59 protein-coding genes, 1 pseudogene and 1 other annotated feature (2 of these 61 running past the window's edge) are annotated in these 57671 nt (G+C 39.0%); of the genes and pseudogenes, 32 read left to right on the top strand and 28 right to left on the bottom strand.

The features are described from left to right. Positions 1-416 carry the final stretch of an MFS transporter gene (locus ORH16_RS07140; RefSeq protein WP_265457514.1) on the top strand. 781 nt of this gene lie to the left of the window's left edge, so the window shows 416 of its 1197 coding nt (coding positions 782-1197); its start codon lies beyond the left edge, outside the window; its stop codon occupies positions 414-416. A gap of 236 nt (positions 417-652) precedes the next feature. On the opposite strand, the gene ORH16_RS07135 is transcribed toward ORH16_RS07140, so the two are convergent. Then, on the bottom strand, positions 653-952 hold the full coding sequence (locus ORH16_RS07135; protein ID WP_265457512.1) for a hypothetical protein: 300 nt from the start codon (positions 950-952) through the stop codon (positions 653-655). Positions 953-1443: 491 nt separating this feature from the next. Here ORH16_RS07135 and ORH16_RS07130 point away from each other — a divergent pair, with 491 nt between their 5' ends. The 10 genes and pseudogenes from ORH16_RS07130 to ORH16_RS07085 all read left to right on the top strand — a co-directional run bounded on the left by ORH16_RS07130 (position 1444) and on the right by ORH16_RS07085 (position 16038). Then, a complete protein-coding gene (locus ORH16_RS07130) occupies positions 1444-1923 on the top strand; it encodes a DUF6530 family protein (protein ID WP_265457511.1) in 480 nt (159 codons plus the stop codon). A gap of 101 nt (positions 1924-2024) precedes the next feature. Further along, positions 2025-4283: pseudogene (locus tag ORH16_RS07125) on the top strand (AAA family ATPase). Positions 4284-4730: 447 nt separating this feature from the next. Beyond that, on the top strand, positions 4731-6629 hold the full coding sequence (gene glgB / locus ORH16_RS07120) for a 1,4-alpha-glucan branching protein GlgB (protein WP_265457783.1): 1899 nt from the start codon (positions 4731-4733) through the stop codon (positions 6627-6629). Between the two features lie 30 nt (positions 6630-6659). Beyond that, positions 6660-7790 carry a glucose-1-phosphate adenylyltransferase gene (locus tag ORH16_RS07115; protein ID WP_265457510.1) on the top strand — a complete coding sequence of 377 codons (1131 nt, stop codon included), beginning with the start codon at positions 6660-6662 and terminating at the stop codon, positions 7788-7790. Between the two features lies 1 nt (position 7791). Beyond that, the gene (gene glgD, locus ORH16_RS07110; protein WP_265457509.1) at positions 7792-8940 is read left to right on the top strand and encodes a glucose-1-phosphate adenylyltransferase subunit GlgD; all 1149 of its coding nucleotides are present in this window, start codon (positions 7792-7794) and stop codon (positions 8938-8940) included. Beyond that, on the top strand, positions 8937-10370 hold the full coding sequence (glgA, locus tag ORH16_RS07105) for a glycogen synthase GlgA (RefSeq protein ID WP_265457507.1): 1434 nt from the start codon (positions 8937-8939) through the stop codon (positions 10368-10370). Before glgD ends, glgA begins: the two co-directional genes overlap by 4 nt. Positions 10371-10407: 37 nt before the next feature. Next, positions 10408-12813 (top strand): glycogen/starch/alpha-glucan phosphorylase, encoded by a 2406-nt coding sequence (locus ORH16_RS07100; RefSeq protein WP_265457781.1) that lies wholly within the window; start codon positions 10408-10410, stop codon positions 12811-12813. Position 12814: 1 nt separating this feature from the next. After that, positions 12815-14626, top strand: coding sequence for a glycoside hydrolase family 13 protein (locus ORH16_RS07095; RefSeq protein ID WP_265457506.1), 1812 nt, complete (start codon positions 12815-12817; stop codon positions 14624-14626). Positions 14627-14735: 109 nt separating this feature from the next. Continuing rightward, positions 14736-15548: a Cof-type HAD-IIB family hydrolase gene (locus ORH16_RS07090; RefSeq protein ID WP_265457504.1), complete on the top strand. Its 813-nt coding sequence runs from the start codon at positions 14736-14738 to the stop codon at positions 15546-15548. Next, entirely contained in the window at positions 15541-16038 is a 498-nt protein-coding gene (locus ORH16_RS07085) for a GNAT family N-acetyltransferase (protein ID WP_265457502.1), read from the top strand. Before ORH16_RS07090 ends, ORH16_RS07085 begins: the two co-directional genes overlap by 8 nt. An 83-nt stretch (positions 16039-16121) precedes the next feature. Here ORH16_RS07085 and ORH16_RS07080 read toward each other — a convergent pair whose 3' ends face one another. Genes ORH16_RS07080 through ORH16_RS07070 form a run of 3 tightly spaced genes read right to left on the bottom strand, consistent with a single transcriptional unit; the run spans position 16122 to position 19405 of the window. Continuing rightward, on the bottom strand, positions 16122-17000 hold the full coding sequence (locus ORH16_RS07080) for an SPFH domain-containing protein (protein WP_265457500.1): 879 nt from the start codon (positions 16998-17000) through the stop codon (positions 16122-16124). A 35-nt stretch (positions 17001-17035) separates the two neighbouring features. Further along, positions 17036-18634: a hypothetical protein gene (locus ORH16_RS07075; protein WP_265457499.1), complete on the bottom strand. Its 1599-nt coding sequence runs from the start codon at positions 18632-18634 to the stop codon at positions 17036-17038. 3 nt (positions 18635-18637) lie between these two features. After that, the gene (locus ORH16_RS07070; RefSeq protein WP_265457497.1) at positions 18638-19405 is read right to left on the bottom strand and encodes an ABC transporter ATP-binding protein; all 768 of its coding nucleotides are present in this window, start codon (positions 19403-19405) and stop codon (positions 18638-18640) included. A gap of 215 nt (positions 19406-19620) precedes the next feature. On the opposite strand from ORH16_RS07070, the gene ORH16_RS07065 reads away from it, so the two are divergent. Further along, a complete protein-coding gene (locus ORH16_RS07065) occupies positions 19621-20136 on the top strand; it encodes a GNAT family N-acetyltransferase (RefSeq protein WP_265457495.1) in 516 nt (171 codons plus the stop codon). A 51-nt stretch (positions 20137-20187) separates the two neighbouring features. On the opposite strand, the gene ORH16_RS07060 is transcribed toward ORH16_RS07065, so the two are convergent. Next, positions 20188-20547 carry a MerR family transcriptional regulator gene (locus ORH16_RS07060; protein ID WP_265457494.1) on the bottom strand — a complete coding sequence of 120 codons (360 nt, stop codon included), beginning with the start codon at positions 20545-20547 and terminating at the stop codon, positions 20188-20190. A 70-nt stretch (positions 20548-20617) separates the two neighbouring features. Between ORH16_RS07060 and ORH16_RS07055 the strand changes: the two genes are divergently transcribed. The 4 genes from ORH16_RS07055 to ORH16_RS07040 all read left to right on the top strand — a co-directional run bounded on the left by ORH16_RS07055 (position 20618) and on the right by ORH16_RS07040 (position 22792). Beyond that, entirely contained in the window at positions 20618-20914 is a 297-nt protein-coding gene (locus ORH16_RS07055; protein WP_265457493.1) for a hypothetical protein, read from the top strand. A 14-nt stretch (positions 20915-20928) separates the two neighbouring features. Continuing rightward, positions 20929-21357, top strand: coding sequence for a YbaK/EbsC family protein (locus ORH16_RS07050; protein WP_265457491.1), 429 nt, complete (start codon positions 20929-20931; stop codon positions 21355-21357). A 78-nt stretch (positions 21358-21435) separates the two neighbouring features. After that, a complete protein-coding gene (locus ORH16_RS07045) occupies positions 21436-21954 on the top strand; it encodes a GNAT family N-acetyltransferase (RefSeq protein WP_265457489.1) in 519 nt (172 codons plus the stop codon). After that, on the top strand, positions 21947-22792 hold the full coding sequence (locus tag ORH16_RS07040) for a metallophosphoesterase family protein (RefSeq protein WP_265457487.1): 846 nt from the start codon (positions 21947-21949) through the stop codon (positions 22790-22792). The genes ORH16_RS07045 and ORH16_RS07040 overlap by 8 nt, the downstream gene beginning before the upstream one ends. A 102-nt stretch (positions 22793-22894) precedes the next feature. Here ORH16_RS07040 and ORH16_RS07035 read toward each other — a convergent pair whose 3' ends face one another. Beyond that, on the bottom strand, positions 22895-23455 hold the full coding sequence (locus ORH16_RS07035) for a restriction endonuclease (protein WP_265457485.1): 561 nt from the start codon (positions 23453-23455) through the stop codon (positions 22895-22897). A gap of 126 nt (positions 23456-23581) precedes the next feature. On the opposite strand from ORH16_RS07035, the gene ORH16_RS07030 reads away from it, so the two are divergent. From ORH16_RS07030 to ORH16_RS07015, 4 genes are all read left to right on the top strand, one after another. Next, positions 23582-23896, top strand: a complete 315-nt coding sequence (locus ORH16_RS07030; RefSeq protein ID WP_265457483.1) for a hypothetical protein — start codon at positions 23582-23584, stop codon at positions 23894-23896. Positions 23897-24099: 203 nt separating this feature from the next. Continuing rightward, positions 24100-24600: an AAA family ATPase gene (locus tag ORH16_RS07025; RefSeq protein WP_265457482.1), complete on the top strand. Its 501-nt coding sequence runs from the start codon at positions 24100-24102 to the stop codon at positions 24598-24600. 25 nt (positions 24601-24625) lie between these two features. Beyond that, positions 24626-25567 carry an aminoglycoside phosphotransferase family protein gene (locus ORH16_RS07020; RefSeq protein WP_265457481.1) on the top strand — a complete coding sequence of 314 codons (942 nt, stop codon included), beginning with the start codon at positions 24626-24628 and terminating at the stop codon, positions 25565-25567. Positions 25568-26130: 563 nt separating this feature from the next. Then, entirely contained in the window at positions 26131-26865 is a 735-nt protein-coding gene (locus ORH16_RS07015; RefSeq protein ID WP_265457480.1) for a nitroreductase family protein, read from the top strand. Positions 26866-27068: 203 nt separating this feature from the next. Here ORH16_RS07015 and ORH16_RS07010 read toward each other — a convergent pair whose 3' ends face one another. After that, positions 27069-27632, bottom strand: a complete 564-nt coding sequence (locus ORH16_RS07010) for a CDP-alcohol phosphatidyltransferase family protein (RefSeq protein ID WP_265457478.1) — start codon at positions 27630-27632, stop codon at positions 27069-27071. Positions 27633-27784: 152 nt separating this feature from the next. Between ORH16_RS07010 and ORH16_RS07005 the strand changes: the two genes are divergently transcribed. Further along, positions 27785-28267, top strand: a complete 483-nt coding sequence (locus tag ORH16_RS07005) for a hypothetical protein (protein WP_265457476.1) — start codon at positions 27785-27787, stop codon at positions 28265-28267. A 44-nt stretch (positions 28268-28311) separates the two neighbouring features. Here the strand turns inward: ORH16_RS07005 and ORH16_RS07000 are convergent, their stop codons facing one another. The 7 genes from ORH16_RS07000 to ORH16_RS06970 all read right to left on the bottom strand — a co-directional run bounded on the left by ORH16_RS07000 (position 28312) and on the right by ORH16_RS06970 (position 33398). After that, positions 28312-29181: an aminoglycoside 6-adenylyltransferase gene (locus tag ORH16_RS07000; protein WP_265457474.1), complete on the bottom strand. Its 870-nt coding sequence runs from the start codon at positions 29179-29181 to the stop codon at positions 28312-28314. A 130-nt stretch (positions 29182-29311) separates the two neighbouring features. Continuing rightward, on the bottom strand, positions 29312-29743 hold the full coding sequence (locus ORH16_RS06995) for a GNAT family N-acetyltransferase (RefSeq protein WP_265457473.1): 432 nt from the start codon (positions 29741-29743) through the stop codon (positions 29312-29314). Next, complete coding sequence (locus ORH16_RS06990; RefSeq protein ID WP_265457471.1) at positions 29730-30179, bottom strand: acyl-CoA thioesterase; 450 nt, start codon at positions 30177-30179, stop codon at positions 29730-29732. The genes ORH16_RS06995 and ORH16_RS06990 overlap by 14 nt, the downstream gene beginning before the upstream one ends. Before the next feature lie 15 nt (positions 30180-30194). Then, a complete protein-coding gene (lepB, locus tag ORH16_RS06985) occupies positions 30195-30794 on the bottom strand; it encodes a signal peptidase I (protein ID WP_265457469.1) in 600 nt (199 codons plus the stop codon). Positions 30795-30863: 69 nt separating this feature from the next. After that, on the bottom strand, positions 30864-31883 hold the full coding sequence (locus ORH16_RS06980; RefSeq protein WP_265457467.1) for a DUF1002 domain-containing protein: 1020 nt from the start codon (positions 31881-31883) through the stop codon (positions 30864-30866). Between the two features lie 164 nt (positions 31884-32047). Continuing rightward, complete coding sequence (locus ORH16_RS06975; protein WP_265457465.1) at positions 32048-32230, bottom strand: hypothetical protein; 183 nt, start codon at positions 32228-32230, stop codon at positions 32048-32050. 58 nt (positions 32231-32288) lie between these two features. Further along, the gene (locus tag ORH16_RS06970; protein WP_265457463.1) at positions 32289-33398 is read right to left on the bottom strand and encodes an SLC13 family permease; all 1110 of its coding nucleotides are present in this window, start codon (positions 33396-33398) and stop codon (positions 32289-32291) included. 118 nt (positions 33399-33516) lie between these two features. Here ORH16_RS06970 and ORH16_RS06965 point away from each other — a divergent pair, with 118 nt between their 5' ends. Further along, positions 33517-34068, top strand: coding sequence for a guanylate kinase (locus ORH16_RS06965; RefSeq protein WP_265457461.1), 552 nt, complete (start codon positions 33517-33519; stop codon positions 34066-34068). Positions 34069-34176: 108 nt separating this feature from the next. Here ORH16_RS06965 and proS read toward each other — a convergent pair whose 3' ends face one another. The 3 genes from proS to ORH16_RS06950 form a co-directional block, all read right to left on the bottom strand. Further along, a complete protein-coding gene (gene proS / locus ORH16_RS06960) occupies positions 34177-35613 on the bottom strand; it encodes a proline--tRNA ligase (protein WP_265457459.1) in 1437 nt (478 codons plus the stop codon). 87 nt (positions 35614-35700) lie between these two features. Next, positions 35701-35904 (bottom strand) — a binding site (T-box leader). Between the two features lie 39 nt (positions 35905-35943). After that, positions 35944-36468 carry a GNAT family N-acetyltransferase gene (locus tag ORH16_RS06955; protein ID WP_265457457.1) on the bottom strand — a complete coding sequence of 175 codons (525 nt, stop codon included), beginning with the start codon at positions 36466-36468 and terminating at the stop codon, positions 35944-35946. A gap of 48 nt (positions 36469-36516) precedes the next feature. Beyond that, positions 36517-37164 carry a DUF998 domain-containing protein gene (locus ORH16_RS06950; RefSeq protein WP_265457456.1) on the bottom strand — a complete coding sequence of 216 codons (648 nt, stop codon included), beginning with the start codon at positions 37162-37164 and terminating at the stop codon, positions 36517-36519. 137 nt (positions 37165-37301) lie between these two features. Between ORH16_RS06950 and ORH16_RS06945 the strand changes: the two genes are divergently transcribed. Both ORH16_RS06945 and ORH16_RS06940 read left to right on the top strand, forming a co-directional pair. Continuing rightward, entirely contained in the window at positions 37302-37613 is a 312-nt protein-coding gene (locus ORH16_RS06945; RefSeq protein WP_265457454.1) for an antibiotic biosynthesis monooxygenase family protein, read from the top strand. Between the two features lie 236 nt (positions 37614-37849). Next, a complete protein-coding gene (locus ORH16_RS06940; RefSeq protein WP_265457452.1) occupies positions 37850-39226 on the top strand; it encodes an MFS transporter in 1377 nt (458 codons plus the stop codon). 102 nt (positions 39227-39328) lie between these two features. On the opposite strand, the gene ORH16_RS06935 is transcribed toward ORH16_RS06940, so the two are convergent. From ORH16_RS06935 to ORH16_RS06915, 5 genes are all read right to left on the bottom strand, one after another. Continuing rightward, a complete protein-coding gene (locus ORH16_RS06935; RefSeq protein WP_265457451.1) occupies positions 39329-40126 on the bottom strand; it encodes a hypothetical protein in 798 nt (265 codons plus the stop codon). Positions 40127-40136: 10 nt separating this feature from the next. Further along, positions 40137-40601 carry an ASCH domain-containing protein gene (locus ORH16_RS06930; protein WP_265457449.1) on the bottom strand — a complete coding sequence of 155 codons (465 nt, stop codon included), beginning with the start codon at positions 40599-40601 and terminating at the stop codon, positions 40137-40139. Positions 40602-40803: 202 nt separating this feature from the next. Next, complete coding sequence (locus ORH16_RS06925) at positions 40804-41145, bottom strand: metal-sulfur cluster assembly factor (RefSeq protein ID WP_265457447.1); 342 nt, start codon at positions 41143-41145, stop codon at positions 40804-40806. Positions 41146-41247: 102 nt separating this feature from the next. Further along, positions 41248-42552 (bottom strand): diaminopimelate decarboxylase, encoded by a 1305-nt coding sequence (gene lysA, locus ORH16_RS06920; protein ID WP_416207842.1) that lies wholly within the window; start codon positions 42550-42552, stop codon positions 41248-41250. Positions 42553-42681: 129 nt separating this feature from the next. After that, positions 42682-43599, bottom strand: a complete 918-nt coding sequence (locus ORH16_RS06915) for a YitT family protein (protein WP_265457443.1) — start codon at positions 43597-43599, stop codon at positions 42682-42684. Between the two features lie 171 nt (positions 43600-43770). Here ORH16_RS06915 and ORH16_RS06910 point away from each other — a divergent pair, with 171 nt between their 5' ends. The 6 genes from ORH16_RS06910 to rpsT all read left to right on the top strand — a co-directional run bounded on the left by ORH16_RS06910 (position 43771) and on the right by rpsT (position 49754). Then, complete coding sequence (locus ORH16_RS06910) at positions 43771-44262, top strand: YajQ family cyclic di-GMP-binding protein (RefSeq protein ID WP_265457442.1); 492 nt, start codon at positions 43771-43773, stop codon at positions 44260-44262. Between the two features lie 259 nt (positions 44263-44521). Continuing rightward, positions 44522-45148 carry an MBL fold metallo-hydrolase gene (locus tag ORH16_RS06905; protein ID WP_265457440.1) on the top strand — a complete coding sequence of 209 codons (627 nt, stop codon included), beginning with the start codon at positions 44522-44524 and terminating at the stop codon, positions 45146-45148. Between the two features lie 329 nt (positions 45149-45477). Further along, positions 45478-46176, top strand: a complete 699-nt coding sequence (locus tag ORH16_RS06900) for a histidine phosphatase family protein (RefSeq protein ID WP_265457439.1) — start codon at positions 45478-45480, stop codon at positions 46174-46176. A gap of 190 nt (positions 46177-46366) precedes the next feature. Then, complete coding sequence (locus tag ORH16_RS06895) at positions 46367-47209, top strand: undecaprenyl-diphosphate phosphatase (protein ID WP_265457437.1); 843 nt, start codon at positions 46367-46369, stop codon at positions 47207-47209. A 229-nt stretch (positions 47210-47438) separates the two neighbouring features. After that, positions 47439-49394 carry a heavy metal translocating P-type ATPase gene (locus ORH16_RS06890; RefSeq protein ID WP_265457435.1) on the top strand — a complete coding sequence of 652 codons (1956 nt, stop codon included), beginning with the start codon at positions 47439-47441 and terminating at the stop codon, positions 49392-49394. Between the two features lie 105 nt (positions 49395-49499). After that, on the top strand, positions 49500-49754 hold the full coding sequence (rpsT, locus tag ORH16_RS06885; RefSeq protein WP_265457433.1) for a 30S ribosomal protein S20: 255 nt from the start codon (positions 49500-49502) through the stop codon (positions 49752-49754). Positions 49755-50012: 258 nt separating this feature from the next. On the opposite strand, the gene holA is transcribed toward rpsT, so the two are convergent. The 5 genes from holA to ORH16_RS06860 form a co-directional block, all read right to left on the bottom strand. Next, positions 50013-51017, bottom strand: a complete 1005-nt coding sequence (gene holA, locus ORH16_RS06880) for a DNA polymerase III subunit delta (RefSeq protein WP_416207845.1) — start codon at positions 51015-51017, stop codon at positions 50013-50015. 90 nt (positions 51018-51107) lie between these two features. Continuing rightward, positions 51108-53180 (bottom strand): DNA internalization-related competence protein ComEC/Rec2, encoded by a 2073-nt coding sequence (locus tag ORH16_RS06875; RefSeq protein WP_265457430.1) that lies wholly within the window; start codon positions 53178-53180, stop codon positions 51108-51110. Positions 53181-53370: 190 nt separating this feature from the next. Further along, entirely contained in the window at positions 53371-53889 is a 519-nt protein-coding gene (locus tag ORH16_RS06870; protein WP_265457428.1) for a ComE operon protein 2, read from the bottom strand. A 375-nt stretch (positions 53890-54264) separates the two neighbouring features. Continuing rightward, complete coding sequence (locus ORH16_RS06865) at positions 54265-55152, bottom strand: helix-turn-helix domain-containing protein (protein ID WP_265457426.1); 888 nt, start codon at positions 55150-55152, stop codon at positions 54265-54267. A gap of 144 nt (positions 55153-55296) precedes the next feature. Then, complete coding sequence (locus ORH16_RS06860; protein WP_265457424.1) at positions 55297-55908, bottom strand: helix-hairpin-helix domain-containing protein; 612 nt, start codon at positions 55906-55908, stop codon at positions 55297-55299. A gap of 161 nt (positions 55909-56069) precedes the next feature. Between ORH16_RS06860 and ORH16_RS06855 the strand changes: the two genes are divergently transcribed. Further along, positions 56070-56615: a sigma-70 family RNA polymerase sigma factor gene (locus ORH16_RS06855; RefSeq protein WP_265457422.1), complete on the top strand. Its 546-nt coding sequence runs from the start codon at positions 56070-56072 to the stop codon at positions 56613-56615. Beyond that, a complete protein-coding gene (locus ORH16_RS06850) occupies positions 56596-57372 on the top strand; it encodes a hypothetical protein (protein WP_265457420.1) in 777 nt (258 codons plus the stop codon). The genes ORH16_RS06855 and ORH16_RS06850 overlap by 20 nt, the downstream gene beginning before the upstream one ends. A gap of 101 nt (positions 57373-57473) precedes the next feature. Here ORH16_RS06850 and ORH16_RS06845 read toward each other — a convergent pair whose 3' ends face one another. Then, positions 57474-57671, bottom strand: partial view of a SepM family pheromone-processing serine protease gene (locus tag ORH16_RS06845; protein WP_265457418.1) — the 3' end only. It continues 849 nt past the right edge of the window; only the last 198 of its 1047 coding nucleotides appear in the window; its start codon lies beyond the right edge, outside the window; it ends in the stop codon at positions 57474-57476.

Raw genomic sequence — 57671 nt, 5'->3', positions numbered from 1 at the left:
TCCTATTAGGATGGTTACAGAAATTCTTCAGTCTGCAAAAGATTTTTATTTTAGCGAGTTTTATTTTAGCGACTGCTTTTTTCTGGTTGGCACTGGGAGAAAATGTAGCTTTTCTAATGCTTTTTACCTTTTGCTTTTCTTTAGGTGTCATGTGTATCATTCCCATCATTGATGATCTGACGGCGACGATTGCCCCTAACCAACACTTAGCCACTTATTTAGGTTTTGTTTCCTTTGGCTGGGGGATTGGTGGAACTTTGGGAAATTTACTGGGTGGAAGACTCTTTGAACTATTTTTTCAAAGAAGACAAATCAAGCTTTTGTGGTTGATTTTCCTGCTGATTGGCTTAGGTTTAGCTTTTGCGGTCACCAGTTGGTCCAAACTTGCTGTAAAAAGGAATGATTTTTCTAGTTGAAGGCAACTATGGGATGAACTGTGATGGAAGGAAATATTCTTAAATAAGTCGATAACTTTATTAAAGCTCACTGAAGCGTGACTCAGTTGGTTCAAACAAAAAAATTATTCTGTGAAAAAAATTCTTGATAAAATGTAAAAAGAGCCCTGCTGTTTTGAGTAACCTGTAAAAAGTCTTGCTTTAGACTTTTACAGGTCGCTTTTTACAGTGGGGCTCTTTATAAAAGCTGCTGAGAACTATTCACGACTGGAGCGCCAGAGAAATAACAATCCGCCAAGGCTTAAAGTAACGGCTAAGAAAGTCAGATTGTTGACGACTTCATCGGGTAAAATCAAACTAACAAGATAGACAAGAATAAAAAAGACGATCGTATGCAAGAGGGCGATGGCAATTTTTTTGAAGCCGCTATTGGCACTTTCTTTCCGCTGTTTACCTGAAGGGATGGCGTTACTGTAGGAAACTGGGTTACGATCAACACTGTCTAGTTGGGGCTCATAATTGTCATAGGAGGCTTTGAGATTTTTATCGGCAGTCATAATCATCACTCCTTATTATCTTCTCTTTCAATTATAAAGGAGAAAGGAGTTTGTGTAAACGTTCTCAAACGGTACTTCATATACAATATCTGACGATTTTAAAAAACAAAAGAAGTCGATTTGGTAGGCCTTCAAAACCCGCTCAAGAATCAAACAAATAAACGGATTCGAATTTTTAATCAGTGAGAATCTTGTCAGAAATTTTTTTCAACTTTTACATTTAGTTATAAAGTGTTGATGAAATGGTTTTAAGCTGAAAGGAAAATAGCTCAGAAAAAAATTTTAGATTAAGGATAAGTTTAAAATTGCTCCAATTGGAAAAATCGCTTTAGCCAAATTAACTATAAAAGTTGTTTGTAAAAGTAATTTATTCCCTATAGAAAGAAAACTATTTTTAAGAGTAATATTCACAGCGATCCATATTCATTGCTTTTCAAAACTAGTCTCCGTATAATTTAGTAATTTACTAAATTACTAAAGGAGGAATTACTTTGAAAATACCAACTACGCTTAAACATAAACCCGTTATTGTGGTGGAAGATTATGATAAAATTGACGGACATTTTGCCTGGGAAACAGATGCAAAGGGACTTTCGTTAGGCTTGGCCCAGTGGAATGACCGGGGCAAAGTCGAAATTTCTGGAAAAGTCTGGCGCTACACCGGTGAAAAATGGTCCCGTCAATCGGAAGAACTACCGATTACACGGATTTTAGATTTGGCGATTTTGGTTGTTGAAACGACTAAATATTTTCAGGATGCCTATCGCTTTGAAAAATTTTATGATGTCACCAATCCGGTGGTGGAAATCATCGGCCTGCAGGGGAATCGGATGACAGTGGAAATAGCGATGGACAATCCGAAAATTGATGAAGATATTTTATTATTTCACGATACCTTACAAAAAGATGGTGAATTAATTGGTGAACGGCTGAGGACCTTAAAGCGTCTATTAGATGAAGCTGGCTATTAACGAAATTATGTTGCGGCAAGCACTTCACGATTAATTTTTCAACCATTTAGTTATCGACAAAATTTTGTTATCACACCCGCAATAGATTTGGAGGAAGTAGCATGAGGGATTTCGTTATCACCAATGGAAGACCATTTACAAAACTAGAACAGCAGATGATTTGGCGCAAGCCTCAAAGTCATCAAACCAGTCAAGAAGAAATCCGGATTGCCGGTGAAATTAAAGATAATTGGTTAGATACAGAATTAAAAATCAGCAATATTTTATTAGAAGGGGACGCTGGCTCGGGAAAGACCTAGCTGGCGAAGGCCCTCTCTGCTGATTTGCAGCTGCCCTATACCAAAATCACTTGCTTTGCTGACATGGATAAATCAGATGTCTTTGGTGCTCTTTTGCCAATCGTTGAGAGTGATCGAGAAGAAGATCAGGAATTACTGGAAAGTATTTACCAGACAGAGAGCCTTGAAACGGTGTTAGAGTTAATCAGCCGCCATTATTCCATTGACGCATTCAATGCCAAACAAAAATTAGTTGCCTTTATTAATCGGATTGAAGCTGGGGATACCAGTTCTGTTCAATATAAATATTATCCTTCAGAAATTGTCCGGGCCATCGAGAAGGGCTATCTTTTGGAAATTCAAGAACCAACTGTGATTCGTGATGCTTCTGTTTTAGTGGCATTGAATTCTGCTTTAGAGTCCGATGGCATGCTAAATCTACCCACTGGAATGGTGCAGCGGCATCCGGATTGTGTGATTGTGATTACCACCAATCGCAATTATCAAGGCAATCGCCCGTTGAATGAATCTTTGCGGGATCGCATGCAGCATGCTGAAAAGATGGATTTGCCGCCTTTATCGGTAATGGTGGAACGAGGGATCGCCAAAAGCGGCATCAATCAAGTAGAGCTACTGGAAAAAATGGCCGAGATTGTTCGGCTATTGGATTTGACAGCAAAAAATAATGCCATCAAGGGCGTGGCTGGCATGCGTTCGTATTTTTATTGGATCAATACCTATAAAAATCAAGAAGATTTATTTTCAACCATTTACCAGAAGGTTTTGTATAAATTAACTACCGACGAAAATGAACTCAAAATTTTAGAAGATGCCTTAGCAGAAAGCCAGCTTTTATTTGAGCTAAGAGGAATCATCAACCAGCAGCCTCGACAAAAAGCTGGCCGCAAAATTTCTCAAGCAGAAGCTAAAGAGCGCAATATTTTTGAGGCCAGTTTAACAGCCAATTTAGTGGCACCGACAGATGAACTGCAAACAGTCGAAGAAAATGCAGCAGAGACTGAAGAAGTGCAAAAGCCGGAGGAAACGTCTCAACCTGATAGTTCAGAACTATCAAGTCGAGCTAACGAAGAGCTAGCTACCGACCAGATTGAAAGACAAACAAGTCTTGAACATTCAGAAAGCGGCGAGCTTTCCGAAAAAACGGAAGCTGGCCTTGGAGAAGGGGCACTGACAGCCTTTAATGAAGCTCAGTCAGCTGAAAAAAAGGAGCTGAATAAAGCCGCCAGAGAATTCTTGAAGCAGACAATTCATAATAAAAGTGGTCTAATAATCCATAGGCCGACAGTGGATGCCGAATTATTAAAGGCCGCTCAGATTGCAAAGCAGCCCTTGTTAAAAACAGTTGACCAATTAAGCCGTCAGATGTTAGCGATTCTTGAAAAGGAGCAGCCAGCAAATTATCAAACCGGTAAATATGAAGGCAGCCGCTTTAATGCAAGTCGGGTTGCCTATGGCGATTTTAAAAATTTTGATCGTCAGAATCCACCAATTGAGGAGCCTTCTTTGGCCCTCGCTTTAAGAATTGACGAATCCGGTTCGATGATTCGTGATCAACGCTTGGAATCAGCACGGGCTGCCGCTTTAGCCGTCAACGAATTTGCAAAGGAAGTTAACATTCCGCTTTTGATTTATGGCGACACCGCGGACAAAAATATGCGGGAAAAAACTTCGGTTTATTCTTATAAGGAGTTTGCAGACAGCTTTCAATTTGTCGACGGCAAGCTAATGACGATGACACCCCGACAAAATAATCGTGATGGCGTCGTTCTGCGCTTGATTGCCGATAAGTTAGTTCAGCAAACGGCTACGACAAAACTTCTAATTAACATCAGTGACGGTCAGCCAAAAGCGTTGCCGGATTATTCTGGTCAAAAAGCTAAGGCAGATATTCAACAGGTGCTAAATGACTATGAACGGCAGGGGATTATTTTCTTAGCAGCTGCTATCGGTCAAGACAAAGAAATTATCAAAAATATTTACGGAGAACAGCGCTTTTTGGATATTTCTGATTTGCAAACACTTCCCACGCAGTTAATTGAATTAATCAGCCGTTATCTTTAATTTAAAAATTAAACACATCGACTTTATTATCCACCGTTTTTTGAGGAGTTTCCTTAAGAAAGTTAAGAAGGTAAAGTTTATGTGTTTTTTTTGTTTAGACCACAAATCAAAAAATAACACGTGAGATTTTATTGTTAAGGCTTCACAGAAGCAGAAGGTCGCGTTAGAATAAAATGAAAGAAGATTAGATTAAAATGAGTTTTTATGATTGTTTTCTGAAAGAAAGCAAGTCTTGTTATGGAAATGAAAACGAAGCCTTTGTTCATATTGTGAAATGTTTCTTTTTAAAATTGGATGAAAATTATTTGATTAAAAAAAACAAGATAAATTTGGCTCATTTACAAAAAAAACATAATTTTCATTTTCTCTTTTGTGAAATATGTGTTATCTTTAATATACGGAGAAAATGAAAATTTAGTGAGGAGGCGAGGGGCGAAATTGAAAAAAATGAGAAAACAGGTCACCGAATTTAAGCGCACTTTCAATACCGGTGAAAATTTTTACAGTCAGCATCTATTAGGTGCAAGGCCCTCAAAAAATGACGAAATTGAGGGTTATACCTTTCGGGTTTGGGCACCGCATGCTCAACAGGTTTGGTTAGCGGGTGATTTTAATAATTGGGATAAAAGTTTACCTTTAACCTTTGACAGCAACAGTGGGATTTGGGAAATTTTTACTGACATTCCCCATGAAGAACAATTATACAAGTACGTAATTCAACGGGCAGATGGATCAGAAGTATTTAAATTTGATCCCTATGCGATTCAGTTTGAAGAACGACCAGGCAATGCGGCTGTCCTTCATACGATTCCAGAGAAAAAATGGCAGGATGGATTATGGCTAGGCCGCCGCAAACGCAGCAACCACTTTAAACGACCTCTTAACATTTACGAAGTTCACGCAAGTTCTTGGCGCCGTCATCCCGATGGCCGACTTTTTACTTTTTCCGATTTAACCAATGAATTAATTCCTTACGTTAAAGAAATGGGTTTTACCCATATTGAATTTATGCCTTTGATGGAGCATCCGCTAGGGGCATCTTGGGGTTATCAACTGACGGGCTATTTTGCTTTGAGCTCTTACTATGGGACTCCAGAAGAATTTCAAACTTTTGTAGAAACCTGTCACATCAATAATATTGGTGTTTTCGTTGATTGGGTGCCGGGGCATTTTTCCCGCAACGATGATGCACTTGCTTACTATGATGGCACACCACAATTTGAATACAGCGATATCGACCGAGCTGAAAATCGAGGCTGGGGCTCACTGAATTTTGATTTAGGTAAGCCAGAAGTCCAGAGCTTTTTAATTTCTAATATTTTATATTGGATTGAAATGTTCCACATCGACGGCATTCGAGTCGATGCCGTGTCCAATATGATTTATCGGGATTACGATATGGGACCGTGGTCGCCAAATCACGAAGGCGGTAATCGCAATTTTGAAGGCTTTTACTTCCTGCAAAAATTGAATTCGGTGGTTAAGCTGGCTCACCCTGATGTCATCATGGTGGCGGAAGAAAGTTCATCCGACACAAAAATCACCGGCATGGTGGAAAGCGGTTCACTAGGCTTTGATTATAAATGGAACCTTGGCTGGATGAACGACGTCTTGAAATTTTTTGAAATGGATCCAATTTATCGCAAAGATAATTTAAATTTATTAACTTTTTCTTTCATGTATATGATGGATGAGAATTTTATCTTGCCTTTTTCCCATGATGAAGTGGTTCACGGCAAAAAGAGTCTGATGCATAAAATGTGGGGCGATCGTTATCGACAATTCGCACAGCTTAGAACAATGTTCACTTATTGGGCGACTCATCCCGGAAAACAATTATTGTTTATGGGCAGCGAGTGGGGACAATTTTTAGAGTGGAAGTATGATGAGAGTTTGGAATGGGTCGATTTAAAGGATGATTTAAATAAAAAAATGCAAAATTTCACTCAGCATTTAAATCGCATGTATTCCGAAGAAAAATCATTATGGATTCACGACGATTCTTGGGAAACGATTGAAATTATCGACGCTAATAATACGAGTGAAACGGTCTTGAGCTTTATGCGTAAAGGCAAAACAAAAAGTGACTTTTTAATTATCGTGATGAATTTGACGCCAGTTGAGCGTCAGGATTTTCATATTGGCGTACCTTATCCAGGCGTCTATCAAGAAGTTTTTAATACGGAGATGGTTCAATGGGGTGGAACTTGGACGGCCCACAACACAGATAAAAAGTCACAAGATCTTCAGTTTAATCAACTACCTCATTTAATTCAAACAACAGTTCCTGCCTTAGGAACTTTGATTATCAAACCAAAAAGTGTCAATGTACGCAGCAAAAAATAAGTAATGGCTACAATAGTAGGGGGAATCGTGATGAAAAAAGAAATGCTAGCAATGATTTTAGCGGGGGGCAAGGGAACCCGTTTAGAAAAATTAACAGAATCTGTCGCCAAACCGGCTGTACCCTTTGGTGGACGATATCGAATTATCGACTTCACTTTAAGCAATTGTGCTAACTCTTCCATTAATGATGTTGGCGTTGTTACGCAATACGAACCCCGCGAGCTTAATTTCCATGTCGGCAGCGGTGTAAACTGGGGCTTAAGCGGTATTGATTCCGGTGTAACGATTCTACAACCATTCTCCTCTTCTGCTGGCGGCAAATGGTTTGAAGGAACCGCGGATGCGATTTTACAAAACATCGCCTTTATTGATCACGAAGATCCCGAATATTTATTAGTCTTATCCGGTGACCATATTTATAAGATGAATTACGATCACATGTTGGAAACCCACAAAGAAAATAATGCCGATTTGACAATTGCGGTTATCGAGGTTCCTTTAGATGAAGCGTCACGCTTTGGAATTATGAATACCGATGAGAACGATCAGATTGTTGAATTTGAAGAAAAGCCTGCCAATCCAAAAAGTAATTTGGCTTCAATGGGGATTTACATTTTTAATTGGCAGTCCTTAAGAAAATTATTGGTGGAAAGTCAAGAAGCTGGCGTGGATATGTCAGACTTTGGTTCCAATGTCATTCCAAGATACATTAACGACCAGAAAAATGTCGTCGCCTATCGGTTTTCCGGTTATTGGAAAGATGTCGGCACAGTGGATTCCCTCTGGCAAGCCAATATGGACTTTCTAAGTTTAGACAATGAATTAAATATTCATGACCGTTCTTGGCGAATTTATACGAAAAATACTATGGCACCACCGGAATTTATTGATGAAACAGCTGAGATAAACGAGTCGATTGTGGTGGATGGCTGCTATGTGGCCGGAAAAGTCCATCGAAGTGTTTTATCGACGGATGTGCAAGTAGGCGAAGGCTCAGAAATTATTGAAAGTGTCTTGATGCCAGGCGCTAAAGTTGGCAAGAATGCCCGTTTATATCGGACGATTGCTGGTGAGAATTCCGTTATCAATGATGGTGTGACAATTGATGGTAGCGAAGGCATTCAATTAGTTGGTCACGGCGAAGTAATAGGAGGAGAGTAATATGAATAATAGAATTTGCGGTATCATCTCAAATATTGACAATAAAGAAAAAGTTTCTGAACTAACCGAGCGCCGAGACCTGTCCACGTTAACCTTTGATTGTAAATATCGAATTATTGACTTTCCTCTTTCTAACGTGATGAATGCGGATTGTAATACCGTTTATTTCACTCTGAGCCAACGCTCCTTCCAATCCGTTTCCGATCATCTCGGTAGTGGCCGTGAGTGGGGCTTTGATGGGATTCGTAAACGCTACTTTACCTATGTGACAGACCCGCAGGATTTATTTAAAGACAATATCTATTATGAAAATCTAATTGATTATTTAAAAAAATCAAAATCTGTCGTCACCTTTGTGATGGGGACTGATATTATCGCCAACGTTGACTTAAATCCTGTTGTCGCTTTTCATCATCAAGAGGGTGCAGTCATCACGGCCATCTACAAAAATGTTTTAGCAGATAAATTATCTCAATACTGCAACCTTTTGGAATTGGACGAATTTGGCGTAATCACTGGCGTTACCTGCGAGTCAGCTGAGCCGCAGGATACCTATACGAGTTTGTGTTTAAATGATTTTGTTGTCGATACCCAATGGTTAATCAAACGCTTAGAGTTAGCGGTTGAAGGACAAGAAAATCTGACGTTACAGGAATTAATTTACAGCTCGTTATTAGGCGGTGAAAAAACGGTCGGTTATGACTTCAACGGCTACATTAGCAATATATTTGATATCCAGTCTTACTTCCAAAGTAATATGGACATGTTGAGCTATCCAAAAATGCACAATTTACTATTTGGTGAAAATAAAGTCTACACCAAATTGAAAAATGAAGCACCGACCTATTACTGCCAAGATTCAAATGTTAAGAAAAGTCATTTTGGTGCCGGCTGTGTGATTCGCGGCACTATCCAAAATTCAATTATTTCACGGCTAGTGAAAGTTGAACTTGGTTCTGTGGTCAGAAACTCAATTATCATGGGAGGCACAAAAATCGGCGAGAATGTTCAGATTCAATATGCTATTATAGATAAGAACGTAGTGATTGATGACGATGTGAAAATTACCGGCACATTAAATGAGCCCGTGGTAATCAGTAAGGGCTCCCATATCACTAAGAATGTAGAAGGTCGAGTGATAACAGCATGAAAATTGTCTATGCGGCAGCAGAATGCACACCATTTTTTAAAACAGGGGGATTAGGGGATGTCATGGGGGCACTCCCTAAGGAAATAGCAAAAAAAGGGGAAGAAGTCGCTGTGATTCTTCCTTTTTATGAGAAAATCATGGCCCCAAAATTTAAAACGGAGTTACAAGATGAATTTAATTTCATCGTTGAAGTTGGTTGGCGGGAGCAATATTGCGGCGTCAAATCTTTGAAAAAAGATGGTCTGACTTATTATTTCATCGACAACCAGTATTATTTCGGCAGGGATGGTATTTACGGATATTTTGATGACGGCGAACGCTTTGCCTTTTTCCAAATGGCCGTGATTGAAGTGCTGGAGCGTATCGAATTTATTCCCGATGTTCTTCATGTCAATGATTACCATACGGCGATGATTCCTTTTCTATTAAAGGAAAAATATCGGTGGATTAATGCTTACGCTGATATTAAAACGGTCTTATCGATTCATAATCTACAATTCCAAGGAATTTATGCGCCGCAAATTTTAGCTGATTTGTTCGGCATGGGCTTGGAAAAATATTATGACGGCACGATTCGTTTTAATGACTGTGTCAACTTTATGAAGGCCGGTTTAATTTACGCCAACCAGATTGTGACCGTGAGTCCAACCTATGCAGAAGAAATTAAAACGCCGGAGTTCGGTGAACATTTAGAGGCGATTTTAAATCAAGAGAGCTGGCATTTAACTGGTATCTTAAATGGGATTGATTATGATGTCTTTGACCCGGCAACAGATCCGCATATTTACCAAAACTTTGACAGCAAAAAACCGGCTGGCAAGGCAGAGAACAAAGCACAATTGCAAAAGGAATTAGGCTTGCCAGTGGAAAAAGACGTTCTCTTAATTGGGGCGGTCAGCCGCTTAACCCATCAAAAGGGCTTTCAGCTTTTAGTCAACGAGATGAATAATCTATTGCAATTTGATGTGCAGGTGGTGGTGTTAGGGACTGGTGAGTACGCTTTTGAAGAGGCCTTCCGTTACTTTAACGGAGCCTATTCGAAAAAACATCGGGGCATTATTGATTTTGATTTAGATTTAGCCCAGAAAATTTATGCTGGTGTCGATTTATTCTTGATGCCTTCTGCCTTTGAGCCCTGTGGATTGTCCCAAATGATTTCCATGCGCTATGGCACATTGCCCCTCGTCCATGAAATTGGCGGCTTGAAGGATACTGTGATTCCTTATAATCCGTTGACGAAAACGGGAACTGGCTTTGGCTTTGTCGATTTTGATAGCTATATCTTTATGGAGACCATCAAAAAAGCCTTGAAGGTCTTTATGGAAGAACCAAAAATTTGGCAAAAAATGATGGCTCAGGGGATGACCACTGATTTTAGTTGGACCACCCGCAGTAACGAGTATCAAGATGTCTATCAAAAGATGTTTTAGGAGTTAGTCTAATAAAAAGGTCGTGAATTTTGTGAAGATAACGAAAGAAAATTTTGAGGAATTATTCATTCAGAAACTAAGAGAATATTATGCTTTGGATATTTCAGAAGCCGGGGATGCAGAATTATTAAATACCTTGGGCCGGATTATCACGAGTTATTACAACGCAAATGTCGTCGAAACCAACAAAGTTTATGCAGGGCACCACGTTAAGCAGGCCTACTATTTTTCCATCGAGTTTTTACCGGGAAAAATGCTAAAAAATAATTTGCTAAAATTAGGCTTGTTAGACACAGTTTCTTCTGCCTTGGCTGAGATGGGCATCGACATTGAAAAATTAGCCAATGTTGAAAAGGATATGGCCTTAGGCAATGGCGGTCTTGGCCGCCTGGCATCTTGTTTTATGGAATCCTTAGCTGCCGGAAGTTTTCCTGGTCACGGCAATGGCATTCGCTATTCCTACGGTTTATTTAAACAACGGATTGTCGATGGCTATCAAGTTGAAATTCCAGACGATTGGTTGAAAAATCCGAATGTTTGGGAAGTTCGCAAGGAATCCCGGGCAGAAAATGTCCGACTTGGCGGGAATGTCTATCTTGTGCCGCTACCAAACGGCAACTTTAAACCGGTCTATGAAAATGCGCAAATTTTACGGGCGGTACCCTATGACACCGGTATGATTGGTTATCATAATAATACGGTTAACAATATGCGGTTATGGTCAGTGGAAATTCCGGCTTCAGAGGAATGGCGTTATGATTCACTACAGGAAAAACGTCAATTTGAAGACTTGACCTCAGTTTTGTATCCAGATGACTCCAATGAATACGGTCGTTTGGTTCGTTTAGCGCAAGAATACTTTTTTGTCTCTGCTGGACTACAAAGCATTATCAATTTCCAAAAGAAAAATCATATTCCCATGGAAGCTTTGCATCATCAAATTGCGGTGCATATCAATGACACTCATCCGGCGATGGCGGTCGCAGAGTTGATGCGAATTTTAATTGATGAAGAGGATCTCAGCTGGGATACAGCCTGGCATGTGACAACCAAAGTTATGAGTTATACAAATCATACCATCATGCAGGAGGCTTTAGAAACTTGGCCGATTGGCATGGTTCAACAAGTTGTACCGCGGATTTATCAGATTATTGAAGAGATTGACCGGCGTTTTGTCGAAGAAATGACCGGCAAGCATCCCCATTATTTGATTGAGAATACTCGTATTATTGCACATGAGCGGGTGCGGATGGCAAACTTAGCAATTATCGGCAGCCACAGTGTCAATGGCGTAGCAAAACTCCATTCTGAATTATTAAAAAATGTTGTGCTGCATGATTTTTACACGCTATATCCAGAAAAATTTAACAATAAAACCAATGGGATTGATGTTCGCCGTTGGCTGCATCTCTCTAATCCAGCTTTAGGCGAAGTTTTAGATCAAGCCATTGGCAGTGGCTGGCGGGATGATATTCATCAATTGCGCCAATTAGAAAACTTTATTGAAGATGACCAAGTGCTTAATGCTTTAGCAGCGGCTAAATTGACGAATAAAAAACATTTGGCCCAATGGATTTTTGAAAAACAAGGGATTGAATTAAATCCCGAAGCAATTTTCGATGTTCATATTAAACGATTCCACGGCTACAAACGCCAATTGTTGAATTTATTGCATATTATGAAATTGTATTTGGAGTTAAAAGAAAATCCTGAATTAGAGATGCATCCTAGAGTCTTTATGTTTGCGGGCAAGGCCGCACCAAGTTATCAGTTTGCCAAAATGAATATCAAGTGCATTAACGAAGCCGCCCGCTTAATCAATAATGATCCAGATGTAAATCAAAAATTAAAGGTTATTTTTATTGAAGATTATAATGTGACCAAAGCTCAGAGTATTATTCCAGCAGCCGATGTCAGCGAACAAATTTCACTAGCCTCCAAAGAAGCTTCCGGCACGAGTAATATGAAATTCATGCTAAACGGCGCTTTAACAATGGCGACATTAGACGGCGCCAATGTCGAAATTCGTGATGAAGTCGGCGATGAAAATATCTTTATCTTTGGCTTAACTGAAAAAGAAGTCTATGAATACTATCATAATGGCACCTATAACTCGCGGGAGCTGTATCAAAATAATCAAATGATTCGCCGCGTAGTCGATACGCTGATTGATGGCACCATTCCTAATGTGCAAATTGAAGGTGGCGAGTTGTATAAGACTCTGGTTGATTACAATGATGAATATTTTGTCTTACGGGATTTTGAAAGTTATGCAGCAGCGCAAAAACGCCTTGATTTAGATTACGGCGATCAACGTCTGTGGCAACAAATGTCCTTAATCAATATTGCCCATGCTGGACATTTTTCAGCGGACGATACCATCAAACAATATGCCGATGATATCTGGCATATCCAAGCAATAGACCCTAAAGGAAGTCGTTAAAATGGCAGAAATCAACGTCCAATTCAATCCATGGCAGGAGACTTTTAAAAAACCTTTTGGTGCGGTGGCAGTAAATCAGACTGTCACCTTTAATTTAAAAGTCACTGCTGAAAATCCAAAAGTTTTTTTAGTGATTCGTAAGGAAAACAGTTTTCAAGAAGAGTGTTTGATGAAGGCGACAGAAGATAATTTTTATACGATTGATTTTCAATTAGCCAAAGAAATTGGCTTGTATTTCTATTATTTTAAAATTGAAGTCCATCAGCCTGAACGCGACATTGTGGCTTACGTCGGTAAAAATCATCAGAATTTAGTACCAAAGCTAACGGGGAATTTAGAAGAAGTCTGGGAATTTCAATTGACCTCCTTTGAGGCAGAGATTGATCAATCGCCTGAGTGGTACCGTCAGGCGATTGCCTATCAAATTTTTCCAGACCGATTCAATGAAGTGCGGGATACTCTGCCAAATAGGGCAGATAGTTTGTATTACTTAAATAAAACAGATGCTCCTTATTATATTAAGGACGAAAAGGGCGAAGTGGTCCGCTGGGATTTTTACGGTGGCAATTTTGCCGGCATTATTGCCAAGCTGCCTTATCTCAAAAAAATGGGCGTTTCGCTAATTTACTTGAACCCAATTTTTGAAGCCGGCAGCAATCATCGTTATGATACGGGAGATTATTTCAAAATCGATGATTTTCTTGGTACTAATGAAGACTTTAAAAAGTTTGTCGAACAGCTTCATCAAGAAGGTATTCGCGTAATTTTAGATGGCGTTTTTAACCATGTTGGTCGCAATAGCCGTTACTTTAATGGCGACGGCAGCTATGATAGTCTGGGTGCTTATCAATCACGACAAAGTCCTTATTATCCGTGGTTTAATTTTGGCCATTTTCCCGAGGATTATCGTTCTTGGTGGGGCTTTAAAAATCTACCAGAAACTAATAAACAAAATCCCGGCTTTCAAGATTTTATTTATGGCAAAGACGGCGTGATTGATTATTGGTCGAAGTATGGGGTTGATGGTTGGCGGATTGATGTTGCTGATGAATTTCCTGACTTTTTCCTGCGGGGCATTCGCAATCGGTTAAATCATCATAAAGACCAAATTTTAATTGGCGAAGTTTGGGAGGACGCCTCCAATAAAATTTCTTACAACCAGCGGCGAGATTATATTTTAGGGAATAGTTTACATGGAGTAATGAACTATCCTTTAAAAAATGCCATCGTTGCCTTAGTGACTGACCGGCAAACGCCAGAAGGAGTGGCATGGGAGTTGACGAGTCTGAGGGAAAATTATCCGCGGGCCAATTTCTTTAACGGGTTGAATCATTTGAGTACCCATGACACCGAACGGATTTTTTCTTTATTGGATCAAAATATCAAAGCCTTAGAACAAGCAGTCGCCTTTATGTTTTGTGTGCCTGGCGTTCCTTGTATTTATTATGGGGATGAGGCTGGTCTGACGGGCGGCAAAGATCCAGATAATCGCAAGTTTTACCCGTGGGGACGGGAGAATGAAAAAGTAAAAAATATATATCAAAACTGGAGCAATCGCCGCAAAGAAAATGCGGTTTTAGCAGAAGGTGAAGTTTATTTTGGTTACTATCAAGATTTTATGATTGTTTTACGAGCAAATCAGACGGATTACGCCCTTTTGATTTTAAACACCAGCAGCTCTGAAGCGATGCTGGTCTTCGAGGAAATTGATTTTCTACGGCCGTTACCGGAAAAATTAGCTCAAGCAATTAGCCAAACGCCTCCGCAAAAACTTAGCGGCAAAGATTGTCTCTATCGTGATTACCGTTTTTAAAAGGTCATTAGATAATTGTGAATGCAACCTTCATATGGGGATATGAAGGTTGTTTTTTGCGCTTACATATGGTTTCATTGAAGGAGAAAGAAGACAAAGGAGCGAGCAGATGATTAAATTAGTTGCAGTAGACATGGACGGTACTTTTTTACACTCAGATAAAACTTACAACCGAGATTGGTTTAAGGAGCTGCGTCAACAAATGGCCTTTGATGGTGTTAAATTTGTTGTCGCCAGCGGCAATCAGTATTACCAGCTGCGGAGTTTTTTTGACGACTGGCAAAGTATTCCCTTTGTTGCTGAAAACGGTGGCTTAGTGCTAGACGGCGAAGAAGAAATTTTTGTTGGCAATATTCCCCATGAAGTGATTAAAAAAACTTTAGCGGTTTTGGCAGATTATCAAGTGGAAATTTTACTATGTGGTCGAAAAAAAGCCTATTATACGACTGACAATCAACAGTTGGTGGATTACATTGCTGAATATTATCACCGGATGGAAAAAGTGTCGCAGTTTTTACCATTGCCAGCCGACCGGTTTTTAAAATTTGCGAATATTGTAAAAAATCCGGAGCAGGCTGCTGAGTTAACAAAGGTCTTAAAAGAGAAATTAGCCGGTGAAATGATTCCTGTGAATAGTGGCCACCGTGATATCGATATTATTTTACAGGGGGTTAACAAGGCCCATGGTTTGAAATTATTAGGGGAAAAATATCAAATTTTACCAAATGAAATGATAGCTTTCGGTGATGCCGGTAATGATTTGGAAATGTTGAAATTTGTTGAACACGGTTTTGCGATGGCCAATGGGCAAGAAGCGATTAAAGAAATCGCCCAAAAAATCGTGGCTAGCAATAACGAAGACGGCGTGCTACAAACAATTCAAGACTTTGTCGATAACAAGTGGGAATATCCTTATGCTTGAGTATCGTTTGCTTAAGGCAGAAGATACTGCGGCTTTTTACCAGCTGTCTAAACAGCTGGATCAAGAGACCCCTTATATGCTGTATCTGCCAGATGAACGACAGGAAAATCTGTCGGCATTGGAAAATATTTTGACAACCACTAACGAGAATGGATTTTTGTTGGGTGTTTGGCACGATACAGAGGAGCTGATTGGTTATATCTCAGCGAAGGTAACACCTTTGCAAAAAGTCCAGCACACTGCTTATATCGTTATCGGTATTCGGCAAGCTTTTCGTGGGCAGGGCATTGGCAGCCGACTTTTTATAGAACTGGAGACTTGGGCGAAACAAAAGTCATTGCATCGTTTAGAGTTGACTGTTATGACAGAAAATCAAGCGGGCCTCCGGCTATATCAAAGTAAAGGATTTGTCATTGAAGGTATCAAAAAAGACAGTATTTTTATGAATGGTCGTTATCTGGATGAATATTATATGGCAAAGCTACTTTAACCAATAGCCAAATTGATTAAGAAAAACACTCTGAAAAGAAAGCCCATCGGCAATCTTAACAGAGTGTTTTAGTTTACAAATCTTTATTTTGATTTTTCGACATCGCCGGTGTTAATCACAGGCTGGGTACCTTTGTCGGTAATAATGGAAACCAAAAGATTATTAATCAATTGGACTTTGCGGTCATCAGTAAAATTAATTTCCTGACCGTCTTCGATTTGTTCTAAAGCCATTTGAGTCATTGAAACGGCCCCTTCGACAATCGTTTGGCGAGCAGATAAAATTGCTTTGGCCTGTTGCCGCTGCAACATAGCACTGGCAATTTCGGTTGCATAGGCCAAGTGATTCAAACGAGTTTCAATCACTTCAACACCGGCGACTGCCAAACGGTCTTGTAATTCCTTAGCCAATTCTGCAGATACTTCATTTGTATTGCCTCTCAAGGTAATATCACCGTCACCATAGCTGTCGTAAGGATATTGTGTGGCAATGTGGCGAATAGCTGTCTCACTTTGAATTTCGACAAAATCTTGATAATAATCAACATCAAACAAAGCTTTGGCGGTGTCGACTACTTTAAACACAACAACAGCGGAAATTTCAATCGGATTTCCTTCTGAATCATTGACCTTCAATAACGAGCTGTTAAAATTACGGACTTTTAAAGATACGTTGATTTTATTCGTAAAGGGCGTGATAACAAACAACCCGTTATCTTTAATCGTACCTAAATACTGACCGAAAAATAAAACTGCTTTGGCTTGATTCGGGCTGACAATGGTAAAAGAACTGAGAAAAAGAAAAGCTAAGATAATGATCACTGTTCCCAAAAGCATCGGCAAAACACGAATATCATCTCCAGAGACACCCATAAAAAATAAATAGAGACCACCCAAAATTGCTAAAATTAAAACGATTAAAGCTAAGTAGCCATTGACGTGAAAAGTATTTTTTTCCTTCATCATTTTTCCTCCTTATTTATTACATCAAAGTTCATTTAATTCAATAAATCCTGAGACCAAAAAACTTTTTGATAGTGGCGGTTCACGGCAAAAGTGATGATGGCAAATATCACCAGCGTAATCAAAGTAATCAAGAGAGTTTGACCAGTTAGCACGAGCCAAAAGCCCAGAGCCGCTGTCACAAGTCCGCCGATAATCAACACGCCAAAATAAATGAAAACCATCCCCCAGGTACCAGCACCCCGGTTAAATAATTGAGAAACACTGGTCCAATTGGTTGTCAAAAGGCGATAATCTCGATAGAAATAGTAGCAGCTTAATAAATAAGTGCCTAAAAAATCTCCTAATAGAACGCCGATGATTAAGAGTGGATTGGCCTGCATGACCAAGCTGATAATCAACACCATAAGTCCCGTTAAAATCATTTGTACAATGACCGCAAAACGGAATTTCACCTTCAGGTAGTCGCTAAAATTCATCGGTAACGAACGAATAAATTCAAAATTATCGCCATCTAAAGAAATCATCATGCTGCCGATGGAGGTCGTATTAATTGTAAAGGCGGAATAAAAGACACCAATTACAAAGGCAATTGGCCAAAAATCAGCACTTATCCCAACTAAATTAAAGCCAGAAGTCATCATGTTGATCAGCATAATTAAAGGAATCAACGCAATCGAACTAAAAGCCTGCAGCATTAACGTTGGATTTTTAATCAGTGACAAGTTGTAGGTCATCAGCTGTCGATTTAAACTGCGATAGGCAATTTTTTTCTTGCTGGCCTTTTCAGAAAGGACTGGTGTATATTCTCCGCTGGCATAATTGTACATTCTTGGCACGACAAATTTAATCGCCAAAACAAAAATCAAGCCGGTCACCCCTACAATGCCGATAATTGATAGGATTCCTCCTAAACTAAAGGGATGCACGATGGCCATGTGAAAGGGTAAAAATGGCGGCAGGGGTGTCTGGTCCGGCAGCACGCCTTCATAGACATAAGTTTGCTGAGAATTGACATATAAAATCCCGGCTACCATCCCGATAGTGGGAATCACCATTAACAAAGTAGTAAAAACACTTTTGTGGCGATTAAACCATTTTGATTGGACTAATACGGAAACCAAAAGGGCACTGAAGCCTAAAATAATGAAAAAGAAGGCCAAGCCCAATACAATCGCAATAACAAAATTAATGATTGGTGCAGCACTGCTACGAAATGCAGTAAAACCAAATAACACAAAAACTGGCAACTGGAAAGGGGCGACGGTCAAGGCAACCGTCAAAAATTTGCCCATAAAAACAGAGGCTTGCGTGTAAGGTAGCGGCAGATAATCTTTTAAATCTTTGCTGTCATAAAAGACATTAAACAAAATGGAAATCGATTGAGAAAAAGACATCAAACCAAACATCAAACAATAAAACGTGAAAAAGCCGGGATAATTTGGATAATCTACCGACATCATAATTAAGCCATACATAAAGGCAAACATCACCGCAATTAAAACATACTGGCTCAATAAGCTGCGGGTCAAGGACTTGTCTTGACGATTTTTCTTTCTAAGCTGCATGGTTGTCTGCGGGTTAGCATAAAGCAGGTTAATTTTAAAAAGTTCCCATACTTGAGTTTTATTCATGGGCTATGCCTCAGAGCTTTCTGAATTAATGACAGCGCTGGTTTGCTGTTCGGATTGACGCCCAGCCATTTTCAAGTAAACAGATTCCAAAGATTCATCGCCGGCTGAGGCCAAGAGCTCATCTACTGAACCGTTATAGATTAATTCCCCCTGTTTCAAAATCGCCAATTCGTCGCATAATTGTTGAGCGGTATCTAAAACGTGGGTCGAAAAAATAACCGTTTTTCCTTTGGCTGCATGGGCCTTCATCAATTCTTTTAAATCAAATGCCGCTTGCGGGTCTAGTCCTTGCATCGGTTCGTCTAAAATCCAAACATCTGGGTCAGAGAGTAGGGCACCGATCAAAATAGCTTTTTGGCGCATCCCATGGGAAAAATTATCCAATAATTCATTCCCCTTATTTTCAAAATCAAATAGCTTGGTGTATTTCGCAATTTGCTGATTTTTAGTATCTTCAGATAGACTAAAAGCCACAGCAATTAAGTTCCAATACTCATTGGCTGTTAATTGCAAAAATAAATCCGGGGTGTCTGGAACATAGCCAATCGTCTTTTTAATCGCCAGACGATTGTCCCCTAACTTTTGGTTGTCAAAGAAAATATCTCCGCTTGTCGGATTAATCGTGCTGACTAGACATTTTATCGTTGTTGATTTACCAGCGCCGTTATGTCCGAGAAAACCAAAAATTTCTCCTTCACGAATTTTTAAATTTAAATCCTTTAAAGCAATTTTATCCCCGTAATGCTTGGCAACATTTACTAATTCAATCATCTTATTCCCACCAGTCCTTCAAAATTTATTGCAACTTTTTCAAAAAAAATCATGTTTTTTTCAAGTATGGCTATATTATACCGCTTTTAAAGGGATTAAAGAAGTTAAATCCGTCGATTCTTAGTGGTAAAGCTAGCCTTTAAAAATCAATGGTCACTAGTGTTTAAAGGAATTCTTGTGCTACACTAAAAGAAATATAAAAAGGGTGTGATTGGGTGCGCTACATTTTAGAAACACCACGACTACGCTTGCGGGAGTGGCAACCAGGTGAAGAGTCTGAGCTAAGAAATTTTTTAGCCGATCCTGAGGTGATGTATGCTTATGAGCATGGCTTTTCTGAAGCCGAGGTGAAAAATTGGCTGCAATGGAATCGGACTTCTTATCAAGAGAATCAATTTGGTCTCTGGGCGATGGAATTAAAAGCGAGCGGCGAAATTATCGGTGAGTGTGGGTTAACCTCACAACAAGTAGCCGATAAAAACTATTTGGAGATTGGCTATCATTTGCAAAAGAAATTCTGGGGACATGGCTATGCTATTGAAGCCGCTCGGGCCTGCAAAGAATATGCCTTTGAGCATCTTACCGACGAAGTTGTTTCAATCGTTCGTGATACGAATTTGGCTTCGATGAATGTAGCTATTCGTAATGGGATGCTAGTAAAAGAACGATTTTCAAAAGATTATTATGGGATAAAGATGCCACATTTCTTATTCAGCGTAAAAAAAGCTTGAGCGGGGGTTCCAATATATTTATTATGTAAATTTGTTTCCGGCAAAATAAATTTATTCCGCCAGTTTTTCTAAGAGTTGGGCCTTGGTCTGCAATAAATTATCTTCTCTTATCTGTAGGTCTGCTTTTTCAATGGCAACCTGCACTAGAGCTTCTTCGATGATAACTAGATTTTGCTGCCACTGTTGGGGCGTCCCGCAATATTTTTCATGGCTTTCCTTCAGCTTTTTGATTAAAGCGAGGGGAAATCCTAATTTCTTTAAGGCTTGAATGTTTTGAAAATCAGCAGCTTCTTGCTCTGTGAAATTATACCAGCTCTGCTTTTTTTGCGGCGTTAAAAGCTCTAGCTTGAGATAATGTTTAATGGTGTCAACCGTTGTATTTTGCTGCTTTACAAACTGGGAAATATTCATTTTTGTTTTCTCCTTGTCAGGGGGTTAACCCCCTGTGTTTTACTTAGTATACCAAAAGGAGGAAAAAAGCATGACCCTAATTTTTTATATCGTGACTGATTTATATGGTAGCTTGATGCTAGTCGCCAGTAGTATTATGAAAAGTAAAGAGCAGCTTTCTTTAAGACTGCTGCTCATAAATTTAGTTGGCGGCAGCTGTTTGTTCTTAGCGCCTATTAGCCTAATTTTTTTCTATGGTGGGCTGATTGCTTTATTATGTGCAGCAATTTTAAATGGACTGAGTCTAAATGGCAGAGTAAACTGGCGACACTTTGCAGTGAGATGTTTGTTTTCTCTGCTGCTACTTTATTGGCATAGCAAATTATAAAAGAGGGGGATATGATGACGATTTTACCAGCGGCTGATATCTATCAGCGCTTAAATAAATTAGAGATTGCCTATCAAGTTACTCAACACAAAGCTGTTTATACAGTCGCTGATATCGATTTTGAGATTCCAGCATCCGCAGTTAAAAATCTATTACTGAAGGGAAAAGGCAAAAACAATCCCAATTATTATCTTGTGGTGATGCCAGATTCCATTCAGTTGGACTTAAAAAAGCTGGCACTATTTTTAGGCGAAAAACGCTTAAGTTTTGTGTCAGCTGAGGACTTAGCTGAGAAATTCGGCCTTCAACTGGGGGCGGTGGGGCCCTTAGCTTTGCCTGAAAAAAGAGGTGAGGGGAGCAGTTCCATAAAAATTTTACTTCATCAAGATATCCCCCACAATCAAAAAATCGGGTTTCATCCAAATCAAATGATGCGACAGTGATTTTAGACTATGCTGATTTTTTAAATTATTTAACGGCACTGAATTACCAGCCATTTTATTTTTCTGGGGAGGATACACATGATACGTAACTTAACACAAAAAGATGCCGCAGCCTATCATCAATTCCGGCTACAGGCTTTGCAGGAAACTCCAGAGGCTTTTGCGGTAACTTATCAGCAGGAAAAAGCCTATACAGAAGAACAAATCCAAAAGCGACTCGCCGACAAAAATCAGAAAATGGTGCTGGGCTTTTTCAATAATCAAAATTTAGTAGGCATAGTGGGTTGTTATCAAGAAAAGGGTTTAAAGTTAGCTCATAAAGGTGTGATTTTCGGCATGTATCTGCTGCCGGAATTTCGCAAAAAAGGCTATAGTCAACAATTATTACAGCAATTGCTTACTGAAATCCCACAAGCTTTTCCCATGATTGAACAGGTGAGTCTTTGCGTGAATGCAGAAAATTTGGCGGCCGTCCACCTGTATCAAAAACTAGGTTTCAAAGAATACGGCTATGAAAAAAATGCATTAAAGTGGAACAATCGTTATTATGATGAAATGTTGATGTTCAAGCTGATTGGAGAGGGACAAAATGGCTAAAAAAATTGCACTGCTTGCTGATGTTCACGGAAATTTGACTGCTCTCAAAGCCGTACTAGCAGATTGTCATAAAAAAGCGGTGGAGGATTATTGGTTTATTGGGGATTTATTGCTGCCAGGCCCAACTGGCCAGCAGATTTTCAAAGAGATAGAAAAATTAAAGCTCTCGATAGCAGTCAGAGGCAATTGGGATGACTGTCTGTTAGAGGTATTGGATAAAAAGATTGATTTGACTAATCCGACAGATGTCTACATTGGCATGTTGACGAAATTTGTCTATCAAAGCCTTTCCATTGACAATATTAATTGGCTGCGAAATTTGCCCTTGCATCAGACTGTAAAAGTTGAAGGAATTAATTTTGGTATCAGTCATAATTTACCACAGGAAAACTGGGGCAGTAGCTTGTCGACAGTTGGCAAACAAGCTGACTATGACCGACTTTTTGAAGGAGATTTAGAAGAGTTAGATGTTGCTATTTATGCCCATGTACACCACCAAACATTGCGATACAGTAGCCAAGACCAATTGATTTTAAATCCCGGCTCTATCGGGCAAGCCTTTAGTTCTTGGTCCAAATTTCGTTCTGATGGCCAAGCTTATTACACAATTTTACATGTGGAACAAGAAAAAATTGTCGACATTGATTTTAGAAGAGTTGCCTATGATGTTTCACAGGAAATTGCTTTAGGGGAGCAGCTGCAGATGCCATTTTATCCATTGTATGAAGAATTAATCAGCAAACGAATCAATCATACCCATGACAAAGAGCTGTTGGAGAAAATTATTCAAGAAAATAATTACCGGCAAGAACTACAAGAGTTTTTAAATGAGTTGTAATTCTTGCGGCGGTCTATAATTACTTAGCAATTTTTCTGTTAGGACAAAAATTTGAATGGTGCGTCTCAGGAATTCACTTAAAAGGAGCAAGCCGGGTAAATTTCAGGAGGCTTTTTTCTCTTTAACAGCCTGTAATTTCTGCTGTTCCCGCAAAATTTTTGCTAAATCGTCGCGAGCCCATAAACGAACGTTTAATTTGGCCGCTAATTCGCTAGCCGATTTTGTAAAATAATTATTCGTGATAACAATCCCTTGGTCTAAGCCGTAATAACCTAAGCCGGCATGGACCTCTTGCACCGCTTTATTGCCAACTTTTTTCTTCCAGCGTTTACATTGAAATCCATAAGAAACACCATCTTTTTGAGCTAGCAGGTCAATGCCTTGATCGCCGATCCTGCTGGTCTCTTTGATTTTTAGGTAACCAACTTTAGTCAATAAAAATTTTGTGTATTGTTCAAATTCAATCCCCGACATTTCATCAATAATCACCAGCTCCGCTCGAGCAAAACGGTGCTTTTGACTGAAGATCGGATATAAATTCAACACTAGCCACAATAAAAGACAAAGTAGCAACCCATACAAATAACGCTGATCTTTTTGTAGGAAAAAAATCAGTCCGCAATAAACCGCAATCGCCCCAACAAAATTTCCTAAGTTTTTCACAGTCAAGCCCTCCAGTTCACTTTTGAGTACATTTATACTACTATGTTATAATTTAACTAGCTCTCTTTCAATAAAATACGTAAAAACAGTGATAAAAACATCGAAAACCAGGAAGGAGGAAGGCAAGTGTTTACCTATATTTTTCTGAGCCTGTTGATTTTTGGTTTTTTAATTCTGGCAATTCAACTGTTTCGTGGGAAATGGTTACGCTTAATTGCCGGGAATACCTTTGGTGATTTGCCGAAAGAAACTGCTATAAAAGCTGGACGAGTAGTTGGTTGGTTACTAGTTGGACTGATTGTTTTATTTGGTTTAATCATAGCTGACACATTTTTTCATATCTTTGGAGCGTTGATTAAACTTATTTTGCTTGTTATCACAATTACATCCTTCTATCTGATTTTTAGATATCTGCGCCATTGGGTTAAGACAGGGAAATAAATCTTGGAAAGTGAATAAATTTGCATGAGTGATTTTTTAATGTAGCTGAAGTGCTTATCTAGTTGCTTGCTACTTACTGCAATTATTAATAAAAAAGCTAATGTAGCTTTGAAAACTAGTTTTAGAAGTTTAAAGGAAAACTTAACCATAGATTTCAATCTATGAATGCATTCTAAGAATTTTTTAAGGAGAGGTAACCTGAAATGAAAAAGCTTATCTTGATTGGTGGCCCAATGGGTATTGGGAAAAGTACCGTGACAGCAGCATTAAATGAAGAATTAGAAAATTCTGTGATGTTAGATGGTGACTGGTGCTGGCAAATGCATCCGTGGCAATTTACAGAAGAGAATAAGCAGATGGTTTTGAAAAACATTCAATTTTTGCTGCAATCCTTTATTGATAATTCAAGCTTTGACTTTATTATTTTTTGTTGGGTGATGGACCATCAAGAAATAATTAACGATGTTTTAGCAGGATTAACCCTAACCAATACAGAAGTAACTTCTGTCTCACTTGTTGCGAGCCCGCAAAAATTGGCAGAAAATATTCAAATTGACATTGCAAAAGGTCTCCGAGATTTCGATTCAATTACTACAGCGATAGCTCGTTTAGAAAATTATCGAGGAGTTGAATCGATAAAAATCGATACCACTGCTTTAGACGTTCCAGCAACAGTTGCAAAAATCAAAGACTTGATTTCGTAATTTTGCGTGAAGAGGGGAGAGACCTATGCGGGAAATTTTTCAAAAAATTGCGGACTTCGGTGAATGGCAGTCCTATGAAGTAATTGATAAGGGCTGGTCTGATGATATTAAAATTGCTGTCAGTATTGAAAACAAACGCTATTTATATAGATTGTTTTCTAGTGATCTCTTTACTGAAAAGTTAGCGGAGTTCCATTTTGTTGAAATTGTTTACCAGACTGGCATTCCATGTTCGCAACCATTTTTATGCCAGCAGATAAAAGATTCTTCATGGGCTTATATGAAATTATCTTATGTAGAAGGAAAGGATTTATCAGAAGTTCTCTCTGATTTGCCGCTATTAGAGCAATATCAGTTAGGCCAAACTGCAGGAAAGTTCTTAAAAAGGCTTCATGAACAGCCTCTTGAGGAAAAAATTTCGGTTGAGGAATGTCTGCAGCAAGTTATTGCAAAAAAACGCCGTCAGTTGGACCGTTATTTGCAGGCTGATTATCATTTAGTTAATCAAGATTTTATGATTGATTTCATTCAGCAACATCTAGATTTAATAAGGCAGCAACCAATAACTTATCAACATGGCGATTATCATCCTGGTAATTTCATTTTGCAGCCGGACAATACTTTAGCAGTGATTGATTTTAATCGCTGGGATATCGGTGATTCTTTTGAAGAATTTGTCAGAGTAGAATCTTTTACGGTTGAAGATTCTACAGCTTTTGCGTGGGGCCAAATTTTTGGTTATTTTAACGGTAATGTTCCAGAAAGCTTTTGGCTCTTGCTTAAAGTTTACGCGTATCATACAGCATTATATAGTATCATTTGGTCAGAATTTTTTGGTAAAAATGCTGTCAATGACGCCATCCAACGTTACAACCGAATTGTTGATGATTACGCAAATCAAAATCATAATCAACCTAGATGGCTTGCTGAAATCAAACAACAACTTAGATTGTTAGAAAGTGAATAGATTTAAGTTTTGAATCCTATATAGTAAAAAGAAAAGATTAAGTTTTGTAAAGATAAAGTGGATTAGTAAAAGAAATAGTAGGTGGGTTGAAATGAATTGGATTTCAATCTGCTTTTTTGTATTTAAAACAAAGTTAACTTCGCATAATATATATTATGTAAACTAAAATATAAAATTTGAGGCGTTCTCCATCAGTTCCCACAAATCTACTCATTTTAGCCTCTCTTCTGCCTGCAAATTCAAAGTACAAATTGCAGTTTCTACAAGTCTGCTGTTCTAACTAATAGCGATTCAAATCGAAATTACAAACAAAATAGTTGCAAGTTTTTTTGCGCTAGTTTTCTTATTCCTAATTTTTGCTAGTTTGATGTAATCCCATAAACTTTTTTAGTTTTGTTTTCCTTAGCTCATCATTTTAAATTTAACTACAATGTTTATGAAGTCAGATTCTTAATAAATGCTACTGGCAAAAAAGCAAAATTTTTCTTACCTAGACTTTTAACCAGCATTCTTTCTCTTATCTTTAGTACACTGTTACTATCATTCTTTTAGGAGGTTTTCTTTTGGATTTATTTGAAACCATGATTCAGCATACATCAGTCCGAGATTTTACTCAGCAGGATGTCCCACAGGAATTAAAGGAGCAACTGGTCAGTGCTGCTCAGAGTGTCTCTTCCTCAAATTTTTTACAGGCCTACTCCATTATCGAAATTCGTGATCCGAAAAAATTGCAAGCTATTGAAAGCTTTAGTCGGAATCCAGGATTTATTTCACAGGCCGGCGTCTTTTATATATTTGTCGCAGATTTGCAGCGGCATGCCAGAATTCTGCAGGCACAACAGAAAGATATTAGCCATCTGAAAACAATGGAGCCATTACTTGTTTCTATTATTGATACAACTTTAGCAGCTCAAGGTATGGCAACTTTTGCTGAAAGCCAAGGTCTGGGAATTTGTTTTATTGGCGGTGTTCGCAATCAGATTTTTGAAGTGTCGGAACTTTTAGAACTACCCCCTCTGACTGTCCCCTTGTTTGGCTTGGCAATTGGCTATCCTAGAAATAAAAATCAAGTGAAGCAGCGTCTACCAAAAACGATTGCAGCACCAATTGATCGTTATCACTTTGATGGGATGGATATTAAAGAGTATGATTTGACAATGGAAAATTATTATACTCAACGAATTAGTAATCAGCAGCAAACCAGCTGGAGTCAAAAAGTCATTGATTTTTTTGCAACTGCAAAACGACCGCAACTGAATGAGTTTCTAAAACATCAAGGTTTTACCGAGATAAAATAAAGCCTTGGTATAAGTTGAAACAGAACTGATTTTCTGAACACACCTGGCAAGCATCGCTAAAAATTGAAAATTTGTGACAAGTATTTACTGGACCGCACGCAGCCACACATGTACTTTCTGTCTCAAAAGTTTACTGAATAACAGAGATAAATCCAATATAATTTGGATTCCGTCTGTTAACCTAACTAACCCCACAGTCGCCTTTATATTTTATCTAGCATAAAAATTGATTTGACTTGGAAATTATACTCTTTGCTCAGAAGAATAATGGATAATTCTTCGATAACAGCTAAACTGGCCAGCAGTAAAAATGCCAGCAAAAAGAGATTACTGCTAGTTTCGATTTTTAAATATTGCTCCAGATACTTATAAAACGGAACAAAAAAGAGACAGACCCATGCCCAGCGATTTAAAAACGTGGGCATCACGAGAATAAATCGTTGAAATTTATCATAGGCAATGATGATTGCAACCACTTTAAAAAACAAAATACCCGCTAACCAAACAAGTTCCCATGAAAGCAGTGCTTGCTGAGGTCCCAATCTGATTAATACAATAAATAAGAAAGCTAGATCGCCAATTAAATCAGCATGGAAGCCGGCTTCATCTGCGATTCCTGCTGTCTTGGCGATACGACCATCAAGAATATCGCTGACACCGCAATACAAATAAATTGCTAGGAATTCCCAAGATTCCGTTCCAAAGAAAATTAAGAAGGGTGCTGCTATAATTCGCGAAAAACTAAATAAATTGGCTAAGACCCGCATCCATTCACCCTCCCCTCACACGCTTTTATCATATCATAAAATTTTTTAAAAGTTGATAGCTTTAAAGTGTTTCTCTCTATGTCAATTTATGTCATAATAAAAAAGAAAGCGGATAAAATAACGTAATAAGCAGGAATGAAGGAGCTGAATATATGAAATTCAAATTTTTGGGTGTCGCCCTTTTAAGCGGATTTATTTTAGCAGGCTGTGGAACTAGTGATTCGACAAGTAATACAGCTAGTTCTACTACAACAGAAAGTAACACAATGACGGAGGATAGCAGTATGACTAGCATGATAGACACAACTGAGCATTTAGAAAGTGTAATTGTTTCCAATGAAAATAATGTTTTAGTCGTTGCCCGAGTCGGTCAAGGCACCGATATGTATCGGCTTGAAGTTGATTTAGATAAGGTGAAAATGGAAAATGGCAATGAGCCAGCTACGAGTGAATTGATTGCCGGTTTAGTAGTGAATATCACGTATAGCGGTATTATCGGCTTTAGCTACCCTGCCTTTATTCCAAATTATAGCGAGATTTTAGTTACCGAAGAAACGGATCAAGCAACTTTGGATGCCGCTTTGGAGGCACAAAGAAGTATGATGGCGACCGACTCAAGTATCACAGAAGAATGAAAAAAAGGAGAAACTCATAGCAACAGCTATTGGTTTCTCCTTTTTTATAGTTTGAATTTTTTAGCCAATTTAGGTTCTTGCTTGCTTAAAAGATATTTCTCAGGAATTTTTGGTAATTCCTGTAAAAAATCTTCAGACAAGTTAAATTCATTTTTAAGCAGCTGGGAAAATTTCATTGTCAATGCCATTAATTGCAGCAGTGACGTATAAATCGCTTCAGGGCCATCAGAATGATAGGTTGCCAGTAGTGCTGCCCTCTCGTTTTCATCAAGCAAAGGCAAAATTTGGGTTTGTTGTTTGCCATAACTGCGTTCAAATCCATAAGTCAAAGCCGTTTGCCAGGTCATCAGCCGAATCACTTCATCCCGGGTGATTCGCAAATAAAATTGAGCCAGCAGCAATTCTCCCCGTAAAGTTGCCTTCAAGACACTGAGGGATTGCCACCAAAATTCCTTAATAGCAGCTATCACGGCTTTTTGAGAGGGATAGGTCAGCCAATAATCTTGATCGGTTGAGTCAATTTGGTCAGTCAGCCCCTCTTTATCAGCAATAATTTGAGTCAAGGAATCTTCCTTTAAATACTCCGGCAACAGTTTCAAAGAACGAAACTGAAAATCAATTCGCACCCCATTAGTATATTGAACTAAAAAAATATACCCTTGGTCTTTTGGAAACCAAGGCGGCGATAAATCGTCATCCTCGGGTTCTGTCATAATTAAAATCTCACCGAAGACTTGTAAAAAATCTTGCTGAAGCCGATATTTCTTAACTTGGTCGGTAAAGAACACTACATCATAGTCTTTAAATTTATCATCAGCAATTTGCGGGTTTACCCGAGAGCCGTTCATGGCAAAGACCCGCAAGTCTGCATTACTTACAAAGAATTTTTTTAATAAACCCATCGTTTGATCCATCGAAGACTCCTTTTAAAATAGCAACACTGTTGACAAAGACTCTTTTTAAAATAGCAATTCAGCTGACTCATTGGAACATGGTAAATGCGTTGAGTTATCTACTTCTTTTTACTCAATCGTTTGAAACGTTTTAAGTATGTTCGGCGGCTGTTAAATCCATTAACATAAAATATTTAGTAGTCCCAGTAAATGGCATGTCGGCGACTTCGGCGATAATATCAAAACCATAATCCAGATAAAAATCCTTGGCTTGAAAATCCTGTGTATTGATTGTGATAAAGTGGCAGTCATTTGCTAAGGCAAAGTTTTTGGCCTGATTTAACAGCTTTGTCCCTAAACCTTGCTGGCGTACTGCTGGCTTAGTCGCCAATAAGCTGACATGTAGAGTGTTTAGCCACTTGTGACCGCTGATTCCGCCCAGATAGCTGCCTTCAGAAAATGCTGCAAAAGAAAATTCAACAGCTTTACCAATAGGTCCGTCACTATTTTCTAGTTGATGTTCGTTTAAAAGTGCTGTCAGCTCTTGATTGTTTTTTTGCAGCGAGTAATCAATTATCTCCATCTAAGCACTCCTTTGTTTGATTTTTTAATGCTTCAAACTGATGATGTACCTCAGGAAAACTTTTCTTTAAACTAATTAGTCGACCAGTTTCCTTGGATAAAAAGCAATGCTGGCTGGCGCCGGTCGTATAAAGTTTGCCACTGGCATCTTTAATTTCATAAGTAATTTCCAGGCGGGTTCCCGTATAAGTTTCTACGGTTGAATAAATCAAGACCTGGTCATCAAAATGAACCATCTCTTTATACTGACAATCTACGGCAAGCACTGGGATGATAATTCCCAGCTCTTCGATTTTTTGATAGGAGATTTGATTTTTTGCGAGAAAATCTAAGCGGGTTTCTTCAAACCAGCGAATGTAATTGGAATGATGGATAATTCCCATCTGATCGGTTTCATAATATTGAGCTCTTCTTAGATATGGGCTGTTGTCTGTCATGGTCTCCCCTTTTCTTTAATGCAAAATGCCAAAATCTGTCAGTGGACGGTAACGGAAATGAACCACGCCGATAATTTCCTCTGCCGAAATCAGGCCAAAGGTCCGGCTGTCCTCAGAATTATTGCGATTGTCCCCTAAGACGAGATACATCTCATCAGGAATTGTTGCAGGCATGTCTTCACCGGCTAAACTCGGGGTAATTTCCAAAATATCCTGCAGGTCAAAATTCCAAAAAGGACTACTGTAATTGTCCTCAGGCTCCAGATGGTCCTCTGGAGTGACCTCTCCATTAATATACAACACGCCGTCATCAAAAGCCACATCATCTCCGGGCATTCCAATCACCCGTTTGACATATTCCTCAGCCGGCTGTCCCGGCGGATTAAAGGCAACTATATCAAAGCGATCGACCTTTTCATAATTAAAAATTAAAACCCGATCGCCATCAGTCAACGTCGGGTTCATGGAATCACCATCAACAACACCTTGGGAAACGAAGAAGCCAAAAAAAATAACTAGAAAAAACAAAACAGCTGCTAGGATAATTAGCAAAATTGACCGCTTTGTCAAGGGCTCTTTTTTATTCAGCTGTTCCACCAGTTCTTGACTTTTCATCTCTTCACCACCATCAAAACTTTTCTTGTAACACCGTAGCACGCTAAAAATTCTTTGTCAAAAAAACAACTAATTAAACAAATTGGTAAAGAAGTCTTTAACCGAGGTCCATAAGTTTTGGAAAAAACCTTCGTTAGCCTTCAAGGCATCTGTTAATCCGCCAAATTGGTCACCTAATTGGCTGAGGGTGTCTTTAAAGCTGTCTGAAATTTTTTGCAGCTGATCTAAAGATTCCTGTGATAAAACACCATCAGTATCCAAATACTTTTGCGCCAAGGCAATTAATTGATTGATGCTGTCTTGAGAAATATATTGCGATAAATCATTATCCTTTAATGCTTGATTAACTACATTTTCAACATCTTCAGCTGTGACATTGTCCCCTTGTGCTTCTTTAAGGGCGGCCAATTCTGTTTTAATATCGACTAAAGCTTGGTTCAATTGTGTTTGATAAGCTTCATCTGCAGCTGATTGTTCCTCTGAAGATAACGTGCTGTCTTGAGATGCCTCGCTGGTAATTTCATCGGCAATATCTGTCGTTGTCGTTAATTCCTCTTGTGCCAGCTGCGCTCTGTCAGGATCAATCGTCACGCCATGGGCTTCAAAAGCTTTATAAACTCCCGTTAAGGCGCTTTCTCCAGTCACTTGCACAACGCTGGCCACTTCAATTGAGGTATCGGTGATGCCGGCAGTCACCAATGGATTCATATATTGCTCGGCCGTAATTAACGTAATATTGGCAGGTGTGACAATATCTACTTGAATACCGCTGCCGCTTGCTTCTTTGGTTACAACAACGGAACTTAACATAGCGGAATCATCGCCAGAGCCGGTGCCAAGATAATTGATTAAATCTTGAGCCGTTGCTACCTCCGTGTCCACATCAGTTGCGGTAATATTTAATAAATTCATGGTTTCATTTAATTGAGCAGCCGTTAATCCGGCGCCGGCGACAAACATCGGTTTATCCCAAGTAGTTTCTTCACTAGTGGTTGAACTGCTAGTAGCCAAAGCAGCTGTTGGAATTGTTAAAAGGCTGCTAAACAGTAAAGCAGTGCTTGTAAGTAAGCCAATTTTCGAAATTTTCATGGTAGACTCCTTTCGTTTCTTTAATTTTAGCCTATTCATAAAGGCAATCAGTCAAAAAAATGTTATCTTAAGCCATTATTTAAAATGCTTGATTTTTCTTAAAGTTCTAAGCAGCAAAAAAAGCTCTAGGATAAAGTGTAACAGATTTTATCCCAGAACTCCCTTTACATGTCTTTGGTTAAAAAGTGAATGGCGCCTTGATCATCCCTTGAGAGAATTGTTTGTTCCTTTAAATAAGTAAAGGTTAACTCGGGGATGCTGGCATCTTGGAGCATTTTTTCATAGCCTTCAAAAATATTGCGGATATAGGCTTTATAAGCTACTTTTTTCTTTAATCTTTTTTTCATGGGACACCTTCCTCAAGTCATATCTTACCAATTTATCAAAGGCTCCTCAAGAGTCAAATTAGAAAAAATTAAAGAGGCTGAAAAAAAGTAAAAAGACGGCTAACAGGCAAAAGTTCAACAGGGAAAAATTTCGCAAAAGCTTGCCCTTCTCCCCAGGTGCATAAAGGGAGAAAACTTTAAAGCCGATTAGATTGGCCAATGATGCGACTAAGGTCCCTAGTCCGCCGATATTGACCCCTAAGAGTAACGCTTGGCTCTGCTCGGTGAAGGGAGCTAACAACAAAGCAGCCGGCACATTACTAATCAGCTGGCTAATTAAGCTAGAGCCCACCAGCACTGATAAGAAATTCCCCATAATATTTTGGATAAACGCCACAAAGGTTGGAATTTCCGCCAGATTGCCGACGATTAAAAAGAAGAAAATAAAGGTCGCTAGCAATCGGTAATCGACTTCTTTTAGAGCCTTTAAATCCGCTAAGACCACTAATAAAATACTGACAACAACTGCTATTGCCAGTGGCAGAATATGCAGAATTGCCAAAATCATCAGCAGCAAACCAACCAGCGCCAAAGCTAATTGTCTGGTCGAGATTTTTTTTAGCTGCGGACTACTAACCTCTAAAGGATTTTTGTTGATAAAGCGTGTGATAACTAACAGACTAACGGCTGACAATAAGAAAAACGGCAGCATCCAAATTTCAAATTGACCAAAAGGCACATCGTAATAGCCATACAAATATAAATTTTGTGGATTGCCAAAGGGCAGACTGCTGCTCCCTAAATTTGCGGCAATAATAATCAGTGTTGTCCCAAGAATTTTACTTTTAAAGGCTTTATTGCGACCGATAATTTTTAGAAACACCGGCAATAAAGTTAAAATCGCAATATCATTGGTGAGAATCATCGATGAAAAAAAAGCTAAAAAAGTCAGATTGGTGACTAAGGCCCGTTCATCTTTGGATAGTTGAATCAGCTTGGCGGCAAAAAAATCCAACACGCCTAGCCTTTCAAGTACTTTGATGACAGCCATTAGACCAAGTAAAGTCAAAATCACATCGCCATCAACAAATGATAGGGCAAAACGCCCTGCCCCACAGGCAATAATTGCTAAAATAAATGAAATGCTAAACAGCAGATCACTTCTAAAAAAATTGATAAAAGTTTTCATTTTTCCACTCCCAAGATGATTATAGCATTCTCTAAGCTTTTTTCAGTCTAAAAAGTGGCTGGATTTGCCAACTTTTGTGTATACTGAGGATAATCTAGAACTTGAGAAGGCGGAGCGTATGAGAAATCTTTGTTATATCTTTGTGGGCCCCAGTGGTTCCGGTAAAACCAGCCTGGCTGAAGCGGCGTTTAGTCAGCAGCAAAAAGTGATTTCCCACACCACCAGAGCGCCTCGCCCTGGGGAAATTTCTGGGCGGGATTATTTCTTTGTGACACCAGAAATTTTTGAACAGATGATTGCTGAGGAAGCTTTTGCAGAATTTGACCGCTATAACGGTAATTATTACGGGGTTTCCCTAAAAGCGATTCAAGAAAAATTGCTGCAGGATGATTGCTTTGATGTGCTGACTTTGCCGGGATTTATCAACCTTTATCAGCGCTTTGGCCAGCAGATTATTCCTGTACGTCTGAATATCTCAAAGGAAGAAACAAAAAAAAGGATGCTACAACGGGGTGAAGATGAGCAAAGTATCACGAAGCGCTTGGCCCTCTTTCAAACAGAGGTCAAAGCCAATCAAAGCTTAGACCTCTATCCTCACTTGATTGAAATTGATGCCACTCAAAGCTTGACTGCGATGACTCGGGAATTTAAACAAAAGAGAAACGCCTAACTAAAACGCCCACTAACAGTATAAGGAAATGGGCTGTCTGGAATTGTTAAAATTCCTGCAGACAGCTTTTAGCCTAAATGTTAGTGGACTTTTTATTGTGTAAGCAGCTTAATATGCTCTAGCAATCCAGACTGTGTGTTTAGCTGGTTTGCCACTGATTAAATCAACGGTTTTTTCAACTGGTGGATTAAAAGGAATATTTCTAGTGGTAAAACCAGTTTCCTCTTTAATTTTTGCTTCGGTTTCCTCGCTACCATCCCAACCGATTAAAACAAAGCCCGGGACTTTATCTTCGGCTTGTGATTTTTCGATATGGGCCTTTAAATCGGCTAAGGTTTCAATTTCTAAATATTCATTTTCTTGATTACGCAATTGGGCCTTTTCTAACAGCCGAGGCGTCATCAATTCCAGCTGCGCTTCAACGTAGCCCTCTAAGTCCGCAAAGTCAACAGCTTCCTTATCAGCTAAATCCCGCACCTTAACCATCGCATGATTATTTTCTAAATCCCTTGGGCCGCATTCAATCCGCACACAAGCACCTTTTAATTCCCATTCATTAAATTTATAACCAGGAGAATTATCTGTGTCGTCTAAGCGAACACGATAGCCTTTATTTTTAAGACTAGCAAAAATTTCCGACAATTTTTCTAAAATCGCTGGATTTTTCTTCCACGGGCCGACTGGCATCAAAACAATTTGTGTTGGCGCCACAGTTGGTGGAAAGACTAGGCCGTTTTCATCTCCATGGGTCATAATCAAGGAGCCGATCAAGCGAGTGGAAGCTCCCCAAGAAGTTGTGTGAACATGAGTGTGCTGATTTTCTTTTGTTAAATACGTGATATCAAAAGCGTCTGCGAATTTTGTTCCTAAATAATGACTGGTTCCCGCCTGTACCGCCTTGCCGTCTTGCATCATCGCTTCAATTGAATAGGTATCGACTGCACCAGCAAAACGTTCGGAAGGAGTTTTTTGTCCTTTGTAGACCGGAATGGCTAAGAATTCTTCGCAGAGGCGAGCATATTCTTCTAAAACACTCATGGTTCTGATGCGGGCATCCTCTTCATTGGCATGGGCAGTATGTCCTTCTTGCCATAAAAATTCTGAAGTTCTTAAAAATGGTAAAGTTTTCTTTTCCCAGCGGAAGACATTCGCCCATTGATTAATTTCATAGGGCAGATCCCGATAAGAATTAATCCAATCAGAAAAGGCTGAACCAATCATTGTTTCAGAGGTTGGTCTTAGGGCTAAAGGTTCTTCCAATTTTTCATTGCCGACTTCTGTGACCCACGGCAATTCCGGAGCAAAGCCTTCAATGTGATCTGCTTCTTTCATAAAGAAGCTTTGGGGAATGAGCATTGGAAAATAAGCATTGCGAATCCCTTCTGAACGTAAAAATTTGTTGAACTCCTCTTGAATGTGTTCCCACAATTCATAGCCGTCTGGCCGGAAAATCATCGAGCCTTTAACTGGTGAGTAAGACATTAATTCCGCCTTTAAAATTGTTTGGATGTACCATTCTGTAAAATCATTTGTCTGTTTTGCCATGTTGTTCCTCCTGATAAAAATGTAAGTGAGTTGTGCTTGCGGCCGGCTATAAATTTCAGCAAATAAAAAAAGCATCTCATCCTTTATAAAAAGGACGAAATGCTTGGATTTCGCGGTACCACCTTTATTGACTGTCTGACAGTCCAGCTCGCTGAAGGATAAGGACTTCACACCGATTGTTTGCAATCAATTTTCTGGCAGGTTCATAAAAAAAGCGGTTATCTGACTTGCAGCCGAGGTCAGATTCTCTAAAAACATTTTTTTATTACTATTCCAATTTCTTTTCTATGGTAGTCAAAATCCGCAAAAAAAGCAAGTCTTTCTTTGCTTTTACTCTAAAATAATTTGATAAGCCCGCCGTTCACCATTGGGCATGGGAAATTCAATTTCCCCTTGATAAGTAAAACCAGCTCCTAAAATCACTTTTTGCATAATCTGATTCATCTCATGAGTATCAATCCGCAAATCACGACAGCCAATAGTAGCGGCCACTGTCACTAATAATTGCATAAATAATTTAGCATAGCCCTGCCCTCTTAGCTCTTGGTTAAAGGCCACTCTATGCACCGACAAATAACTTTCGGCAGAATTTTCCTGCCAGCTGCCACCTGAAATCGCTGTGTAAACTGGATCAACCCCTGAAACTAAAGCCGCCACTCCCGCAATGACGCCTTCGACTAACATAACATAGCTTTCTTTTCTTTCAATATCGGCTTGAATTTTCTCCCGTGTTGGACCATAGCCGTTTTGCCATTGAGGCGACCCCTGAGCCTGTAAATAACGTTTGCCATCTTCAATGATTTTTTCGATTTGGTCTAAATCCAAAATCGTTGCTTTTCTGACGTATACCTTCATATAATTCCCACCTTCTGTCAACAGTTTACCAAAAAACTTTTTCTCCGCCTACTCTTTCCGCTGATTTCTGTTTTGAATTTCAAAAATCGCCAAAAGGGCCACCGGCAAATATAAAAAGAAAAGGTTGAGCCGTTGCCAAACACCTTCATAGGTCACTGGAATTTGATTAATTAAGGGCAAATCTTTAGAACCAGATACGATTGAAAGAATCGTTGACAAGAAAAACACAATCAACAATTTCCGGGAGCGCTGGGGATGACTTCTGCGAAAATAAATACTTAACAGTAACGGCACCACCATAAAGCCAACAATTCCAGCCCCAGAAGCAAGGTTGTGCACGAGCATTTCAACGGTTAACGGCCCTGTCTCCGCTGAATAGGTAAAGACACCGGTAAAAATACAATCACCAATTGCAAAAAAAGCAATCGCTAATGATAACAGCACGGCCAAAAGCGGTGTTTTTCTGTGATATCTCTGCCAAACTGCCGGAATCCCTAAGAGCATTAAGCAGCCGGAAATAATCGACCAAAGATTAAAGGCCAGCTGCACTGGACTATCATCACTGCCCAAAGCACTGACGTACATAGTCAACGGATTAAAGCCTGGATAAAATAAATTTAAAATATAAGGCGTTAAAAAATCACTGACAACGCCAAGCAATAAGATAAAAAAACCATTTTTCTGCAACCATTTCATCTGACGACACCTCTTTTATTTCGAAAATTATTATAGCACGAAACAATTTTGCGATATATTAAAGTGAATTTTAAAAAAGCTAATTGACAACCATTCTCAATTGACCGTATACTAATCTGAAAGAAAGGTGGATTTCGATGATTATTAAGACGGTTACTTTTGAAGTGGTGCCTGAAGGCAAGGGCCATTTCCAAGAAAAAATAAAAAAAGATTTGGCTTCATTAAAAACAGCAGCAGGCTGCCTTTCAAGTGAAGCGTGGCTGCAGGAAAATAAAAGGAGCATTGTCTTTCAACTGGTTTCTAAATGGCAGGACAAAAAAGATTTTCAAAACTGGCTGAAGCGCCCTGAGCATTTAGCTGAGCATTGGGAGGCCCATCTTGCTAAAGAGCACGCACCTAAACTAGTCATCCAAAAGACAATGGCAGAGTTTGTCCCACTTGATGATTAGTTTACTAAGGTTAAAGCAGTCTCCCCTTAGTCTTGCCGATTCAAAGTGTTGAGGTCAAAAAAGAAACTAGCCCTCCAGCGAAAATTTTTTCTTGACGCAGGTCGAATGTTCCGCTAAGATAAATAAAGCAAAAAAATCGTACAGATAACATGGGCGAGCCCATGTCGAGAGAGAGGCGGTTTCTATGAAAATAGAAACCCCTCTCTTTTTTTTGAGAAGAAATATGAGGTATAGGAATGCAACAGAAAAAAATCCACTTAGTTTTAGCCGTCTTGGCGACAGGAATCATGTCTTTTTCCGGTGTGTTAATCGAAACCGCCATGAATGTTACCTTCCCAACTTTGATTATGGAATTTCAAGTGACTACTGCGATGGTCCAATGGGTGACAACAATTTATTTATTAATCATCTCGATTATGGTACCTTTAGCCAATTATCTCTTGAAAAAATTTACGTTGAGACAGCTGTTTTTAGCTGCTAATTTATTTTTCTTAGTTGGTCTCTTAACGGACTTTTTGGCACCCAATTTTTCCATTTTACTGGTGGGACGTGTCCTTCAAGGGGTCAGCACCGGCATCGCCTTGCCATTGATGTTCAATATTATTTTAACCTATACGCCGCTAAAAAATCGCGGGGCCATGATGGGCTTAGGGACTATGACGACCTCAATTGCCCCAGCAATTGGCCCAACCTATGGCGGAATTTTAACCTCCGCTTTGTCGTGGCATTATATTTTTCTTTTTCTGATCCCTTTGATGTTAGTTTCTTTAGTCTTGGGTCTTTACGCCATTCCGACAATGGCGGTCCACAGCTCTGCAAAATTGGACTGGCAAAGTCTGTTAGCCTTAGGAATCTTTTTTTGTGGGGCTTTAATCTTTTTAAGCTACCTCAGCAGTTGGTTAGGTTGGATTGCTTTAGCCATTGCGATAGTCGGACTAATCGTGTATCTGCAACGAGCAAAAAATGTGGCGGAACCATTAGTTAATTTGGCGGTCTTGAAAAAAGCCAGCTTCAGCACCTTTCTTTTTGGCTTTTTAGTCTGCCAATTTTTACTATTGGGAATTTCTTTCATCTTGCCGAATTTTTTACAAGTTGTTTTAGGCCAAGATGCCTTTATCGCCGGCTTAGTGATGCTGCCGGGGGCAACTGTCGGAGCGTTATTGGCGCCATTTTCTGGTCGCCTGTTAGATAATATCGGCGCCAAAAAACCTATTATCATTGGCTTCAGTCTTTCCGCCATGGGTTGGTTAGCCTTAGCACTTTTATTGAAAAATCCAATTTTATGGGGCTTTGTTGCCGCCCATGTCACGTATATGATTGGTAGCGGCTTATGCTATAGTAATTTGATGACCACAGGGATGAATAGTCTTTCAGAAAAAGATTATGGCGATGGCAACACTTTATTTAATACGCTGCAACAATTTTCTGGTGCTGTCTCCACGGCAATTGTTGCTAGTATTATTGATTTAGCCCAAGCAAGCCAAACTGATTACCAACAAGGAACTATCCTTGGTTCACAAATTGCTATTTTCTTTTTATTAGCATTATTATTAGTTGCTTTACTTTTCTGTGTCCGCTACTTTTACGGAAAAAAAGTTAGACCAGTTCAATAATTTCAGACGAAAAAACACTTAAACGGTTTAGACGGCTTTTATCAAAGTTTCCAATCAGAATCTTGATAAACATCTTCGCTGTTTAAGTGTTTTTATTTTGACCTATTGAGGAGACGACATGAGTTGCAAAAGAATATTGGCCTTTGCTATATTTTCTTTGATTAAGTCTTGGCGGAAAATTTGTGGTTGTCCACGAAACAATTTTTCAAGATTAGCCAAGAAAAGTGCGGTAAAATCACGATAATGAATCCCCGCTTTTGAATAAAAGGATTCTGTTGACATTAATTCAGCTAAAGATTTTTGTAATTCAGGTGGGAGCTGCAATAATTGAAGCAAAGTTTTTTCAGCGTATTTACACCGCAGCAGCTCTTCAAACAATAATTCTTCAGTAAAGTGTTCTCTAATATACGTTATTTCTGAAAAATCCAGAGCCTCTTCAAAACGGCTCTTTGGTAAAAACTCTGCGTGATACATTTCTTTAAGATTTACTAATTGACAAAATAAATTGCTATTCCCCAGTGAAACCTCCGTTAAGCGAAACAACTCTTTTTTGATAGTAGCTTCTACTAACTGAGATACTGGTATCTCAATAACAACTCTACAGATAAACTGATTATTTGAATCTCGAATCAGATAATTCAGTAAACTAGTTATGAAAGTGTCCGCTAATTGCTCAATAGATTTTTCTGGATGGCTAAAAATTTTACGAAAGCGCCACTCTTCATCGTATCCAATTGATTTTTTCAAGTCTTCTGGAAAGTTTTCTTGAATGGTGATGCTGTCTTCTGTGACCGTTGCCTGAACAGTCGGCATTAGCACTTCTGGAATCAGTAAAATGTGATAAATAAAAAAATCATTTTTTTGCAGTAAAAAAGTAAACTCAGTCGTTTTATTTTCCATACTTTTTCTCCTAAGTATTTTGGTATAAATCAACCATCTGAAAGTTTTGGCAGACTAACAATAATTCTGGTGTAAACTCAAGACCATATGCTCGCAGTGCTTGTAGGAAAAAAGCTTCATGGGCATCATACCAATAACGATAGCTTAAATCCCCCTCCCCTTCTGAGCGGGCAAATTCTTCAGAAACTTGATTCATCGGCAAGATTTCTACTTTGGTGGTTTGGATAATAGCTAATGATAAATTGCGGCCATCAAGAATCATCTCATATTGGCCGACTTGAGGAATTTCCTCCCCTTCAAGCTCATACAACGGAAATGCTGAGCAGGTTCCAGTCTTTATCCCCTTAACCACCAGATGGCCTAATTCATCAGCCATTTCCGGACTGCCATCGCCAAACATCCAGGCCTCTGGTAATTCAGAGGATAAATTATGTTTGGCAGCGAATTGCTGCCAATAAGTCTCAATTTTTGTCATCGGAGGTTTCCTCTCTTGTACGTTTCTATTCTTTTTATTAGGATAGCAGAAGATTGCAGGGCTGTCAGAGAAAAATTCAAAGGGTTAGGCTATTATTTAAAAAATTTTTCTTTGGCTCCATTTTTATTGATGAAGCGATATCGCAATTCAAAAAAACTCCTGATACATTTTTTGTATCAGGAGTTGATTTTTATTCAATTCTTTAACGAATCCCTAAAGCAATCCGCGCATAGCGACTCATTTTATCCGTCGTCCAAGCAGGGTACCAAACAAGTTTGACTTCGACATTGGTTACTTCTGGCACTTCCTTCATCGCTTCATGAATTTGTTCGGTTAGAATATCCGCCAAAGGACAGCCCATGGTGGTCAAAGTCATTTTAATGACTGTTTCGCCATCAGGTTCAAATTCAATTTCATATACTAAACCAAGGTTGACAATGTCAATGCCTAACTCGGGATCAATTACGGTTTCCAAAGCGGTTAAAATCCGCTCTTTAATGGCTTCGATTTCTGTTGGGGACCATTCTTGATTTTGTTCAGTCACTGGAACCACTCCTTTAATTATTTTGTTTGGCGTAAACATGCTGCCAAACAAATTATTTCTTTTATTTTACTCTTTTTTTTAGTAAGTGTAAACGAGTTGTTATTATTTGATAGGGACATCCAGCGCAATTAAATCCTCATACGTCTCCCGGCGAACAACTAAAGTTGCTGCACCATCCTCAACAAAGACCACTGCTGGTTTAAGATTGCGGTTATAATTACTAGCCATCGAGTAACCATAGGCGCCGGTACTAGTTAAGGCAACTAAATCTCCTGGAACTAGGCGCGGCATTTCAATATTGCGGATGAGAATGTCGCCGGATTCGCAATATTTGCCCACCAAACGGATTTTTTCAGGATTGTCCCCTGCTCGGTTGGCTAGATGAGCATCATATTCAGCTTCATACAAGGCCGGGCGGATGTTATCCCCCATCCCGCCATCAACAGACACATAATTGCGAATACCAGGAATTTCTTTTTGCGAGCCTACAGTATATAAAGTGGTCCCGGCTTCTGCGACAATGCTCCGTCCGGGTTCAATTTGAATTTCTGGCAATGGATAACTGATTTTTTTCCAGTGCTCTTGAATTTTCGCAGCAATAATTTTGACAAATTCCGCCGGTGGCAATGGATCATTTGATGATGTATAGCGAATACCAAAACCGCCGCCGACATTTAAAATTTTGGCTTCAAATTGATAGGCTTCCGTCCAAGCAGCCAAAAGTTCAATCATTTTATCGGCGGCCAAACTAAAGCCCGTCGTGTCAAAAATTTGCGAACCAATATGACAATGAACACCAGCAACCTCAAAGGCATCATCATTTAACAACATTTGTAACGCCTGTTCCGCCTGACCGCTGGCAACATCAAAGCCAAATTTTGAATCCTCTTGGCCGGTCAAAATATATTCATGGGTCTCGGCTTCAATACCCGGAGAAACTCGGAAAAGCACTTTTTGTTTTTTCCCAGCCTCATGTAAAATACTGCTGAGTAATTCAATTTCATAAAAATTATCGATAATGATAGTGCCAATTCCAGCTGCAACAGCCTCTCTTAGCTCAACAGCTGTTTTATTATTGCCGTGGAATTCAATTTCACTCGCCGGAAAGCCTCCCTTTAAAGCGGTGAATAATTCGCCGCCGGAAACCACATCGCAGGACAAGGACTCTTCTTTTAATAAATCATAAATTGCCAAGCAGCTGAAGGCTTTACTGGCATAAATCACTTTATTTTTTAACTTCATCTCTTCAAAGGTTTGTTTAAAGCCTCGGGCCATTTGCCGAATATGAGCCACATCATAAACAAAGAGCGGGCTGCCATATTCTTTGACCAGCTCAGTTGTATCGACCCCGCCGATTTCTAAATGATTGTCTTGATTAAATTTTGCTGTCCCGAATAACATACACATACCTCCAAAGAATTCATATGTAGCATGATAGCATAATCAGTAGAAAAATCACGCTTTTTTTGCTTTTTTCAGAAAATAATCGAAAAAAACTCTGCCGCAACTATTCTGAGACAGAGTTTTCTACTATTATTAGCGTTTGCTGTTGTGTTTTTTTAGATTTGGAAAATTACCTGTTGTCTGAAAATATTTTTGCTCATCTTCATTGGCAAACTGGCCTAAGACCGCTTGTGTCGGCATGACGTTGACAAAAGCCCCTTCGTCAACGGACGTTAAAATTTGCTCCAGTTGATACAACTCATAGCGGGTAATCACCATCATAATTGTGGTGCTGTCGGCTTTTGAAAAGCCCCCCTTCGATGGAAAAAGCGTCATCCCGCGGAATAATTGCCGGCTAATCTCATCAGCGACCTCATCAGCCTTCTGGGTAACAATCATAACTGTCAATTTTTGATGACTAGTGTGAATCACATCGACAACCTGGCTCATACAAAAAATGGAAATAATTGTATACAGAGCACTCTCCCAGTCAAAAATTAACCCTGCCATTAAAACAATCGCACCATTTAGCAAAAACATATATTTGCCGACGGTCTTACCCGTCGTTTTAGATAGAACCAATGAAAGAATATCCATCCCGCCGCTGGTAAAACCCATCTTCAGTGAATAACCGGCGCCAATTCCTAAAAGCACTCCGCCGACAATCCCGTTCATCATGATATTATCGGTAATTTCCCCTAGCGGAATAATCATCGTAAACAGAGAGACCGAAATCACATTGGCAAAGCTGTAAATCACATTTTCTTTCCCTAATTTTACAAATCCTAAAATAAATAATGGCACATTTAAAAGGAAAATAAACAGTCCAGTGCTGACATGGACTTGAAAGTTCTGCCACAATACGCTGGTGATAATTTGGGCGACCCCGTTCATTCCAGCTGACAAAATATGGCCCGGAATTAAAAAGAAATTTAAGGCCAAACCACCGGTCAGCCCGCAGAGGATAATCACTAAAATCTTTTTTATAAACTCTCGTTGTTGAATTTTCACACAACTGCCCTCATTTCTTAAACTATTTCAAAATCGCTAGTGCTAGAATAGCTAGAAATTAGTCTAAAAGCAAGATATGCCGTGATTTAATGAGAACAATTTTATTTTTGAACATTTGTCTGATTTAAGAAACTTTGATACCATAGATGAAAAGCAATTGGAGGGATATTCATGGCAAAAGATGCAAGCTTTGACGTAGTTAGTGAAGTGAATTTAGAAGAAGTGAAAAATGCGATTCAAATCGCTTTAAAAGAAATTACTAACCGTTTTGATTTTAAAGGAGCCAAAGTTGAAATCAAATTGGAGGGGGAAAAAGTTGTCGTTGTCGCCGATGATGACTTTAAAATGGAGCAAATCAAAGATGTTTTGTTCAGCAAACTTATCAAACGGGACGTACCGGTAAAAAATATTCATTTTTCTGAAAGTGAACACGCCCTAGGTGGAACCGTTCGCCAATCAGCGGATCTTATCACAGGTATTGATAAAGACAATGCTAAAAAAATCAATACCGCCATCAAAAATAGCAAAATCAAAGTAAAATCACAAATTCAAGATGATCAAATTCGCGTCACTGGCAAAAGTCGTGATGATTTACAAAAAATTATCACCCTATTAAGAGACTTAGACCTGCCGATTGAATTACAATTTACCAATTTTCGTTAACAATAATAGGCGAGGCTGTGCCATTAGTTAAAACAGAACTGATTTTTCCGAACAATATCTACCAGCTATCATCAAGTATTGAGAATTTGCGACGAGGGCCTACTGGACCACAGTCGCAAATACAATATAATTCGGGACTCCATCTGTTAACAAGACTAATCTCACGGCCTCGTCTTTTTACTAAAGATGGCAGCAGTCCCTAGCGTAATCCAAGAAAAATATCTATAATGAAACAAGAAGAACCTAAGGAGGCTATTTCGTGGAAATTTTACAAATAAAAACGGGTATCGTAGAAGAAAATTGCTATCTGATATCAAATGAAGAAAACTTATTAATCATCGATCCCGGGGAAGATGCGTTAGTCATCGCAGAAGAAATAAAAAAATTACAACGCAAACCCCTTGCGATTTTATTGACCCACACCCATTATGATCACATTGGTGCCGTGGAGGACCTGCGGGCACTTTATCAAATTCCCGTCTATGTCAGCCCATTAGAGCAGGCTTGGCTCAGTGATCCCCTCTTGAACTTATCTGGCTTAGGTCGCCATGATGATATGGCTGACATCATTGTTCAACCTGCAGAATATGAATTTGATTTAAAAGAATATACTCTTGGTGGCATGCGATTTGAAGTTGTGGCGACACCGGGACATTCAATCGGCAGCGTCAGTTTTATCTTTGATGACTTTGTGGTTGTCGGCGATGCCTTATTCCGTGGCAGCATCGGTCGCACCGACTTACCCACTGGCAATTTGGAACAATTATTAAACAGCATTAAAACCCAATTGTTCACCCTGCCCGGCGAAATGCCGGCCTTCCCCGGACACGGCGAAGCGACTACCATCGAGCGAGAACGCAAAACCAATCCATTTTTTAATAATTAATTGGAAATGAGCTAGGATGCCAGTCCCACTCTTCCCAGTCAATAAACGTAAATCAACAAGACAAACAACTACCACTCACTATAGCGAAACAACCTAGTGGGATGGTATACGTACGAAAATAAACCTAAATTTTTGCAAAAAAATTTATTACATTAAAATGAGTTAGGATGCTAGTCCCACTTTTTCCAGTTAACAAACGTAAACCAGTAATACAAACAACTACCACTCACCATAGCGAAACAACTTAGTGGGATGGTATACGGAATGAGAATCAACTTAAATTTTTGCAAAAAAATTTATTACATTAAAATGAGCTAGGAGATTTTACCATGACAAAAACTGTTTTATATGTTGTGCGCCACGGAAAAACAATGTTTAATGCATTAACCCGTGTTCAAGGCTGGTGTGATACGCCTTTAACCAAAGAAGGTCAACAGGGAATTCACTTTGCGGCTCTTGGTTTGCGGGAGATTCCTTTTGAAGAAGCCTATTCTTCTGATAGCGGCCGAGCAATTGAAACCTCTCGCATCCTTTTGGGAGAACATTTTAATGGCCGTCAAATTCCTTATACGACAGATCCCCGTATTCGTGAATGGTGTTTTGGTTCCCTTGAAGGCGGTTTTGATGCTGAAATGTGGGGCATTATTCCCCGAGTTTTAGATATTAATCCAGACACACCAATGAATCAAATGGATTTCAAGGAAGTAGCGGATGCTATTTATCAAGCTGATACTGCCAATTGGGCGGAGACTTACGAACAATTGCGCCAACGAGTTTGGACAGGCTTTGAAGATATTGCTTTCAAACGAGAAAAAGCTGGTGGCGGCAATGTCTTAGTTGTCTCCCATGGTTTAACTATTGGCTTTTTATTAGGTCTGATTGATAATCAGCAGCCGATGGGCACCGGCATTGAAAATGGCTCGGTCACAAAACTCAGCTACGAAAATGGTAAATTTTCGATTGAAGGGATTAATGATGTTAGCCATATTGAAGCGGGCAAAAAAATTTCCCACGAGCTATTACAATAATATTATTTGATAATCTGCCGCAGGTGGTAAATGAGCTGTGTTAAACTGTCTCCTTTCGGAAAACCTGCTGGCAGTTTTTTTATTTTTTCTAATAGCATTGGTTTTTTTCAAGATTATCGGTATACTAGAAAAGGTATTTCAGTTATTTGATTCGCTTATTTATAATTACCCTGATGAAAGGAATGAAAAAATGGTTTTATTTGTAAATATTATTAAAGCAGTCTTCTTTGGGATTGTTGAAGGCATCACCGAATGGCTGCCGATAAGTAGTACCGGTCATTTAATTTTGCTGGATGAATTCATTAAAATGGATTTGTCGGCCGAATTTATGAACATGTTTAATGTGGTCATTCAGTTGGGGGCGATAATGGCCGTTGTTGTCCTCTATTTCGATAAGTTAAATCCTTTTTCTCAAACTAAAACAGAAATTGAGAAAAAAGATACGTGGAGTTTGTGGAGTAAAGTCGTCATTGCATTTATCCCCTCTGGTATTATCGGACTGCTGATTAATGATTTTTTAGAAGCTCATCTCCAAAACTTTGTTAGTGTGGCTATCGTCCTGATTATTTATGGGATTGCCTTTATTATTGTTGAAAGAATCAATAAAACAAAAAAACCGAAGTGTACGGATTTAAATCGCTTCACCTATAAAGCAGCTTTGATTGTTGGCTTTTTCCAAGTCCTGTCGCTTGTTCCCGGAACCTCTCGTTCTGGTGCAACCATCTTGGGGGGCATTATGATTGGAGCTTCCCGCTTTGTAGCGACGGAGTTTTCTTTCTTCCTAGGAATTCCGACAATGTTCGCTGCCAGTGGCTACAAGATTTTGAAATTTATTGCAGCTGGCAATAGTTTCTCCATCGGCGAAATTGTCGTTTTGTTAGTCGGCACAGCCGTATCTTATTTTGTTTCAATTATTGCCATTCGCTTCTTGATGAACTATATCAAACGTAATGACTTTACAGTTTTTGGCTGGTACCGAATCGTGCTCGGAATTATTGTGCTCGGTTATTGGTTATTTACAAGTGTCCTTTAAGCTACTTATCTAAACCTCTTCTTTTCAGAAGAGGTTTTTTTGTATTGTAAATGATAATAATTATCGTTAGTGATTTGCGACAATACGATGAATAAACGATTTCATTCTTGAGTGATAATCACTTTCATTCTCAATTACGATATTTTATTATCAATTAGACTTTTTATATGATATGCTATATTTGTAAAGAGGAAATCGAAAAAATTATTGAACGAGGAGGAAAATCATCATGAGAAAAGCAGAAAAGCAAGCTGTGTTTTCAACAGTCGGCTGTTTAGTTTTTATGGTGTTGGGATTTATTTTAGAAAAGTTACAAGTAGGCAGTTATCCGCTGTTTTTCGCTGTGGCGATTTTTTCTGGAGGCTGGAAACAAACCACTGAAGGAATTAGTGAAATCATTCATGAGAAAACCTTAAATGTCGATTTATTAATGGCGCTAGCTGCAATTGGGGCTTGTATTATCGGCAATTGGTTTGAAGGTGCCATGCTGACCTTTATCTTTTGTCTCAGCGGTGCTTTAGAGGAATATACGACCAATAAAAGCAAAAAAGAAATTACCGCTTTAATGCAATTGAAACCAACGAAGGCCCTAAAATTATTGGCAAATGGCCGAACCGAAGAAGTGGAAGTTTCAGAATTAATTTTAGCCGATCAAGTTGTGGTACCAAAGGGTGCGGCTATTCCAATTGATGGTGAAATCATTCAAGGACGCACAACGATTGACGAAGCAGCCATCAGCGGCGAGTCTGTGCCAGTGGAAAAAAGTGTTGGCGCAGAAGTTTTTGGCGGAACCACCAACACAGGTAACGCCTTTACCATGAGCGTTTCTAAAACTAGTGAAGATACGTTGTTTGCAAAAATTATTCGGCTAGTCGAGGATGCCCAAAATACACCCACACAAACCGCTTCCTTTATTGGAAAGATTGAAAACATTTATGTGAAGGCTGTTTTAGTTCTGGTTCCCCTATCAATTATTTTAAGTCATTTTTTATTAGGCTGGAGCTTCCAAGAAAGTTTTTATCGGGGAATGGTGCTGTTAGTTGTAGCCTCCCCTTGTGCCCTCGTTGCAGCGGCAACCCCAGCAACTCTGGCGGCCATTTCTAATGGCGCCAGAAACGGTGTGCTCTTTAAAGGCGGCACCTATTTAGAAAATCTAGCGCAATTAAAAGCAATTGCCTTTGATAAAACAGGAACCTTAACCAGAGGGAAACCAACTGTTACCGATAGCCTGTTTTTAGGAGACAAAAAAACAGCTATTGATGTGCTAGTTGCCTTAGAATCTAAAACGACCCATCCACTGGCCGAAGCAATTGTGGACCACTTTATCATTGACTTACCTGAAGAGTTAAAACAAGTTGATGTGACTGAAATTGCTGGCTTTGGTGTTCAAGCTGAAATCGATGGCCATTTATGGAAAATCGGTAAGCATGCCTTTGATCCAAAAAGCACTCAAGTCTCAGCAGAAGTATTAGATAAGATTACTTATTTTCAAGATTCCGGAAAAACAGTCATCTACTTAGCCAAAGAGGATCAACTACAAGCTGTCATTGCCCTCTTTGATGTTGCTAAAGCTGAGGCTCGCCAAGTCGTTCAGTATTTTAATCAACAAGGTGTTCACACTACTATGATGACAGGGGACCATCAAGGGACTGCCAAGGTTATCGCAAAAGAAATTGGGATTCAAAAATATTACGCTGATTGTTTGCCGGAAGATAAAACGAATTTGATTGCTGCTGAAAAAGAAAATTATCAAGTCAACGCCATGGTCGGCGATGGCATTAATGATGCCCCTGCCCTTGCGACGTCCTCAATCGGAATTGCCATGGGAGAAGGAACCGATATTGCGATGGATGTGGCTGATGTTGTCTTAATCAAAAATGATTTAAGCAAATTACAGATGAGTCACCAGCTGTCAAAAAAATTACAGCGAATTGTAAAACAAAATATTGTGTTCTCATTAGCAGTTATTTTGTTGCTAGTGCTATCAAACTTTTTCCAAATCATTAGCCTACCTCTTGGTGTCGTTGGTCACGAAGGCAGCACAATTTTAGTTATTCTAAACGGCCTGCGTCTGTTGCGGACAATTAAAACACCTGATTATCAGGATAAGCAACCGAAAAATCCGCAAGATTGTCAAAATTGTGAGCTCTATAAATTAGAAAAATGTGCAAATTTTCACTGTTAAGGAAAAAAACTTGTCACATGTATTGCAAAGACATCAGCCTTTAGGTATAATGATTACTGTTGATTATGCCACGTGCATAAGATCCTACTTATCGGAGGTGAAAAAATGCCAAACATTGAATCTGCAATCAAACGTGTTCGTACAAGCGAAATCGCTGGTGCGAAAAATTCATCTCAAAAAAGCGCAATGCGCACTGCAATCAAGAAATTTGAAGATGCAGTTGCTGCTGGAGCTGACAACGTAGATGCACTATATAAAGATGCTGTTACAGCAATCGACAAGGCTGAGACTAAAGGATTAATCCATAAGAACAAAGCTGGTCGTGACAAATCTCGTTTAAGCAAACAATTAGCTAAATAAGGTTTAAAAAAAAGCAATCAAGTAAAATTGATTGCTTTTTTGCTACCCTCAGCTATTTAAAAAATGATTAAGTGTAACTCGGCAAGCAACTAAAAATCTAAGCTCGCTTTTGGTTGCCAACCATCACTCTTCATATTCTGCCGGTAATTCATTTTGCATCCCCTTATTAACAAAAGAAATATCAGCTTTTTTCAGTCTACTTTCACTTCAACAAAAAATTATTTTCCAAAGCAATTTAAACTTCAATCTAAATTCTGGTTAACTCACTTTTCCCACAGTATTTAAGACAAATAGTTGAAAGAGAATTTCCTTATCCCCCTGCCCTGTTTTAAACCGGTAGTCATTTTCCACCAACTGGTCAAAGATTGTTTCTAGAGTCTCCAATTGAAACCGCCGCACTTCCTGCATCGCCAATTTCACTCGATAGGGATGAATCGACAATGTGCTGGCAATATTTCCTTGCTGATAGCCAATACCCACTAAAATTTTAGTTTGTAGATACAGACGCACCTGACTAATCAAAATGCTGTTGATTTTGATTGTTTCTTCCCCCTGCAGCAATAAATCATCATAAAGCCGCAACGCCGCCTCAGCTTTTCCCTGCAGAACAAAATTGGTCATATCAAAAATATTATGCTCTAAGGTTTTAGGAATTAAATCTTGGATTATTTCCTGGGTAATTTCACCATGGGCACCAACATTTGTAACAAGTTTTTGAAATTCCCCCATGATTTTAGACAAACTCAAATCAGTCAAACGCAATATCAATTCTAAATTGTCTGAACTGATGCTAATCTGTTCTGTAGCAAACAGTTCTAGTAGCAGCTTTTTCAACTCCCCTTCAGTTGGAGGTTTAGTTTCAATTAAAGTAGCCGTTTTTTTTAATGTCTTGGTGACTTTTTTACGTTCATCAAGTTTTTCATAAGGAGCAAAAATCACCAGCACTGTCGACTCTACCGGCTGCTGTAAATAGGCAATAAATTCAGCCAGGTTTTCCTGTTCTTTTTGATTTTTAGCCCCCGTTAAAAAATCAGGGTTTTCAACAAAAACTAAGCGGTGATCACCAAAAAAAGGCATGCTCTCTACTTCATTCATAACCTCAGCTAGTCTGTCTTCTCTGAGGTCAAAGGCCGCAAAGTTTAAATCTGCTTCGTCTACAACTTGCGTCTTCTTCAAAAAAGCCTGTCGCACTTCATCCTGCAGATATTTTTCAGTTCCTAAAATTAGATAAATCTGCTCTAAATTATCCTGTATGGCTTTCATACCTTGTTGTACATTCACATCAGTTCACTTCCTCATGTGTTATCCTATCATGACAATACAGGTTTGACTAGTTGTTAAATACATCTGGCTTTATTCCTGTTGAACGACTGTTTGAATATCCTTCAAATTAAAGTTTCCATCTGAAAAATAAATCATGCCATCACGATCTGTACGCAGCACCCTACTGTCTTTAAGGGTTGCTAAAACCTCTGGATGAGGATGTCCAAAGCGGTTATCTTGCCCACAGCAAATAATCGCTACAGTTGTCTCTAGCTGATTAACAAATTCCGGAGTGGTCGAGGTTTTACTACCATGGTGGCCGACTTTCAAAATATCAGCAGACAAGTTTGGATAATTTACCAAAAGCTCTTGCTCTCCTGCTGCTTCAAGATCACCAGTCAAAAGTAGTGAACGCTCCTGTAACTTCGTCCATAAAACTAATGAATCATTGTTTTCTCCTAAGACATTTTTTGATGGATACAGTATCTGAAATTTGAAATAATCGCCAATAACATCACCAGCTTGAACAAGTTGTAATCTTCCGTTTTGTGCTGTAAAATCTTTTAAAAAGTCGTGCATTTTCCCATTATTTTGAACACCGTTTGCTAGATAAAGCTCATTGACTGAGAAGTTTTCTAAAAGATTTCTTGTTTCTCCCATATGATCTTCATCCGCATGGGTAATAATCAATTTGTCGATGGTTTTTACTCCCCGAGATTGAATAAAGGGAATTAAATTGTATTCCGAGGGACTTTGGCTGTGGCGCTCTTGCCAGCCTTCTCTGGAGAAATTCAGTCGACCTCCTGTATCGATTAAAATCGTCTCTTGTAAAAATGGCGCTTCAAAGTAAATGGCGTCGCCCTGACCGACATCAACAAATGCAAAAAAGTAGTCTGTTTTAAAATGATGTTTGTAAGTTGGTAAAAGTAATATCAACAGGATGGTGATAGCAAGCTGCCAGTTTCCCTTTCTTATTACAAAGATAAAGAGCAGACTGCACATCAGCAAAAACAGAAGCATCACAGAGCTAATGATACTCAAACTTAAAGATAAACCAGAGAATACTTTTAAAAAACTTTCAGTAGCAAAAAGTAAAAACTCTAAAAAATCCTGATATAGGCCAAAAACAGCGAAGTCTTTTAAAAGACTGACCGGCAGGCAGAACAGAAGCGACGGAAACAGAATGTTTTTGAATATCGGAAAGAAAAGGACGCTAAAGAAAGCTCCTAAAATCGGTATTTGATAGAAGCTAATTGCAAAGATAGGAATTAGACAAACTTGTAAAATCATGTTTCTCTTCAAAGGTGCAAAGGTTTCAAATTCAATTTGGTTTAGTTCCAACAATAAGAAACTCAAAGCAAATGAAATAATTCCTGATAGTGAAAGAAACGCTAAGGGACGTAGCATTAGAACTATCAAAAGTGTGATACTAAATGAATCTAGCTTTGACAGTTGCCAATTGAACAATTGTTTCAGCCTTTGTAATAAGAAGGCTATTCCACCTCTCAATACTGGAATACCAGCACCACAAAGAATCATGATTGAAAAGACTAAGACACCTATAGGAACAATTGAGGCTTCTATGGACAGGTGGCAACGACGCATTATCCAGTAAAATAGGTTTGCTATCATGACAATATGGATACCCGACATACTGATTAATTGGGTCAGGCCAACGCCGGAATAGACTTTCCTTAATTCCTGAAAACTCTGCTGTCGGTAACCTAAAATAAGTGGTTCCAAATAGCTTCGTAATTTTTTAGAAAAAGTTTTTTGGAGATATACTATTAATTGTCGCCGGATTTTACTTAAACTAATTGAATCTTTTTCTCCTTTGATTTGGTAGGTCTCTATCGTTAAAATACCCGCCTGCCCCATTGTCTTTAAGTAATCTTGGTAATTAAACCCTCCTAGATTGCATTGGCCATCCGCCTCACTGAGTTCTCCTTCAACAGTTAGCGTACTATTTTGAGAATAGTACTGCCAATGTTCTTTTTCAGCTTCACTTTTAACCACCAACCTCGTCAGATAGTTTTTCTTAGTTGAGAGATCTTGGCTGGTAAAAGATACTAAGTCCCCATTGACTTTGATACTATCTGGTTGAATTTGAACTATAAAACAATTAGTCGCTAACTCTTCTTCAGTCAATTTAGTTTTAGCCAACGCAATACTTGTCAAACTACACAAAAAAAAGCTGCAAACAATTGCAAGAAGCCATAACTTCCTACTGCGTTTACAGCATAAATGTATCAATAAATAACTAGTGACTACGGCTAGCCAAAGACTTGGTGCAATTAAAAGCCCCGCTAAAGCAGCCGAAAAAATCACAGGAAACAGCCAATAATTTGTCAGCTTATTCCCCAAAAAAATCCTCCTCGACTCCTAAACGGATTTTTGAAAAGTATTTCTTGTCCAGTTTAACTTGATTGACCTCAGCTCCGACTTGTCGAATAAGTTCCAGAGCATATGGATCATTATGATAATCATGGAGATAATGAATTTTCTTAATGCCAGCCTGTAAAATGGCCTTCGTGCAAGGCAAGCACGGAAAATGCGTGACGTAAATTTCAGCGCCCTCAGTGGCAATGCCGAATTTGGCGCATTGTAAAAGAGCATTCATCTCAGCGTGAATCGTTCTCAAACAATGTCCATCAACCATATAGCAGCCCTCGTCAATGCAGTGGACATCTCCAGAAACCGAGCCATTGTAGCCGCCAGCGATAATCCGTTTATCACGAACTAATGTTGCACCTACTTCAAGACGCTTACAGGTACTGCGCAAAGCTAACAGAATGGCTTGGGCCATAAAATATTGGTCCCAAGGAATCCTCTGTTCCTGAGATTTATCTACAGATTTATTTTCTTGTGTCATAAAATTCCTCTTTTCAAGTAGTAATTGAATAACAATTTATTACCATTATCCTATCAAATTTTCAATTGTTTGAACATCCCTTTTACAAATTCATCTTAGGAAGTTTCTCCGTTGTTTAGTTTTCAAGGAACAGGCTTTTAAGAGCTACTGAAGTTGGCTGGCTATTTATAAATACGCAATTTTGCTAAAATTTCAAAAAAAGAGCCTGTGATATTAGTTTCTTTAACAGATGAAATCCCGAACTATATTTTATTTGCTCCTGAGGTCCAATGTGTCCGAATCGCAAATTGACACTAGCTAGTGGTTTCACTAGCTGTAGTTCATAAAGTTCGGCTCTGTTCTAACTAATGTCACAGCCTCTGGTAGCTTTATTTTTCAAATTAAATGGCGAGCTTTTAGAAGTCTCGTAATCAAAGCTCCCACTATCACAATGAAAACCAAAAGGACAACTGCTACGAATCCAATCACCAACACTTGCAATGCCCAGGAGCTTTGAAAAAAGTTCTCTAAAGGTTCGATTAGAAATGTTTTTGCAAAGGCTGGGATAGCTTCAGTCTGAAGACTTTGTAAAGCTTGACGGATCTCAGGTAAGCCAAAATCAGGGCCTAATTCGTAGGACCAAGGACCAACGCTCTGATTTCCTAAAGCAAAAAAGCCCAACGCGAAATTACCTAGACTAAAATACCCAATAGCTAAATTGCCGAAAGCTAGAAGTGCCAAAGCAAAGTTACCAAAAGAAACTATACCAGCTGCAAAATTGCTGAATGCAAGGACTCCAACAGCCGCAACTCCACCTGCGACAATTCCAATTGAGGCAATTCCGATGGAAAAAATACCGCAGCTTAAAAGGCCAACTGAAAAAATCCCTTTGGAAATTAGCCCAGCACTAAAAATGCCTTTTGCAGTAGGAAGATACTGACTGCGCTTCTTAAAGTCCAACTGGCGATTGACAAACAGCAGACGATATCGCAACAATTCCCCTAGGTTGGGAATCACCAAATGTAATAGAGGCAATCCCCAAAGTAAAATGGAGCTGCGGTATTCGTAATAAAAATTCGGTTCCCGCTCTTCTAATAAATCATCGACTGACAAATTTAGTAAGTCAGCCACGTTTTTCAGCGTATCGATATCTGGCTTGCCTACTCCACTTTCCCACTTGGAAATAGTTTTATCCGATACAAATAATCTATCGGCTAATTGCTTTTGGGTCAGTTGCTGCTCCAGCCGATAGTTACGCAATTTTTCACCTAAGAAATTTTCCATATTTTTCCGCCTCAAACACCATCATTTTTTATTTTAAGCATAGCATTTTTTAAGAAAATAGAAAGAAAATATAGCGTTTTGGTTCTCTACGCTGAGTAGAATACCGATGTAGTGCTCTTCATCAGAAAAGTAGAAGCAGCTATATCAGACAGTAATAAAGTCTTTGAGCTTTTCCAAGGTTTTTTCACCGATACCAGAAACCTTCGTCAAGTCTTCAATGTTGGCAAAGCTACCGTTAGCTTGCCGATAATTGATAATATCTTGCGCTTTTTTCTCGCCAATACCTGAAAGAGTTTGTAATTCAGCTAAATCTGCGGTATTGATGTTTACCTTGTCAGCTTCACCAGATGGACCACCACTATTATCTGGTGATTGAAAGGTGTTCAGAGGTTCTTCTCCAACCTTTGGAACATAGATTACCTGCTGATCGGCTAGTTTGAGAGCAAAGTTCAGTTGGCTTTGGTCGGCCTCTGCCGTAAAGCCTCCCGCTAACTCAATCGCTTCAATCAGCCGACTTTCTGGAGCAATCTGATAAAGTCCCGGAATATGGACAGCCCCTTTGACATCAATATAGATAGGGCTGCTAGAGGATTCTATGGTACTACTCTCTTTTTCAATCAGCTGAGAAAAATCAGTCTCGTAGTTAAGCTCTTTTTGCTGATTGCGAAAAATCAAAAATCCGCCAATCACTGCTAAACCTAAAAACAAAAAAACATATAGTCTGAACTCTTTGATTTTCTCCCAAATTGATGACATGTTTTCCTCTGCTTTCTTTTCAAAATTTTAGTCATGCTAAAGATTCCTTTTTTTGTGCCTTGCTCTTTAACAATAAATACGCAAAATTTTAAATTCTTGACAGAATTTGAATAACTGCAACGTATAATGAAGTGAATAAGTAAAAAAAGGGGGTGAGCTGAATGTCTGATGAAGAAATTATCAATGGTTTATTGCAAGAGGATTACGCAGCCCTCGACCAATTAATTGATCGCTATGGCCGGCTCATTCTTTGGAGTATCCATAATATTTTGAATCAGCCAGAAGAATTTTTCTATCAAAAGGAAGCTGAAAATGAGACCTTTTTCAAGATTTGGCAAAATATTGCTGCTTACAATCCAGAAAAATCACAGTTTTCAACCTGGTTAGTTCAGATAAGTAAACATGTTGCATTGGACATTAAAAGAAAGTTGGTGCGCCTAAGAAAAGTTGAGCCAGTTTTGTCTATTGAAGACTCAGCTTTACTTTACGATGAAGGAGCGCCTTTTCTAAAGGAAAATTTTCTCGATTTAATTGCTTGCTTGAATACTGAAGACCAATTGATTTTTTTACAGCGCTACTACTATCAAGAGGCGCCGACTGACATTGCAGCAAGCCTAGATTTGAGTATCGAGACTATTTACAATCGCCTTTCTCGAGGACGCAAACGATTAAAGGAGGTCCTACAAAATGAAGCTAACCTATCGTAAATTGATGCAGGATGTAGGTGCAAACAAACTAAATGAAACAAGCAGTAGCTCCCTGGATGGATTAAAAAAACGAACAAAACAGTATATCTTTTTACAAAAAGTCCTAAGTCGCATAGAGGAGCTTTTAGCACCAGAAGAAACGATTCAAGCCTACCTGCCATTAGGAAATGATAGAAACTCTGTGGTTGCCAGCAGCGGTTGGGCTGGTCTTGCTTATGCCAGAAAAGACATCAGCAAAGAATATGTCGCCATATTCCATGATACCCGTGGCAATCGCTTGTTAATTTTCACAAATCAGCGGCTGATTTTTTTAACGATTATTGATTTTTTAGAAGAAGATAGTTATTTTAGCCATCCCTATGCGGACATCAAACAAATAAAATTAGCACCCTATGAGCTACGTTACTTTGATTGGCAGAAGAAACCCAAACGGCAAAAAATGACGTATTATATTTTGGACTTTCAAGCTGGCCAGCAAATTTTCCAAGAGATATTAAGCGAAGAAGATGCTCAAGTGTTTCAAGACAATCTGCAAAAAATTCCTTTGTTAAATTTAGTTCCTGTCTCGAAAAAAGTTCAGCGGGAAACCCTTTTTGACTATATTTTTAGCAATACCAGTTTGGCCTACAAAATAATATTCACAGTCTTTACGATTGGCCCCTTTTGTTTGTTGGTTCTCTTGATCATTCTTTTATTACAGGGGGCCCTTGGTGATTCCGGTCCTTATGCCGAATTTTTTAGAAATTTACATCCTTAAGTGATGAATATTTATATTATGTAAACTAGTTAATAGAATACAAAAAATAACAAAACTGCTCATCAACCTCTTGCTAGGCAAGCATTGATGAGCAGTTTTGTTTAATCTGTTAAACCATTTAAGTAATCAAGAGCATCTTGGACAGTTGTTACCGGTACGATTTCCATATCCGTGCCAATTTTTTTTGCAGCGGCTACGGCATCTTCATAATCCTCGCCATCTGTTGGAGCAAAGAAAACAGCGGCACCACTTTGGCTAGCACTGACAACTTTTTTGTCAATACCACCAATTTGACCAAC

The sequence above is a fragment of the Enterococcus sp. HY326 genome, from assembly GCF_026157065.1.
Lineage (GTDB): Bacteria > Bacillota > Bacilli > Lactobacillales > Enterococcaceae > HY326.
Note: the sequence above shows the minus strand (reverse complement) of the source record. Positions and strands in the feature narration are given on the sequence as shown.

Excerpts from the sequence above, each read along its gene's own strand:
- ORH16_RS07135 (WP_265457512.1), bottom strand. The coding sequence starts at position 952 with ATGACTGCCGATAAAAATCTCAAAGCCTCCTATGACAATTATGAGCCC.
- glgB (WP_265457783.1), top strand. The coding sequence starts at position 4,731 with ATGAGAAAACAGGTCACCGAATTTAAGCGCACTTTCAATACCGGTGAA.
- ORH16_RS07115 (WP_265457510.1), top strand. The coding sequence starts at position 6,660 with ATGAAAAAAGAAATGCTAGCAATGATTTTAGCGGGGGGCAAGGGAACC.
- glgD (WP_265457509.1), top strand. The coding sequence starts at position 7,792 with ATGAATAATAGAATTTGCGGTATCATCTCAAATATTGACAATAAAGAA.
- glgA (WP_265457507.1), top strand. The coding sequence starts at position 8,937 with ATGAAAATTGTCTATGCGGCAGCAGAATGCACACCATTTTTTAAAACA.
- ORH16_RS07095 (WP_265457506.1), top strand. The coding sequence starts at position 12,815 with ATGGCAGAAATCAACGTCCAATTCAATCCATGGCAGGAGACTTTTAAA.
- ORH16_RS07090 (WP_265457504.1), top strand. The coding sequence starts at position 14,736 with ATGATTAAATTAGTTGCAGTAGACATGGACGGTACTTTTTTACACTCA.
- ORH16_RS07085 (WP_265457502.1), top strand. The coding sequence starts at position 15,541 with ATGCTTGAGTATCGTTTGCTTAAGGCAGAAGATACTGCGGCTTTTTAC.
- ORH16_RS07080 (WP_265457500.1), bottom strand. The coding sequence starts at position 17,000 with ATGAAGGAAAAAAATACTTTTCACGTCAATGGCTACTTAGCTTTAATC.
- ORH16_RS07075 (WP_265457499.1), bottom strand. The coding sequence starts at position 18,634 with ATGAATAAAACTCAAGTATGGGAACTTTTTAAAATTAACCTGCTTTAT.
- ORH16_RS07070 (WP_265457497.1), bottom strand. The coding sequence starts at position 19,405 with ATGATTGAATTAGTAAATGTTGCCAAGCATTACGGGGATAAAATTGCT.
- ORH16_RS07060 (WP_265457494.1), bottom strand. The coding sequence starts at position 20,547 with ATGAATATTTCCCAGTTTGTAAAGCAGCAAAATACAACGGTTGACACC.
- ORH16_RS07055 (WP_265457493.1), top strand. The coding sequence starts at position 20,618 with ATGACCCTAATTTTTTATATCGTGACTGATTTATATGGTAGCTTGATG.
- ORH16_RS07050 (WP_265457491.1), top strand. The coding sequence starts at position 20,929 with ATGACGATTTTACCAGCGGCTGATATCTATCAGCGCTTAAATAAATTA.
- ORH16_RS07045 (WP_265457489.1), top strand. The coding sequence starts at position 21,436 with ATGATACGTAACTTAACACAAAAAGATGCCGCAGCCTATCATCAATTC.
- ORH16_RS07040 (WP_265457487.1), top strand. The coding sequence starts at position 21,947 with ATGGCTAAAAAAATTGCACTGCTTGCTGATGTTCACGGAAATTTGACT.
- ORH16_RS07025 (WP_265457482.1), top strand. The coding sequence starts at position 24,100 with ATGAAAAAGCTTATCTTGATTGGTGGCCCAATGGGTATTGGGAAAAGT.
- ORH16_RS07020 (WP_265457481.1), top strand. The coding sequence starts at position 24,626 with ATGCGGGAAATTTTTCAAAAAATTGCGGACTTCGGTGAATGGCAGTCC.
- ORH16_RS07010 (WP_265457478.1), bottom strand. The coding sequence starts at position 27,632 with ATGCGGGTCTTAGCCAATTTATTTAGTTTTTCGCGAATTATAGCAGCA.
- ORH16_RS07005 (WP_265457476.1), top strand. The coding sequence starts at position 27,785 with ATGAAATTCAAATTTTTGGGTGTCGCCCTTTTAAGCGGATTTATTTTA.
- ORH16_RS07000 (WP_265457474.1), bottom strand. The coding sequence starts at position 29,181 with ATGGATCAAACGATGGGTTTATTAAAAAAATTCTTTGTAAGTAATGCA.
- ORH16_RS06995 (WP_265457473.1), bottom strand. The coding sequence starts at position 29,743 with ATGGAGATAATTGATTACTCGCTGCAAAAAAACAATCAAGAGCTGACA.
- ORH16_RS06990 (WP_265457471.1), bottom strand. The coding sequence starts at position 30,179 with ATGACAGACAACAGCCCATATCTAAGAAGAGCTCAATATTATGAAACC.
- lepB (WP_265457469.1), bottom strand. The coding sequence starts at position 30,794 with ATGAAAAGTCAAGAACTGGTGGAACAGCTGAATAAAAAAGAGCCCTTG.
- ORH16_RS06980 (WP_265457467.1), bottom strand. The coding sequence starts at position 31,883 with ATGAAAATTTCGAAAATTGGCTTACTTACAAGCACTGCTTTACTGTTT.
- ORH16_RS06975 (WP_265457465.1), bottom strand. The coding sequence starts at position 32,230 with ATGAAAAAAAGATTAAAGAAAAAAGTAGCTTATAAAGCCTATATCCGC.
- ORH16_RS06970 (WP_265457463.1), bottom strand. The coding sequence starts at position 33,398 with ATGAAAACTTTTATCAATTTTTTTAGAAGTGATCTGCTGTTTAGCATT.
- ORH16_RS06965 (WP_265457461.1), top strand. The coding sequence starts at position 33,517 with ATGAGAAATCTTTGTTATATCTTTGTGGGCCCCAGTGGTTCCGGTAAA.
- proS (WP_265457459.1), bottom strand. The coding sequence starts at position 35,613 with ATGGCAAAACAGACAAATGATTTTACAGAATGGTACATCCAAACAATT.
- ORH16_RS06955 (WP_265457457.1), bottom strand. The coding sequence starts at position 36,468 with ATGAAGGTATACGTCAGAAAAGCAACGATTTTGGATTTAGACCAAATC.
- ORH16_RS06950 (WP_265457456.1), bottom strand. The coding sequence starts at position 37,164 with ATGAAATGGTTGCAGAAAAATGGTTTTTTTATCTTATTGCTTGGCGTT.
- ORH16_RS06945 (WP_265457454.1), top strand. The coding sequence starts at position 37,302 with ATGATTATTAAGACGGTTACTTTTGAAGTGGTGCCTGAAGGCAAGGGC.
- ORH16_RS06940 (WP_265457452.1), top strand. The coding sequence starts at position 37,850 with ATGCAACAGAAAAAAATCCACTTAGTTTTAGCCGTCTTGGCGACAGGA.
- ORH16_RS06935 (WP_265457451.1), bottom strand. The coding sequence starts at position 40,126 with ATGGAAAATAAAACGACTGAGTTTACTTTTTTACTGCAAAAAAATGAT.
- ORH16_RS06930 (WP_265457449.1), bottom strand. The coding sequence starts at position 40,601 with ATGACAAAAATTGAGACTTATTGGCAGCAATTCGCTGCCAAACATAAT.
- lysA (WP_416207842.1), bottom strand. The coding sequence starts at position 42,552 with ATGTGTATGTTATTCGGGACAGCAAAATTTAATCAAGACAATCATTTA.
- ORH16_RS06910 (WP_265457442.1), top strand. The coding sequence starts at position 43,771 with ATGGCAAAAGATGCAAGCTTTGACGTAGTTAGTGAAGTGAATTTAGAA.
- ORH16_RS06900 (WP_265457439.1), top strand. The coding sequence starts at position 45,478 with ATGACAAAAACTGTTTTATATGTTGTGCGCCACGGAAAAACAATGTTT.
- ORH16_RS06895 (WP_265457437.1), top strand. The coding sequence starts at position 46,367 with ATGGTTTTATTTGTAAATATTATTAAAGCAGTCTTCTTTGGGATTGTT.
- ORH16_RS06890 (WP_265457435.1), top strand. The coding sequence starts at position 47,439 with ATGAGAAAAGCAGAAAAGCAAGCTGTGTTTTCAACAGTCGGCTGTTTA.
- rpsT (WP_265457433.1), top strand. The coding sequence starts at position 49,500 with ATGCCAAACATTGAATCTGCAATCAAACGTGTTCGTACAAGCGAAATC.
- holA (WP_416207845.1), bottom strand. The coding sequence starts at position 51,017 with ATGAAAGCCATACAGGATAATTTAGAGCAGATTTATCTAATTTTAGGA.
- ORH16_RS06870 (WP_265457428.1), bottom strand. The coding sequence starts at position 53,889 with ATGACACAAGAAAATAAATCTGTAGATAAATCTCAGGAACAGAGGATT.
- ORH16_RS06865 (WP_265457426.1), bottom strand. The coding sequence starts at position 55,152 with ATGGAAAATTTCTTAGGTGAAAAATTGCGTAACTATCGGCTGGAGCAG.
- ORH16_RS06860 (WP_265457424.1), bottom strand. The coding sequence starts at position 55,908 with ATGTCATCAATTTGGGAGAAAATCAAAGAGTTCAGACTATATGTTTTT.
- ORH16_RS06855 (WP_265457422.1), top strand. The coding sequence starts at position 56,070 with ATGTCTGATGAAGAAATTATCAATGGTTTATTGCAAGAGGATTACGCA.
- ORH16_RS06850 (WP_265457420.1), top strand. The coding sequence starts at position 56,596 with ATGAAGCTAACCTATCGTAAATTGATGCAGGATGTAGGTGCAAACAAA.